Below are 54,731 nucleotides of genomic sequence, written 5' to 3' on the forward strand. Positions count from 1 at the left end.
TCGCCATGATGACATGGATGCCGGCGGCGCGCGCCATCTGCGCCAGGCGCTGGACGGCACCCTCGATGTCCTTGCCGGCAACCATCATCAGATCGGCCATTTCGTCGATGATGACGACGATGTAGGGCATCGGCTCGAGGTCGAGATTCTCGGTCTCGTAGATCGCCTCGCCGGTCTGGCGGTCGAAGCCGGTCTGCACCGTGCGCGAGATCTTTTCGCCCTTCTTTTCCGCCTGTTGGACGCGTGCGTTGAAACCGTCGATATTGCGCACGCCGACCTTCGACATCTTGCGGTAGCGGTCTTCCATCTCCCGCACGGTCCATTTCAGCGCAACCACCGCCTTCTTCGGGTCGGTGACGACAGGCGTCAAAAGGTGCGGGATGCCGTCATAGACCGAGAGCTCCAGCATCTTGGGATCGATCATGATCAGCCGGCATTCCTGCGGCGTCAGCCGGTAGAGCAGCGACAGGATCATGGTGTTGATGGCGACCGACTTGCCCGAGCCGGTGGTGCCGGCGACCAAGACGTGCGGCATCTTGGCGATATCGACGATGACCGCCTCGCCGTTGATGGTCTTGCCCAGCGCCAGCGCCAGCTTGGCCTTGGTGGTCTCGAAATCGCGGCTGGCCATGATTTCCCTGAGATACACCGTCTCGCGCTTGGCGTTCGGCAATTCGATGCCGATGGCGTTGCGGCCCGGCACCACGGCGACGCGGCAGGCGATGGCGCTCATCGAGCGGGCGATGTCGTCGGAGAGGCCGATGACGCGCGATGATTTGATGCCTGGCGCAGGCTCCAGCTCATAGAGCGTGACGACGGGGCCGGGGCGGACATGGATGATCTCGCCCTTGACGCCGAAATCCTCCAGCACGCCTTCGAGCAGGCGGGCGTTCTGTTCCAGCGCGTCTTTCGAGAGGCTCGGGTCGCGCGCGATGTTCTTCGGTTCGGACAGGAAATGCAGCGACGGCATCTCGAATTTTTCCGAGCCGATCAACGAGGTCTGCGCCTCGCGCTGGACGCGCGCACCCGGAGCCGGGCGCGGCGCCGGCGCTTCAACGCGCGTGGCGGCATCCGAGCGGAACGGCTGGACCTTGGCGGTGGAAGCCGCGCGACGCTGGACGAGGGGTTCATCGTCGAAATCGACATCGTCATCGCCGGTGTCGAAGCGACCGTCGAAGACGTCATCGTCCGGATCGACGGAAACGCTGCGGTCGTTGACCATGGCGGCGAAGAATTCCGGTTCGACGCGGGCACGGCCATCCGGGCTCATCCGCTGCTCGGCGAACTCGGCCGATTCGACCCGTTCGGCGGCACGCCGCCAGGCGCTGGCGCGCGGTTCCATTCCCGGCTCGAATTCGTCCCGCCGCTGCCTGCGGCGCACGGCGCGGCGGTGCATCCACGCGCGGAACGAAAGCCACCAATGGGTCATTGCGCCGAGCGCCAGTATGCCTTCGTCGCCTTCATCCTCGTCATTGTCGAACAGCAGCTCATCCTCACGCGGATCGGCGGCGGCCGGTTCCTCCATGACGGCGAAACCGTTCTTGCGTGCGATCAGCGCCGAACCGTAGGCGAATAGCCATAGCGCCGGACCGGCCATCAGAATGGCGAGCACGCTGGCCACCAGCCCGGTCGGATAGCCACCGATGACGACGCCCGGAATCTTCAGTACCATGTCGCCGAACACGCCGCCGAGCCCGGTCGGCAGCGGCCAGGTCTTGGGCGGCACCACGCAGCCGGCGATCGCAGCGGCCAGCAGGGCAAAGCCGAACCAGAACAGACCGCGCCTGGGCAGCCTGTCGACGCCGCGCGCCGAAAACAGCAGATATCCCCAGATCACGGCCGGAACCAGCGCCGCCACGGCGGCAAGGCCGAAGAACTGCATGGCGATGTCGGAGAAGACCGCACCCGCATATCCCATGGCATTGGTGACGGTGTTGGCTGTGGCGTGCGAGAAGCTCGGGTCGGCGACATTCCAGGTGGCAAGGCTGGCGACGCCGAAGGCGGTGAACGCGAACATGCCGGCGCCGACAAGCCGGCCGACCTGGCGTCGCGCGAATGCCTGGATGCCGTGCCCCGTATCGGTCAGCGCGAGCGGTGCTGAAGCCCCTGAACGCATGCTCTTCCCCGTCAGTGATTGCCTGGCCCGAGCGCGTGACGCACTTCGGCAGATTTGGCTGCCAGACTATGCGTGGGAAGGTTAAGGCCGCATTAACCATGGCAAGGGCCCCAGCCGCCTGCCGCAAATAACAATGGCGAGCCTCACGGCCCGCCATTTCTGCATCGGCAACGGCAGGGTGACCAGGCTCGGTGGGCCTGATCCGCCGCGGTCTCAGTTGGCTCCGCCGAGCGCCTGGACGTTGGCGCAGAACTCGGCGTGCGGCTTGCTCATCGCCGCGTCCTGGCATTCCTTCTTCATCGCATCCTGCTTTTCCATTGGCATGGCCATGAAAGCGGTCTTGAATTCCGCCATCGGCTTCATGGTTTTCATGCTGGAATCGGTGAAGAACGGGGCCATATTGTCGGGTTCGTCGAGAGCCCCGGCAAATGCCATGCCGCTGACCATGGAAAGAGCGAGCGCGCCGAGACAGATATTCTTGACGTTCATTGGATAGTTTCCTTCCCTATTGTTTGCAACGACCGCCGAACAGTGGTCGTGCCCGGGAGTTCGATGCCAAGACGGCCGATGTTTCCTCGAAAATCTCAATCACGCGAACGTGATTGCGCTCGTCCAACCAAACGGGCTCCAAAAAAAGAGGCCCGGAGCGATCCGGGCCTCAAGGCGTGAGCACCTTGCGGAGCGTCACGACGGGATTTCAAAACAGTTCCGGAAGACGTGCAGCGGTTTTCCGTACGTGATTACCGAAAGAGATGGGACCGGCGGGAGGAGGTCCGCCGGTCCCATGGCAAAGAGGCCTTACGGCACCACTTCGCCGTGCTGGCTGATGTCGAGACCCTCGACCTCCTCCTGGGTCGACGGACGCAGGCCGACGAGCGCCTTGACGATGTAGAGGATGACGAAGGTGGCGATTGCCGTCCACAGGATGGTGAAGACGATGCCGTAGAGCTGCTTGCCGATCGACGCGCCCGAGGAGAGGCTGTTGATTGCCGGGTCGGCGAGCACGCCGGTCAGCAATGCGCCGACCACGCCACCGACGCCATGGACACCGAAGGCATCGAGCGAGTCGTCATAGCCGAACATGTGCTTTACCTTGACCGCCGAGATGTAGCAGACGACGCCGGCGACGATGCCGACGATGAAGGCGCCCGTCGGGTTGACGAAGCCGGAAGCCGGCGTCACCGCGACAAGGCCGGCGACGGCGCCGGAGATGATGCCGAGCACCGAGGGCTTCTTGGCGACGATCCATTCGGCGAACATCCAGGCCAGCGCCGCTGCCGCGGTGGCAACCTGGGTGTTGAGCATCGCGGCACCGGCGAGGCCGTCGGCGGCGAGTTCCGAACCGGCGTTGAAGCCGAACCAACCGACCCACAGCAGCGAAGCGCCGATCACGGAATAGACCAGGTTATGCGGCGCCATGTTGGTGGTGCCGTAGCCTTCGCGCTTGCCCAGGACCAGGGCGCAGACGAGACCCGCGACACCGGCATTGATATGGACGACCGTGCCGCCGGCGAAGTCGAGCACGCCGGCAGCGCCGAGGAAGCCGCCGCCCCAGACCCAATGCGCGATCGGCGCATAGACGACCAGCAGCCACAGCGCCATGAAGATCAGCAGGGCCGAGAACTTCATGCGCTCGGCAAAGGCGCCGGCGATCAGGGCCGGGGTGATGATGGCGAAGGTCATCTGGAACATCGAAAAGACGAATTCAGGAATGTTGGCCACGCCCGGCGCCCACAGCGTCGAGGTGGTGATGCCGTGATGGAAGAACTTCGAGAAGCCGCCGAGATAGGCATTCATGCCGCCGCCGTCGGAAAAGGCCAGCGAATAGCCGAACATGAACCACAGCACCGTCACCAGGCAGGTGATGGCGAAGCTCTGCATGACGGTGGCAAGCACGTTCTTCTTGCGCACCATGCCGCCGTAGAACAGTGCCAGGCCGGGGATGGTCATCATCAGCACCAGCGCCGTCGAAGTCAGCATCCAGGCGGTGTTGCCGGTGTCGAGCGCCGGGGTGGGAGCGGCCGGCGCGGCGGCAGCCGCGGCCGGAGCCGCTTCCTGCGCGAAGGCGGCGACGCTGCCCAACGCTGCGAGAGCGAGCGAGCCAAAAAGGGCGGCGCGTCCCGTCTTCTTCAAGGTGGAAGGAATATTCATTGAACTCTCCATTGGAATACGTGTTCGCCGCTTCAGAGCGCGTCGGTGTCTGTTTCGCCGGTGCGGATGCGCACCGCCTGGTCGATGCCGAAAACGAAGATCTTGCCGTCGCCGATCTGGCCGGTCTTGGCGGCTGCGGTGATGGCCTCCACGGCCTTGTCGACCATGTCGGCGCTGACCGCGACCTCGATCTTGATCTTCGGCAGGAAACTGACCGCGTATTCCGCCCCGCGATAGATTTCCGTGTGCCCCTTCTGACGCCCGTAGCCTTTGACTTCGGTGACGGTCAGGCCCTGGATGCCGACGGCGGTAAGCGCTTCGCGTACCTCGTCGAGCTTGAACGGCTTGATGATTGCCATCACGATTTTCATAAGGTTTCACCCTTTTGCTGTTGCGGTCCCCCGCGTTTGCACACCTTCACCGATCCCGAGGAGCCGGAGAGTGCCGACGAGGATTCAAGCTCCGTGCCAATTGCCGAAGCAGCGTGTTAACTGGTTGTAAACAAAGGAATTGACGCACCGGCGATCGCACCGTACCGATGAGCGCGGCACAGCTTCTGCTCAATAATTAAGCAATTTTCTGAAAACGCCTATTTGGAAGGCTTTGGGCGAAAGGACTGCTCAACGCTTGAGCCGGATCAAGCCTTCCTGGGCCATCGAGGCGATCAGCGTGCCGTCGCGGGCATAGAGCGTGCCGCGGCTGAATCCGCGTGATCCCGAGCTCGAGGGGCTGTCCTGCGCGTAGAGCAGCCAGCCGTCAAGCGAATGCGGGCGGTGGAACCACATCGAATGGTCGAGGCTGGCCGCCTGGATGTCGGGATCGAACAGCCCGCGCCCATGCGCGAAGGTCGAGGTGTCGAGCAGCGTCATGTCGGAGAGATAGGCGAGCAGCACCGATTGCAGCGCGCGGTCGTCTGGGACGGGGCCGGCGAGGCGGATCCAGACATTCTGCCGGGGCGGCAGCTTGTCGCGGCTTTCATAGTGCTGGAGATTGACCGGCCTGAGCTCCAGCGGTCGCTCGCGCGCCCAGAAGCGTCGCACCGCTTCCGGCACCCGGTCGGCCTTTTCGAGCAATTGGCGTTGCGTCTTCAGCTCTTCCGGCGGCGGCACGTCGTCAGGCAAAGCGAACTGGTGCTCCAGCCCCTTCTCATCGACCTGGAACGAGGCTTCCAGCGAGAAGATCGCCTGCCCGTGCTGGATCGCCAGTACCCGGCGGGTGGTGAAGGAGCCGCCGTCGCGGATGCGGTCGACCTCGTAGATGATCGGCACCTTGATGTCGCCCGGCCGCATGAAATAGCCGTGCAGCGAATGCACGTAGCGGTCGGGCTCGACGGTCCGCTGCGCCGCCACCAGCGCCTGGGCGATGGTCTGGCCGCCGAAGACGCGCTGCCACTCCACCTGGGGGCTGCGACCACGATACAGATTGTGTTCTAGCCTCTCGAGGTCGAGAATGCGCAGAAGCTCGTCCATGGCCGCCGTCATGTGTCGTGACCTCGCCTCAAGATTTCCTCGGCGGGTTTCCGACAGGAAGGACGGGCCGTCAAGGGCGGATGGCAGGCTGGCTTGCAAGGAGCGAAGACCATGGAAGGCAAGGCAGAGGCGAAAACCAGGTCCGGGCTCGATGTTCTGGTCGCCGGCGCCGGCTATGTCGGCCTGGCTGCCGCCGTGTCGCTGAAACAGGCGCAACCGGAGCTTGCCGTGGCCCTGGTCGATGCCGCACCCGCCGGCTCCTGGCAAAGGGACGGGCGCGCCTCGGCCATTGCGGCGGCCGCCTGCCGCATGCTCGAGCGGCTCGGCGTCTGGGCCGAGATCGCGCCGGAAGCGCAGGCAATCACCGAGATGATCATCACCGATTCGCGTGCCGCCGATCCTGTGCGCCCGGTCTTCCTCACTTTCGACGGCGAGGTGGCGCCGGGCGAGCCCTTCGCACATATGGTGGCCAACCGGGTGCTGAACGGCGCCTTGCGCCGCAGCGCCGAAAAGCTCGGCGTCGACATCATCGAAGGCGTTGCCGTGCAAGGGTTCGAAACCAATGGTGCAGGCATCACCGTGCATTTGGCCGACGGCGCGACGCTGAAGGCGAGGCTGCTGGTCGCCGCCGACGGCGTCAATTCGAAGCTGCGTGACATGGCCGGCATCAAGACGGTGAAGTGGGAATACGGCCAGTCCGGCATCGTCTGCACCGTGGCACATGAACGGCCCCACAACGGCCGTGCCGAAGAGCATTTCCTGCCCGCCGGCCCCTTCGCCACGCTGCCGCTGAAGCCGGGCGAGGACGGCTCCAACCGCTCGTCGATCGTCTGGGTCGAGCGGTCGGAAGATGCTCAGACGCTGGTCGCCGGCGACGACCTCCTCTTCGAGCATGAGCTGGAACAGCGTTTCGGCCTCAAGCTTGGCGAGATCCGCGTCGCCGACAAGCCGCGCGCCTGGCCGCTGGGTCTTACCATCGCGCGCGCCTTCGTCGCGCCGCGCGTGGCGCTTGCCGGCGATGCCGCCCACGGCATCCACCCGATCGCCGGCCAGGGCCTCAATCTCGGCTTCAAGGATGTCGCCGCCCTGGCCGAGGTGATCGTCGAGGCCGACCGGCTGGGCCAGGATATCGGCGCGCTCGACGTGCTCGAGCGCTACCAGCAATGGCGTCGTTTCGACACGGTGCAGATGGGCGTCACGACAGATGTGCTGAACCGGCTGTTTTCCAACGATATCGGCCCGCTGCGCGCGGTGCGCGACATCGGCCTCGGCCTGGTCGAGCGCATGCCACGGCTGAAGGAATTCTTCATCCGCCAGGCGTCGGGGCTTTCAGCCGGCACGCCGCGCCTTTTGAAGGGCGAGGCGATCTGACCCGCCGCGCCGCTTATGACCCGGGCACGTCATAGATCGCCCGGACCTCGATCGTGCCGAGTTCGGCCAGCGGAATGCCGCCGGCGATGTCCAGTGCCTCCTGGAGGTCCTTCGCCTCGATCATGACGAAGCCGAGCAACTGCTCCTTGGTTTCGGCGAACGGGCCGTCGGTGACCAGCCGCTTGCCCTTGCGACGGCGCACGGTTTTCGAGGTCTTCACCGATTGCAGCGCCTGCGCGACGATGAGCTTGCCTTGTTGGTCCAAGGACCGGTCATAGGCCAGCGAATCGGCGTCGAGCTTGGCCGATCCTTCCGGGGTGAGCGCGTAGAGGTCTTTCTCCTCACCATAGACCAGGCAGACATATTTCATTTCGCGCTCCCTTGCTGCGATGAATCATAGGATGCGGTGACGAGCGTGTCAGCCTTGCCTTCGACCGCTGCCGCATGGTCGAGAAGGCATGCCGCGACCGCGATGATGGCGACAGCCGCCAGCAGCCTGCGGACACCGGACGGCGGTGGCTCCAGCCAGAAGTCTTGCCGTCGTTGAGCCTTGCGGCCCGGGGTCTTCCATATTGCGAAAAACAGATTGTCCATGTGAACCTCCATCCGGCCACAATCCCGTGGTCGCCCGCAGGACGGCCGGGCCGAATGGAAGCCGACATTTTTGCACGCGGTTTTTTTTCTAAAGGAATGAACCGTCATCACGCCGTGGTCCAAACAGCGCAGTGGTCTTCGCGCATGCCCGCGTTATAGTTGGCCGGACGCTGGGCTCACCTGGACAAGTTCACGACAACCAAGGAGGAATTCATGGACCGCACCGCAACCGCCGTCTGGAAGGGCAATCTGAAGGACGGCAAAGGCACGCTCGACAGCCAGAGCGGGACCCTGAACGGCACGCCCTATTCGTTCAAGGCACGCTTCGAGGACGAGAGCGGCAAATCCGGCACCAATCCGGAAGAGCTGATCGCGGCCGCGCACGCCGGCTGCTACGCCATGCAGCTGTCGCATTTCCTGGCCGAGAACGGCACCCCGGCGGCCGAGCTCGACGCCAAGGCCGTGGTGACGCTGGTTCCCGGCACCGGCATCACGGGCAGCGCGATCACCCTTGTCGGCAAGGTGCCCGGCATCGACGCCGCGAAGTTCAAGGAATTGGCCGAGAAGGCCAAGGCCGAATGCCCTGTTTCCAAAGCGCTGGGCGCCATCAACGTATCGCTCGACGCCAGGCTCGGCTGAGACCCCGGCATCCCGGCGCGCATGGTCGCGCCGGACACGCCCGACCGCTCAGGCGCCCAGCGCGTCGAGCCGGGCGCGAAGGGCTGCGACTTCCTGCTCCAGCGCCTCCACTCTCGCTTCAAGGTCGGAAGCGGGCACGGCCGATGCAGTGCGCTGCGCCGACAGGGCGGCAACGTCAACCGGCCCGGCGAGGAGATGCACATAGCGGTCCTCGCGTTGGCCTGGACCGCGCGGGATTTCCTGAACGAGCGGCGGTCGACGGCCGATCAGCATATCGAGTTCACCGCGCAAATCCTCGATCGATGAAAACCTTGCCATGCGCTCGCTGCGTGCCAACAATTCATGCGCCGTCTGCGGCCCGCGCAGCAAAAGCAGACCGACCAAGGCGGTCTGAGGCGTGGTCAGCGAGAAGCGCTGCGCCATCTGGTGCTCGTAGCGCTCGACGCGGGAGCCGAACATCTGCCGCACCAGCCCCTTCTGCTCGAGCAGCTTTAGCGCCCGGTGCACCTCTGTCTGCTCCAGCGCCATGCCGGGCTCGCGCGCCGTCTTCTGGTTGGCGGCGGCAAGCGCTGCGTTGAGGGTCAACGGATAGACGTCCGGCGTCAGCTCCTTCTTCTCGATGAGGCAGCCGAGCACACGCGCTTCGGGAGGAGACAGGATGGGGAGGTCCGTCATTGGATTGCAATCCTTTTTGAAGCTGGCAAGACAGCGCCCCTTTTGTCCTGCCGGAGAAAGGGGCGCGAAGGATCGCTGCGTTCAAGATTGCCGCGAGCGAGCGCCTAAACCCTTCTCTCCACCATCATCTTCTTGATTTCCGCGATCGCCTTGGCCGGATTCAAGCCCTTGGGGCAGGTCTGCGCGCAGTTCATGATGGTGTGGCAGCGATAGAGCCGGAAGGGGTCCTCGAGATTGTCGAGCCGCTCGCCCGTGGCCTCGTCGCGGCTGTCGATCAGCCAGCGATACGCCTGCAGCAAGGTTGCCGGGCCGAGATAACGGTCGCCGTTCCACCAATAGCTCGGGCAAGAGGTCGAGCAACAGGCGCATAATATGCATTCGTAGAGCCCGTCGAGCTTCTCGCGCTCCTCATGGCTCTGCAGCCATTCCTTGGCCGGCTGCGGCGAGACCGTCTTCAGCCACGGTTCGATCGAGGCGTGCTGGGCGTAGAAATTGGTGAGGTCGGGCACCAGGTCCTTGATGACGGGCATATGCGGCAGCGGGTAGATCTTGACGGCACCCGATATGTCGTCGCAGCCCTTGGTGCAGGCGAGCGTGTTGGAGCCGTCGATATTCATGGCGCAGGAGCCGCAGATGCCTTCCCGGCAGGAGCGGCGCAAGGTCAGCGTCGGGTCGATCTTGTTCTTGATCCAGAGCAGCGCATCCAGCACCATCGGCCCGCAATCGTCCATGTCGACGAAATAGGTGTCCATGCGCGGGTTCTCGTCATCATCCGGCGACCAGCGGTAGATGCGGTATTCCCTGAGATTGGTCGCGCCTTCCGGCTTCGGCCAGGTCTTGCCCTGCTGGATCTTCGAGTTCTTGGGGAGCGTGAGTTCGACCATTACCTCAGGTCCTTTCGGATGACGCGGCTGGACGTCATTTCAATACACCCTGGCCTTGGGCGCGATCTTGGCGAGACTGATGCCGCCGTCCTTTTCGGCCAGCAGCGGTTCGGTGTGCACCGGACGGTAGGAGAGCGTCACCTCACCGGTCTCGCTCAGATGGGCGAGCGTGTGCTTGCGCCAGTTGGCGTCGTCGCGGGCCGAGAAATCCTCCCGCGCGTGCGCGCCACGGCTCTCCTTGCGGGCCTCGGCGCCGTAGACCGTGGTGATGGCGTTGGCCATCAGGTTTTCCAGCTCCAGCGTCTCCACCAGGTCGGAGTTCCAGATCATCGAGCGATCGAAAACCTTTATGTCCTTGAGCTCGCCCCAGATCTGCGAAATGCGCTTGCAACCGTTCTCCAGCGATTCCTGCGTGCGGAACACCGCCGCGTCTTCCTGCATGGCACGCTGCATCTTTTCGCGCAGAACCGCCGTCGGCGTCGAGCCGTTGGCGTGGCGCAGCCGGTCGAAGCGATCCATGATCTTGTCGACCGAGGCCTGGTTGGGCGACGGGATCGCCGACTTGCGATCGATGACCTGGCCAGCGCGGATCGCCGCCGCGCGTCCGAACACGACCAGGTCGATCAGCGAGTTCGATCCCAGCCGGTTGGCGCCGTGCACCGAGGCGCAGCCGGCCTCGCCTACCGCCATCAGGCCGGGCGAGACCTGATCCGGATTAAGGATCGTCGGGTTGAGCACCTCGCCCCAGTAATTGGTCGGCACGCCGCCCATATTGTAGTGCACCGTCGGCAGCACCGGAATCGGCTCCTTGGTGAGGTCGACGCCGGCGAAGATCTTTGCCGATTCCGAGATGCCGGGCAGCCGCTCGTGCAGCACCGCCGGATCGAGATGGTCGAGGTGCAGGAAGATATGGTCCTTGTTCTTGCCGACGCCGCGGCCCTCGCGGATTTCCAGCGTCATGCAACGCGAGACGACGTCGCGCGAGGCGAGGTCCTTGGCCGACGGCGCGTAGCGCTCCATGAAGCGCTCGCCCTCGGAGTTGACGAGATAGCCGCCCTCGCCGCGCGCGCCCTCGGTGATCAGGCAGCCGGCGCCGTAGATGCCGGTCGGGTGGAACTGCACGAACTCCATGTCCTGTAAGGGGAACCCCGCCCGCGCGGCCATGCCGCCGCCGTCGCCGGTGCAGGTGTGCGCCGAGGTCGCCGAGAAATAGGCGCGGCCATAGCCGCCTGTCGCCAGCACAACCATCTTGGCCGAGAAGCGGTGGATGGTGCCGTCGTCGAGGTTCCAGGCGACGACGCCGGTGCATGTGCCGTCCGGCTCCATGATCAGGTCGAGCGCGAAATACTCGATGAAGAACTGCGCGTTGTTCTTCAGCGACTGGCCGTAGAGCGTGTGCAGGATGGCGTGGCCGGTGCGGTCGGCGGCCGCGCAGGTGCGCTGCACGGGCGGGCCATCGCCGTAATTCATCATGTGGCCGCCGAACGGCCGCTGGTAGATCTTGCCCTCTTCCGTGCGCGAGAACGGCACGCCGTAGTGCTCGAGTTCGTAGACGGCGGCCGGCGCTTCACGCACCAGATATTCCATGGCGTCGACATCGCCCAGCCAGTCCGAACCCTTGACGGTGTCGTACATGTGCCACTGCCAGGAGTCCGGGCCCATGTTGGAAAGCGAAGCGGCAATGCCGCCCTGCGCCGCCACCGTGTGCGAGCGGGTCGGGAAAACCTTGGTGATACAGGCGGTGCGCAGGCCCTGTTCGGCCATGCCCAGCGTAGCGCGCAGTCCCGCACCTCCGGCACCGACGACCACGACGTCGAATTTGTGGTCGACATAGGTATAGCCTGCCGTATTGGCTTCTTTCGCGTCCTTGGCCAAAACGTCAGCCTCCGAATGCCAGTTTGAGCAGGGCGAAGAGCGAAGCCACGCCGACCGCTACGGTGAAGAAAGTGTTGAGGGCGATCAGCGCCAGCTTCATGCCTTCGCCATGCACGTAATCCTCGATGATCACCTGCATGCCGATCCGCATGTGATAAAGCGGCGAGATGAGCACAAGGGCCATCATCAGCGCCACGAGCGGGTTGGCGAGCGCTGCCCGCACCTCCGCATAACCGGCGCCGTTGAGCGCGACCAGGAACCCGGTGAAGAACAGGATCAGCGGGATGTTGGCGATTGCCGTGAGGCGCTGGCGCCAGAAATGCCCGGTGCCTTCGCGGGCCGAGCCCAGGCCGCGGACTTTCGCCAGCGGCGTGCGCATGTCGGTCTTTCCAGTGCTCATGGTCAGGCTCCTCGCGCCATATAGCCGGCGATCCAGATCAGCACCGTGAGCAGGACCGAGCCGGCCAGGGTCGCCCAGGCGATCTTGGAGGCGGTATGCTTTTCGAGACCGGCGCCGGTATCCCAGATCAGGTGGCGCACGCCGCCCAGCATGTGGTGCATGAGCGCCCAGGTGTAGCCGAACAGGATCAGCCGTCCGAGCCAGGTTCCGAAGGCCCAGCTCACCCAATCGAAAGTGGCTTGCGAGCTCGCCGCCGCCATCAGCCATATCGCGGCCAGGAGCGTGCCGAAATAGAGCGCGCCACCGGTGATGCGATGGATGATCGACATCGTCATGGTGATCGGCGGCCGGTACACGCTGAGGTGCGGCGAAAGCGGCCGTTCACGTCTGGCGAATTCGCGGGTGGCTGGTGATTTGCTCATGGCTCCCCCAGTTCGGCGTTCCTGGAGCCTCAGGTGGAAATGCGGCATTGCCGCTTCCGGTTGCGACTTCGGACAGCCGGTTTCTAATGCTCTTTTTGCACCGCGTCAAAGCCAGAAAACCGTTTCGAAAACGTAATTTAGTCTGATTAAAAGGCAGGTCCGGGCTTCAATCGATTAGGCGTCGACGATGCCAAGCCGGCCCGTTCTCGCTGCGGTGCAGCATATATGTGGCGGGCGCGGGCTTCGGCTCAGCGGGTGCAGGTCAGTGGCGCCGAGCCCGCTTTCATCACCAGCGCCTCGCGACCGTCGATCACGATCGCGTCATGTGCCTCGTTAACCATGTTTATCAAGACATGGGTGAGAACCGCGCCAGCCTCTTAACAAAGGTTAAGAAAAGGTTAATTTCCGATTCGAGGAGGCTTTGTCTCCAACATGGAGGACGGCATGCGTTCGAATTCGGGCAGATCGCGCCTTGCGGCGCTCACAGTGGCGGTATTGGCCGTCGGCTTCGCCGCGCCGGCGCTGGCGGACGGACGCCACCAGGATCGGGTCTACGCCGATTCCTTCGGCAATCTCGTCATCGACAGTGCCGCCGGCTACAAGCGCATCCTCGTCGGTGAAGGCAAGCTCGCCAAGCAACTGTCCGACTATACCAGCGCCGGCCAGCCCAAGGTGATCTACGAGAACGGGGCTGACGTGATGTCGGGCTATGGCGACTGCTATCGGCCGCCGGTGTTCGTGAAGGGGCGCAGTTATATGTATGGCCTCTCCGACGGCGAGATGCCCGAGCTCAGCCCCTGCCGCTGAACAGCGCCACGGCCTCTGGCCTGGCTGGCCCGGCGGAAACGCGTACGCAGTCGCGCCCGGCATCCTTCGCCTGATAGAGCGCTTCATCGGCACGTCGCATCAGGTCGGAAAAATGCTCGCCGGCATGAAGTTCGGCGACGCCGAAGCTTGCCGTGCAGCGATTGTCGGCGGGGAGCCCGTCGATGGGCAGCGTCCCGAAGGCGCTGCGGGCGCCTTCGGCGAACAGCCGCGCGGCGGCAAGGTTGGTGCCTGGCAGGATGATGGCGAACTCCTCGCCGCCTATACGACCGGCGACATGGTGGTCGGCCGCGGCCTCGCGCAGGAAGCGGGCAAAGGCCTCGATGACCCGGTCGCCCGAGGCATGGCCGTAATTGTCGTTGATGGACTTGAAGTGGTCGAGATCGGCGATGACCAGCGCGACTGGGACGCCCCGGCGCGCCGCGTCCCCCAGCGCCCTCTCGGCGTGATGCTCGAAGCCGCCGCGGTTGAGGAGCCGCGACAGCGTGTCCGTTTCCGATTTCGACGTCGCCTCGGCGAGCACGTCGCGCACCAGTATGGCCAGCGCCAGCAAGGCCAGCGCCACGCCGAACACGGTGCCGAGCGATTGCGATACCAGGGCATAGCTGGTCTGCAGATAGGATTGTGGGGCGGCGCCGCGGCCGCCAAGCGCATCGGCGATGAATGGCTTGCTGGCGAACTGCATGGCGCTGGCCGCCAGCACCGCCATCAGCATCCGATCGAGCCGGTCACGCCTTTGCCTGGACGACCAGACAATGCCGAACCCGGTAAGCTGCATGACGGCGTAGGGCAGTTGGTAGGCCATCTTGCTGACTAGGGACTGGCGCGGCAGATCCTGGGCGAAATAGACCGCGACAGACGCAACGGCCAGGATCAGGAGCATCGCCGACCAGGGCGGCGTCACGCCATATCTATGCGCAAGCCCGCCGTTGAAGGCGATGGTGGCGCCAAGGAAAACGGCAAAGGCTGCGACGACCACCAGCCGCGCATTGTCGAAGGCGGGGATGCTGAATTCCACGACGAAATAGGCCATGCCCAGCACATAGCCGAACGCCAGCCAGCGTGCCGAGACGCGTCCGATGCCATAGACGGCAATCGCCATGAAGGCCGCCGCCAGCAGCCCGGCAACGAATAGATTGATGACAAGGATGAAGTCCGCGCCGCCCATGATTTCCCAAGCCCCTGACGGCAGCAAACCATCGACGGGCGAAAAAGAAGTTAACGTCAGGTCATATCGAGGCTCGCGCACGCCTCGGACATTGGCCGAAGGATGGTTGCCATCGCCCTTCAGGGCGAAGCAAGGAACGAAGCGGTGCGGCGCGGGTCCTGGATGATGAAGGCGTCGGGCCGATCGCCTTCAGCCGGCTTTGAGCGGCTCCGGCACAAACAGCGTTTCCGGCCGCTCATAGGACAGGCGCACGCTGTCGCGGCCGTTCTTCTTGGCCTTGTAGAGGGCCTCGTCGGCGCGGCGCATCAACGGCTCCAGCGCTTCGTCGCCGCTGCGCGCCGCCACGCCGAAACTGGCGGTGACCTTGGTGCCGGGCGGAAGTCCGTCGACGCCGCCGGCCGAGTAGGCCACGCGCACGGTCTCTGCGAGCAGCCGCGCGGCGGCAAGGTCGGTCAAGGGCAGGAGCACCGCGAATTCCTCGCCGCCGATACGTCCGGCCTCACCGCGCGCACCGGCGGCGGCACGAAGCTTGGCGGCGAAGTCGGCGATCACCCGGTCGCCCGCGGCATGCCCATGCAGGTCGTTGAGCGCCTTGAAGTGGTCGAGATCGGCCAGCACAAGGGCCACCGGCAATTTCGCCGCCGCGCAGCGTTGCAAGAGCAGTGCCGCCCGTTGCTCGAAGCCGCGCCGGTTGAGGAGGCGAGACAGCGGATCTGTGTAGGTTTCGACCTTCAACGCCTTCATCACGTCGAGCGCGGCGGCGGAGAACAGGCAAAGCGCGATCAGCAGCGACAGCAGCGCATGCGACAGCAACGCCGTCGTCCAATAGGATGATGTATAGAGCTCGTCATAGGTCGCGAAAGGCCCGTGCGCGACGATGACGGCAAGCGTGCGCACGAAGAAATTCAGCCCCGCGAGCAACGCCAGGACGAACAGGATATTTTCCGTCGGGCCATTGCCACGCACCTTGCGCAATTCGGCGGCCGCCACCAGGCTGATGCCGCCGAGCGCGAAATTGATGACGAGGACCCGCCATGTCAGGTCCGGCTGGACGAACAGGAACCAGCAAAAGGCGGCCATGCCGCCGCTCGCCAAGACGCAAAGCCCGGCATAGGGCACTCGCCGGCCATGCCGCGCCACAATCGCGCCGGCCAGGCAGGATCCGGCAACGCAGAAGCATAGGTTGGAGAGCAGCTTCGACGGTGCCAGGCCAACGGGCAGCGTGAAATGCTGGAACAGGAACCCGGCCGCCGCAAGCGAATAGCTTACCGCCAGCACGGCCAGATAGGGACGGTGGCGCTGATAGAACCAAAGCACGAGGAACGCCGCGCCGAGGGCCAGCGCGATCGTCGGGTTTAGCAACGCTATCAGCAGGCCGGTGTCCAAAGGACCGTGACTTCCCCTCGCTTGACGTCGGGGAAGACCTTAGGCTGCAAGCCCAAACAAGCGGTTAAGCGAAAGCGAATATGCGTCACGCTGGTGCGGAGCGTGACGTGGAACCGGCGCGCCGGACCTGCGTTTGTCCAGCGCAGAAGAGGAACCGATAATGGCCGATACAATCACCCTGACCGATCACGAGGCAATCCGTTCATGGGCCGCTTCACGCGCCGGCTTTCCGGCCATTGTCGACGTGTCGCCCGAGGCCGGCACGCAGGCGATGCTGCGGCTGGTATTCGGCCAGCACGCCTATGAGGACGAAGACCAGCCGGAGCGCCCGATCAATGCCGGAGGTTATGAGCTGGTCGAGTGGGACGAATGGTTCAAACTCTTCGATGAACGCGGGCTGGCCCTGGTGGTCGCCGCCGAAGAACCCGGGCGCCGCGAGCAGTTCCACGAGATCATCCGCCGCGACGACCGGTGAAGCTCCAAACATGCTCTGAACGCTTAAGCAGAAGGCCCGAATCGCATCGCGATCCGGGCCCTTGCGTTTCGATCGAACCAGCCGCGATTTACTTCCAGTCGCGAATATCGACGAAGTGACCGGCGATCGCCGCCGCCGCAGCCATGGCCGGCGACACCAAATGGGTGCGCCCCTTGAAGCCTTGCCGGCCCTCGAAATTGCGGTTCGAGGTCGAGGCGCAGCGCTCATGTGGCTTCAGCCGGTCGTCGTTCATGGCAAGGCACATCGAGCAGCCCGGCTCGCGCCAGTCGAAGCCGGCGGCGAGGAAGATCTTGTCCAGCCCTTCGGCCTCGGCCTGTTCCTTGACCAGGCCGGAGCCCGGCACGATCATGGCGTTGACGCGCGGATTGACTTTTCTGCCCTCGACCACCTTGGCGGCGGCGCGCAGATCCTCGATGCGGCCGTTGGTGCAGGAGCCGATGAAGACACGGTCGAGGGCGATGTCGGTGATCTTCGTTCCCGGCGTCAGGCCCATATAGTCGAGCGCGCGCTGCTTTGAGGTGCGCTTGTTTTCGTCGGTGATGTCTTCCGGGTTCGGCACAATCCCTTGCACCGAGACAACATCCTCCGGGGAAGAGCCCCAGGAGACGATCGGCGGCAGTTTGGCCGCATCGAGCACGATCACCTTGTCGAAATGCGCGCCTTCGTCGGATTGCAGCGTCTTCCAGTAGGCGAGCGCGGCGTCCCAGGCGGCGCCCTTGGGCGCGCGCGGCTTGTCCTTGACATAGGCGAAGGTCGTCTCGTCGGGTGCGATCAGGCCGGCGCGCGCGCCGCCCTCGATCGACATGTTGCAGATCGTCATGCGGCCTTCCATCGACAGCGAGCGGATCGCCTCGCCGGCATATTCGATGACATAGCCGGTGCCGCCGGCGGTGCCGATCTCGCCGATGATGGCGAGGATGATGTCCTTGGCGGTGACGCCTTCCGGCAACTGGCCGTCGACGCGCACCAGCATGTTCTTGGCCTTGCGCTGGATCAGCGTCTGCGTCGCCAGCACGTGCTCGACCTCCGACGTGCCGATGCCGTGCGCCAGCGCGCCGAAGGCGCCGTGGGTGGAGGTGTGGCTGTCGCCGCAGACGATGGTCATGCCGGGCAAGGTGAAACCCTGTTCCGGCCCGATGATGTGGACGATGCCCTGGCGGATGTCATTCTCGGAATAATATTCGACGCCGAAATCCTTGGCGTTCTTGGCCAGAGCCTCGACCTGGATGCGGCTTTCCTCGTTCTTGATGCCGAACTTGCGCTCGGGCGAGGTCGAGACGTTGTGGTCGACCACGGCCAGCGTCTTTTCGGGATGACGGACTTTGCGGCCACTCATGCGCAGGCCCTCGAAGGCCTGCGGGCTGGTCACCTCATGGACGAGGTGGCGGTCGATATAGAGCAGGCAGGTGCCGTCGTCCTGGCGGTCGACGACGTGGTCGTCGAAAATCTTGTCATAGAGGGTGCGCGGTGCGCTCATGTGCGTAAATCCGTCGATATGAGAAAGGGAAGGGCAGACGCCGAGATGTCAGGCGAAACGAGTTGATCAGTCGGCCCGCGTAAGTCGGCTGGTCGGCGCGCCACAGACGCGCGCGGAGAAGCGCGACGGCAGGCGTTTTCTGTCCTGCAGCACGAACCCCTTGTAGGCCGGATCGCCAAAAAGCTCTTCCATGGCGGGGTAGATAGCAATGTTTTGGCTTTTCGGCAATTGGCGGTGGCTGCGCGGGACCTGGGTTCCTCGTCCTCGCGTCCACGCCTCCGGGGGATGCGCACCAAGCTTGGCGGACCCGCGGTTCAAAGCACCTCGAAGACAAACGTCTTCACCAGCGCATCCGGCTCGGCAATCGCATAGCAGCGGAACCACGGGCTTTGCTCCATCAGCCGCCATTTTCCCGTCCGTTCCAGCTCATCGAAGACGGCCTGGAAACCACCGCTCTCGAACACCTGGTCGCGCACGGTGAAGATGGCGTGGCCGCCTTTCTTCGTGACGCGCACCAGTTCGTGCAGGCCGGAAGCCGGCGCATGGCTGATGGTGAACACGCCGGTCGAGAAGAAGGCGCGGAAATGGCCGTCGGGCCAGGGCAGCGGGCCGCCCAGCATTGCCTGCTTCAGCTCGCCATAGGCGTTGCGGCTGCCGGCGATCTTCAGCATGTCGTCCGACAGGTCGAGCCCGGCGATATCGCCGTAGCCCAGCGCCTTCAGCGACGGCCCGGACAGGCCGGTGCCGCAGCCGGCGTCGAGCAGCGGCCCTTCGCCCGCAGGCACGTGGCGCGCCACCCAGGCGGTGATGAGGAACGGCAGGAGATAGCCGAGCGAGGCGGTCTCGCTGTCATAAGTCGCGGCCCATGCGGCATAGGCCTGCGCCAGGGTTTCGGGCGTATCGGCCGTATAGACCGAATCCAGCGCAGCATTGGCCTTGTCGACGTTCATGGGCATGCTCCTCCTCCAGTGCGCAACTGGAGCGTAACGCCGTCCTTGCCGAAAGACTATTCCTGATGCTGGCGGCGCAACCGCCGTTCCAGCGCCCGGAGCGCCAAAGACAAGCCGACGGTCAGGATGAGATAGATGTAGGCTGTTATCGAATAGGTCTCGAAGAAGCGGAAGGAACCGGCGGCATAGACCTTGCCCATCTGCGTGATGTCGGCGACACCGAGCACCGAGACCAGCGAGGAATCCTTGACCAGGGCGACGAAGTCATTGCCGAGCGGCGGCAGGATGGTACGGATCGCCTGCGGAAAGACGATGAGCCGGAAACGTTGCGCCCGCGTGAGCCCGAGCGCCTTGGCCGCTTCGATCTGGCCCTTCTCGACCGCCTGGATGCCGGCCCGGAACACTTCGGAGATGAAGGCGGAATAGCCGATGGTCAGCGCCATGACGGCGCGCCACAAGAGCGAGACGTCGCGCACCTGCAACTCGCCGAGATAGCCGGTGCTCTGCAGCGGCGCGGTCAGCGCGTTCCAGGCTGCGACGAAAGCCGGTGCGCCGGCAAACGCGATCCAGAACAAAAGCACCAGGATCGGTACGCCACGGATGATCTCGACATAGAAACGCGCGATCTGCCGCAGCCACTGCGAACCCGACAATCCCATCAGCGCGATGCCGAGGCCGATGATCGAGGCCAGCGCGAAGGCGACAATGGTGACGAAGACGGTGACGCCGATGCCCTTGGCAACAGTGGCGAAGACCTGGGCATAAAGATCGCTGGCGGCGATGGCGAGCGCGGCGGCCAAGGCAAGGACAAGGGCGGCGGCCAGCCACCAGGGGAATTCAGGTTTGACGGAGGATGGTGGGGGGGCCATCAGGCGTGGCCGGCGAGGTGCATAGTGCGCAAGGCAGGCGCCAAGGCGCCCCCCTCTGTCCTGCCGGACATCTCCCCCTCAAGGGGGGAGATCAGATGTCTCATCGGCCTTCGCCAATCTTCATCGATGCTGCATGTGGGACGAAGGCCAAGCTGCCAATCTCCCCCCTTGAGGGGGAGATGCCCGGCAGGGCAGAGGGGGGCGTTCAAGCGCAAACTCAGCGCGAGTTCCCGCACGCGCACCGCCCGCATCAAGACGAACTACTGCCCCATCTTGTAATCAAGAAACCATTTCTTGTTCAGCGCATCGAACGTGCCGTCGGTCTTGAGCGCGGCGATCGCGGCGTTGACAGGCTTCACCAGGTCGGAGCCCTTGGGAAAGATGAAGCCGAAATCCTCGGTGCCCAGCGGGCCGCCGATCAGCTTCAGCTTGCCCTCGGAAGCGTCGACATAGCCCTTGCCCGCAGTGCCGTCCGTGAGCACCACATCGACGTCGCCAGTCTTCAGCGCCTGCACGGTGGCACCGAACGTCTCGAACAGCTTTATGCGCGGGTTCTGCTCATTGCCGTCCAGCACGCTGTAGACAGCGGTGTAGAAGGGCGTCGTGCCGGCCTGCGCGCCGATCAGCCCGTCCTTGAAGGCGCCGAAGGTCTTGGCGTCGGTGAAGCGGCTCTCGTCGCCGCGCACCAACATGAACTGTTCCGAGCGCATATAAGGGTCAGAGAAATCCACCTTCTGCTTGCGGTCGTCCTTGATGGTGATGCCGGTCATGCCGATGTTGTACTGGTTGTCGGAAACCGCCTGGATCATCGCGTCCCAGGAGGTGTTCTGATACTCGACGGTGAAATTCAGCCGCTTGGCGATCTCGTTCATCGCGTCATATTCCCAGCCGATCTGTTTTCCGGTCTTGGCATCGATGAACTGCAGCGGCGGATAGGCGTTTTCCGTCACCACCACCACTTTCTTGCCGCCGAGATCGGGCAGCGCCTGGGCGAAGGCGGCAACGGGCGCAAGCATGACGGCAAGCAGGCCGGCCAGCAGCAGTTTCGATTTTGTCATGACACACTCCCCGGAAGTGAAAGCGCCCGGACATGGGCCGGGCTTGCAAAGGAAATCCGGCGCCGACTTTAGCTCTCCGCAAGCGCCATGCAAGACGCTCCGCTGCGCCACGGCTGGCGAAAAACGCAAATAGATACTTTCGGCCGGGATTTTGGGAAACGATCCTTGCCGTGGCCGATCAGCCGCGCTGCGGCGCTCCGGCATCGGCCTCGCGCAGCCCGGCGACGAAGCGGGTCAGCGTGCCATGCAGCGACTTCAACTCGGCTGGGTCGAGCGGCATGCTGCAGAGCATGGCGGCGGGGATGTCCCTGGCGCGCTCGCGCAAGGCTTGGCCCTTGGCTGTCGGCTCGACCAGCACGCGGCGCTCGTCGGCAGGATCGCGCCGGCGCGTAACCAGGCCGCCGGCCTCGAGCCGCTTGAGCAGCGGCGTCAGCGTCGCCGAATCGAGGCCCAGCGCCTCGCCGAGCTCGCCCACCGTGCTCGGCGCGCGTTCCCACAGCGCCAGCATGGCCAGATATTGCGGATAGGTCAGGCCAAGCGGATCGAGCAACGGCCGGTAGAGCTTCGTCATCAATCCGCTCGCCGAATAGAGCGCGAAGCAGAGCTGGTCGCTGAGCCTTGGGACCGCGCTTGTCCCGGCGTCACCCGCCGGGACCTGGTTGGCCGTGTCTTTGGTTTTCGCCGTCATGTCGCCTTTGCCGAAATCGCCACCTCGATATTGCCCCTGGTTGCGTTGGAGTAGGGGCAGATCTGGTGCGCTGCCGATACAAGCGCTTCGGCGGCCGCCTGATCAAGACCTTTCGTCTCGGCCGCCAGGGAAACGCCGAGCAGGAAACCGCCCTGACCGTTGGGATGGAGGCTGACAGTGGCCGTCACCGAGGCATCGCGCAGCGGCAGTTTCTGCTTGCCGGCGAGAAACCGCATGGCGCTTTCGAAGCAAGCAGCATAGCCGGCGGCGAAAAGCTGTTCGGGATTGGTGGCGCCACCCTTGCCGCCAAGCTCCTTCGGCATTGCGAGATCGAGGCTGAGCAGGCCGTCATCGGTCTGGACGTGGCCGGCGCGGCCGCCGACGGCACGAGCCTGGGTCGAATAGAGTGCGGTCATATCAAGTCTCCAAAATTAGTTTGTACACGATTAATTAGCGTACCGTATTATAGAAATCAATCCCGCTTTGGAAGCCCGCATTTGGCAAAGGCTCCGAAACGAAAAAAGGCGGCCGAAGCCGCCTTTTTCAGAATGTCTGTCCAAAGCCTTTATTCGGCGGCGGCGGCTTCCGCAGCCTTGGCGGCCTCGTCGGCGGCTTTCTTCTCGGCGGCTTCCTTGGCGGCCGTCTCGGCGGCCAGCGCCTGCGCGGCGGCAACCTTCTCGGCCTCGATGCGCGCCTTCTCGGCGTTCAGCGCGTCGCGCTCCTCATCATTGAGCTTGCGGGCGCGCACGCCGGTGTTCTCCGAAATACGGGCCGACTTGCCGCGACGGTCGCGCAGATAATAGAGCTTGGCACGACGCACCTTGCCGCGACGCACGATCTCGACGCCTTCGACCATTGGCGAAAACACGGGGAACACGCGCTCGACGCCTTCGCCGTAGGAGATCTTGCGGACGGTGAAATTTTCCTGGAAGCCCGAACCGGCACGGGCGATGACGACGCCTTCATATGCCTGGACGCGGGTGCGGGTGCCTTCGGTCACGCGGACCTGGACGCGCACGGTGTCGCCGGGCTGGAATTCGGGAAGCTTGCGCTTTGCTTCGATCTTGGCGGCCTGTTCGGCCTCGATCTGACGGATGAGATCCATCTCAATAATCCACTTCTTGTTCTTCCGACAGTCAGAGCGCCCGGCGCTCGCCTTGCAGTTCCAATGACCGCTCGGCTATGCCCTTTGTTCGAAAACATCGGGCAGGGGCGACTACACCGCCATTGTTGACGGGTCCGGCAGATTTCTCCCGGTTCGGCGGGCACATACAGCTATTTCGACGCTTTGTCACGTCTTGGCCGCGTCTTTTTTGCTCGCGTGCACCATCGTATCTGTCCACTACCGGGTTGCAAGGGCCCTTCAAGCTGCCTAAGGCGGGGCAATCATAGTTCTCCGGCGGCATCCTCATGTCCTTTTTCGACGCGGTCCTGCTATTCATGGCGGGTTTTCTTTCCGGCGCCGCCAATGCGGTCGCGGGCGGCGGCACCTTCATCACCTTCGGTGCCATGACCTTGGTCGGCCTGCCGCCGATCGTCGCCAACGCGACCTCCTCGGTGACGCAATTTCCCGGCTACATCACCTCGACGCTGGCCTACCGGGACGACATCCGCCATTTCTGGCGTGGTGCCCTGCTGCTCTGCCTGATATCGGCGCTCGGCGCACTGGCCGGCGCGCTTATCCTGCTGGCGCTGGACAATCCGTCATTTCGCGTCCTGGTGCCATGGCTGCTGCTGGCCGCGACGGCGCTGTTCGCCGCCGGGCCGTGGCTGAAGCCCGCACCCAAGCCGGGGCATGAGGCTTCTGTGGGCTCGTTGGCCGGCTCGCTGGCGCAGTTCGTCACCGCCATCTATGGCGGCTTCTTCGGGGCCGGCATGGGCGTGATGATGCTGGCGACGCTCGGCCTGACCCAGGCCGGCGACTACCACCGCCTGAACGCGCTGAAAAACATGCTGGCCATGGTCATCGCAGCGGTCGCCATCATCGTCTTCGTCTCGGGTGGCGTCGTCGCCTGGCCGCAAGCGATCGTCATGATCCCCGGCGGCGCGTTGGGCGGCTATGCCGGCGTGTGGATCGCCAAGCGCGTGCCGCAGAACGTGGTGCGTGGCTTCGTCGTCGCGGTCGGGCTGTTCCTAGCTTTCTACTATTTCGCCAAGGGCTGAGGAGAGCCGAGCAAGTCCGGTCGCCGTTCTCGAGTCAGCTTCTCCGACTGTGCCCGCCGCCACGCCGCGATCTTGCCGTGGTTGCCCGAGGTCAGCACCTCGGGAATAGGCCGGCCCTCGAAATCCTGCGGCCGCGTGTAGTGCGGGTGTTCGAGCAGGCCGTTTTCAAAGCTCTCTTCTTCACCCGACACGGCATTGCCCATGACGCCGGGCAGCAGCCGCACGACCGCGTCGAGCAGCACAAGCGCCGCCGGCTCGCCACCGGACAGAATGAAGTCTCCGACCGAGACTTCCTCCAATCCTCGCGCGTCGATCACCCGCTGGTCGATGCCTTCGAAGCGGCCGCACAGGATGACGGCGCCCGGCCCGGCGGCCAGTTCGCGCACGCGCGCCTGCGTCAGCGGCTTTCCACGCGGGCTCATCAGCAGCCGTGGCCGCAAATCGCCTTCGGGCGAGGCATGGTCGATCGCCCTGGCCAAGACATCGGCGCGCATGACCATGCCGGCGCCGCCGCCGGCCGGCGTGTCGTCGACAGTGCGGTGGCGGTCGGTTGCGAAGTCGCGGATCTGGATCGCCTGCAGCGACCATGTACCGGCCTCCAGCGCCCGCCCGGCCAGCGACAGGCCAAGCAGACCCGGAAACATTTCCGGGTAGAGCGTAAGCACGGAGGCGGAGAAGCTCACCGGTTGCCCCCGGCGTCCCTCGGGCCGCGCGGCCTGCCCTTCGGGTCGAAGCCTTCCTCGCGCGGCGCTTCGCCGTCCTCGTCCTCGACCAGTCCGGCCGCCGCCTGGTTGACGCGCACAAAACCCTCGGCGATGGACACTTCGGGCACCGCGGCCTGCGTGAACGGGATCAACACGCCCTTGCGTCCGGCCAGCGTCACATCGAGGATGTCGCCGCCGCCGAAATTGTGCACGGCGACGACCTTACCAAGGACGGCTCCCGTATCGTCCCGAACCTCCAGACCGATCAGGTCGGCATGATAGAATTCATCTTCCTCGCCGTCATCGGGCAGCATGGAGCGATCGACGAACAGCTCCGTGCCGGCCAGCGCCTCGGCCGCGTTGCGGTCGCTGACGCCCTTGAAGCGCACCACGACCACGGTGTTGGCGGGCCTTATGTCGATGATCTGGAAGGCGCGGCCGTCCCTTGCGTAAAGCGGCCCGTAATCGGCGAGCGCCAGCGGATCGCCGGTAAAGGTTTTGACGCGCAATTCGCCCTTGATGCCGTGAGCGGCGCCGATCACGGCCATCTGGACGGGGTTCTGGGGCTTGCTCATGGCGCGCTTTTACCTTCGTCATCCACGGGCGGAGCAGGCGCGAAGCGACTGCGCAGACCCGAGGACCCATTCGTTACGGTGATCAAACAGTTCAGAAAGGCTCACGGGTCTCGTTCCTGCAACTCTCTATTTGCGGATACCCCGTTTGGCCAATCACCACGGTTTTGACTTGCCGCCGGTCGACTCCTAGCCCCACCGGATCGTCATTTCAATGACGCCTCTTCACCGCTTCCTAACCCGGCTGCCGGAAAATGACGGCGAACCGGAACGACGCCATGCAGGAATTCCTTATCCCGGCAAAGCCCGACCTCCAGGCGGCGCGCGAAAGCTGGCTCAAGATGCTCGCGCGAGAACGTCGGCTGTCGCCCGAGACGGTGGAAGCCTACGAGCGCGACACCAGGCAGTTCCTGCATTTCCTGACGGGTCATAATGGCGGCCCGCCCGGCATAGCCGACATCGCCCATCTGCGCCCGGCCGACCTGCGCGGCTTTCTGGCCGCCCGCCGCAATGAAGGCGCAGGCGCCCGCACGCTCGGCCGGGGGCTGGCCGGCATTCGCTCACTCTTGCGCTTTCTGGAACGGCGTGGTCTCGCCAACGCAGCGGGCGCGGCGGCCCTGCGCGCGCCTCGCCAACCCAAGTCGCTGCCGAAACCGCTGACGGCCAGTGACGCAAAACATGTCGTTTCCGTCGAGGGTCAATTGGCGGAGGAACCCTGGATCGCCGCCCGCAACGCCGCCGTGCTGACGCTGCTCTACGGCTCGGGCCTGCGCATTTCCGAGGCGCTCGGCCTTGCCGGCGCCGACCTGGCGTCGGAGGCCGACACGGTGCTGCGCGTCACCGGCAAGGGTGGCAAGACGCGGCTGGTGCCAGTGCTGCCCGTGGCGCTCAGGGCGGTTGCCGAATACCGCCGGCTGTGCCCCCACCATCTCGACCCCAAGGGCCTGTTGTTTCGCGGCGCGCGCGGCGGCCCGCTCAACCCGGCCATCGTCCAGCGGGAGATGGCCAAGCTGCGCTCGGCGCTCAACCTGCCGGACACCGCAACGCCGCACGCCCTGCGCCATTCCTTCGCCACGCATCTGCTCGGCCGCGGCGGCGACCTGCGCACCATCCAGGAACTGCTCGGCCATGCCAGCCTGTCGACCACGCAGATCTACACCGGCGTCGATACGGCGAGGCTGTTGGAGATCTATGAATCGGCTCACCCGAGGGCGTGAAGTATTGAGGTTGCGCGAGGCTTCCGGACTTCGCCACGGATGATGAGGGGTGGGCGGCTCAACCAACCGCAAGCCGTTCAGTAATTCGAGCGATAGTCAAAACTGATTGAACCGAAGACAATTTCGTTCTCCGGGTTAACCGTTTTGCCGTTTTTCCAGCTTAGGAAAGGACCATGAAACGGGTCATCGTCATCGCCGACCGCGCTGCGCTCTTCTCGCTGAAGCTGCTCCTGGCGTTCCATGTGCTGTTCTTCCTGTCTCTGCTCGCCGTCCTGTTGTTCGCGGCGGGCAAGGCGCATGCCGAAATCCCGTCCTGCACCGGCGCCGACATGCTGTCGGCGTTGCAGAAAAGCGACCCGTCCACCTACCGCAAGATCGAGGCGGAAGCCGCCGCAACGCCGAACGGCAAGGGCCTGCTGTGGAAGCTGGAGAAGACGGGCGAACAGCCCTCCTTCCTGTTCGGCACCATGCATATGACCGACCCGCGCGTCACAGCGCTGCCGCCGGCCGCGCAGAAGGCCTATGACGGCGCCGGCACCATCGTCATCGAGACCACCGAAGTGCTCGACCAGCAGAAGATGATGGCGGCCCTGCTCAAGCAGCCGGAGCTGATGATGTTCACCGACAGCACCACGCTGTCGTCGCTGCTGTCGCCCGACGACGCCGCGGCGGTCGACAAGGCGCTCGACGAACGCGGCATCCCGTCGGCAACCGTCGCCAAGATGAAGCCGTGGATGCTGTCGGCCATGGTGGCGCTTCCAGCCTGCGAGCTCGCCCGCAAGGCGGGCGGCGCGCCGGTGCTCGACGTCAAGCTTGCCGAGGATGCCAAGGCCTCCGGCAAATCCGTCGAAGGGCTGGAAACCGTCGTCGACCAGCTGCGCGCCATGGCTTCGCTGCCGATGGCGTTCCACATGAAGGGACTGGTCGACACGCTGAAGCTCGGCGACAAGATGAACGACGTCAACGAAACCATGATCGTGCTCTACCAGCGCGGCGAGACCGGCATGTTCTGGCCGCTGTTTCGCGCCGTGCTGCCCGGCGAGACGGGCGACGCGACAGGCTACGCGGCGTTCGAGCAGACCATGATCACCAGCCGCAACAAGGCGATGGTCGATCATGCCGGACCATTCCTCGCCAAAGGCAGTGCCTTCATCGCCGTCGGCGCGCTGCATCTGCCCGGTCCCGAGGGCCTGGTCGAGGATTTCCGCAAAGCCGGCTATACTGTCACCGCTGTCGATTGAGTCGCGTGGGCAGCGGAGGAACCGTGCGCCGCGTTTTCGGCGCTTTCCTTCCCTAGCGTGAAACCCCATCAACGGTTGCGCGTTGATGGCTGTTGATTGATCATTTTCATCCACGGAGGACACTTTTATGGCGAATCCATCAAACGACACGCCCAGATCAGGTGGCGGCGGCAGCCCTTGGCTGATTGCATTGGTCGTCGTTATTCTGGCGATTGTCGCGTATTATGTTTTCGGAAGAAGTGGTGAGCATCCGGCGACCGAACCGCCGGCCGCGAGCACACCGGCCCCGGCCCCAGCGCCCGCGGAACCGATGAAGCCCGCCGAACCGGCACCCGCGCCTGCCCCGGCACCCGCGCCTGCTCCTGCACCGGCGACACCGGCTCCTGCCCCGGCCCCAGCTCCCGCACCGGCCCAGTAATCCGGGCCACGGCTTTCAACGAAGAACGGCCCGCCTTCCGGTGGGCCGTTCTGTTTGGGCAGGCAAGGAGGCAATTCCCTCAGGGAAAGCGCTACGCGCTTTTCCCGGGAAAACCGTGTCACGGTTTTCCTGGATCGTTCTAAATATGGATCGGCTTGAAGAACGTCGCCAATGCCGCTTCCTTCACTGCTTCCGACATGGTCGGATGGGCATGACAGGTGCGGGCGAGATCTTCCGACGAGCCGCCGAATTCCATCAGCACCGCCGCCTCGTGGATCATCTCGCCGGCGCCGAAGCCGACGATGTGAACGCCGAGCACGCGGTCGGTGGCCTTGTCGGCCAGGATCTTGACGAAGCCGTCGGTGTGCAGCATGGCGCGCGCCCGGCCATTGGCGGTGAACGGGAATTTCCCGACCTTGTAGTCGATGCCGGCCTTCTTCAATTCTTCCTCGGTCTTGCCGACCGAAGCGATCTCCGGGCTGGTGTAGACGACGCTCGGAATGACGTCATAGTTCACATGGCCGGCCTGGCCGGCAATGGTCTCGGCCACTGCCACGCCCTCATCCTCGGCCTTGTGCGCCAGCATCGGCCCGGCGATGACATCGCCGATGGCATAGATGCCTGGTACGTTGGTCCTGAGGTGCGCGTCGGTTTTGACCCGGCCGCGCTCATCGACCTCGACGCCCGCTTCCTTCAGGCCCAGGCTGTCGGCGAAAGCGCGGCGGCCGGTGGCGATCAGCACCATGTCGGCCTCGATCGTCTCGGCCGCGCCGCCTTTCACAGGCTCGAAAGTGACGCTGGCGCCCTTCTTGGCCTTGGCGACGCCGGTGACCTTGGCGCCGAGCCTGAATTCGAAGCCCTGCTTGGAGAGCAGCCGCTGGAATTGCTTGCAGACCTCACCGTCCATACCGCCGAGGATGGTGTCGAGGAATTCGACCACGGTGACCTTGGCGCCGAGCCGCGCCCAGACCGAGCCGAGCTCGAGCCCGATGACGCCGCCGCCGACCACGACGAGATGGCCGGGCACCTTGTCCAGCGACAGCGCGCCGGTCGAGGACACGATGACTTTTTCGTCGAAGTCGACCGTGACGCCAGGAATGCCGGCGACATCCGAGCCGGTGGCGATGACGATGTTCTTCGTCTCGATTTCCTCGACCTTGCCGTCCTCGCTCGTCACCGACACCTTGCCCGCCGCGACCACCGTGCCGATGCCGCGAAAACTATCGATCTTGTTCTTCTTGAACAGGAAGGCGACGCCGTTGACGTTCGCCGTCACCGTGGCGTCCTTGTGCGCCATCATCTTCTTCAAATTGAGCTTCGGTGTCACTTCGACACCCAGTGTGTCGAAGGAGTGGCCGGCTTCGGCGAACATCTCGGAGGCATGCAGCAACGCCTTGGACGGAATGCAGCCGATGTTGAGGCAGGTGCCGCCGAAGGTCGGGTTCTTCTCGACCACCGCGACCTTCAGCCCGAGCTGCGCCGCCTTGATGGCGCAGACATAGCCGCCCGGTCCCGAGCCGATGATTACGACGTCATAAGCCATGTTTGTTTCCCTTTTTCTTGGGGCGCTCAGCGGCCGCCGCTGACGTTCAGGATCGCGCCGGTCGTATAGGACGCGGCATCGGACAACAGGTAGAGAACCGCGCCCGCGACTTCATCCGCGGTGCCGGCTCTTTTCATCGGCAGAAGATCGCGGAAGCGTTCTATCCGGTCCGGCTGTCCACCCGAGGCATGGATTTCGGTATCGATGATGCCCGGCCGCACCGCATTGACGCGGATGCCTTCCAGCGCCACCTCTCGGGCGAGCCCCATGGTGAAGGTGTCGATCGCGCCCTTGGACGCGGCGTAGTCGACATATTCGCCCGGCGAGCCCAGAACTGCCGCAGCCGACGAGATGTTGACGATGGATCCACCCGACCCACCGTGACGGCTCGACATCCGCTTCACCGCTTCGCGGGCGCAGAGGAACGACCCCACGACATTGATGCGCATCATGCGCTCCAGCCGTGAAACATCCATCTCATCGACCCGCGCCTTGACGTCGACGATGCCGGCATTGTTGACGAAAGCATCGAGCCGGCCATAGCCGCGGTCGACGGCTTCAAACATGGCAACGATATCGGATTCGACGCCGACATCGCCCCTGACCGCAAAGGCCTCGCCGCCTGCGGCCTTGATTTCGCCGACCAGTGCCTCGGCGGCGGTCTGGTGGGAGGTGTAGTTGACCGCTACGCGATAGCCAGCCTTCGACCCGAGCCGGCAGATCGCGGCGCCGATGCCGCGGCTGCCACCGGTGACCAGCAGCACCTTTTGCGTCCCGCTCATTCCTGGCATCCCTTCAAGGCAAACACGTCCGACGGCACTTTCGAAAACCCGGCGCCGCCATAGGCGGTGGATTGATGCAACACCGGACCGAGATCGGGCAGGATCAGCGTCTTCGGTGCTTCGACGCCTTCGGCCGGCAACAGGCCGATGCTGCCCTTTTCATCCGACGTATAGATGACGCCGTTCCACAAGGTGCAGGCGGCAAGCTCGGTGCCGGTAACGTCGCCTCCCGGGCATTTGTACATCAGCGCCCCGTTCGGTCGCGAAACACCTTCGTTCCATTGGACGATGCCGTTCAGCACCACATCGTTGTCGAGGATCAAGCGGAACGTGTTGGTGACGGTCGCCGACGTGCCGGTCGGCGTAAAATTGATCTCACTGCCGCTCTGGGCATCGCCGTAGACGGCGAGTTCGGCCGGGCATGCGGCATTAGCGTGGACAGCGGCGAATGCCATACCGGCCGCCAGCGCTATCGGTCTGGCAGGCCCAGGGAACAGGGCCATTATTGGCTACTCCGACCGCGAGCCGCCATCCGACCGCCTCACAGATCAAGCACCAGCCGTTCCGGATCCTCCAGGCTTTCCTTGACGCGCACCAGGAAGGTCACCGCTTCCTTGCCGTCGACGATGCGGTGATCGTAGCTCAGCGCCAGATACATCATCGGCCGGATCACGATCTGGCCGCCGACCACCACGGGCCGGTCCTGGATCTTGTGCATGCCCAGAATACCCGACTGCGGCGCGTTGAGGATCGGCGTGGACATCAGCGACCCGTAGACGCCGCCATTGGAAATCGTGAACGTGCCGCCCTGCATGTCGGCGACCGACAGCTTGCCGTCGCGCGCGGCGATGCCGAGCCGGCCGATCTCCTTCTCGATCTCGGCGATAGACATCTGGTCGGCATCGCGCACCACCGGAACGACCAGACCCTTCTCGGTGCCGACGGCGACGCCGATATGGGCGTAGTTCTTGAAGATGATATCGGTGGCGTCGACCTCGGCGTTGACCGAGGGGATTTCCTTCAAGGCATGGGTGACGGCCTTGGTGAAGAAGCCCATGAAGCCGAGCTTCACGCCGTGCTTCTTCTCGAACACGTCCTTGTACTTGGTCCTGAGCGCCATCACCGCTGACATGTCCACCTCGTTGAAGGTGGTGAGCATGGCGGCGGTCGACTGCGCTTCCTTGAGCCGGCGCGCGATGGTCTGGCGCAACTTGGTCATGCGCACGCGCTCCTCGCGCGCCGCATCGTCGCCTGAGGACGGCGCACGGGCAGCAACCGGCGCTGCCGAGACCGGAGCCGCCTTCGGCGTTTCGGCCGGCTGCGACGGCGCACCCTTGGAGATGGCGTCGAGCACGTCGCCCTTCAGCACCTGGCCGCGCTTGCCGGAGCCGGAAAGCTGGTCGACCGACAGATTGTTCTCGGCGATCAGTTTCGCCGCTGCCGGCGCCGGCGGCATGCTGCGCGGCTCGACCGGACCGGCGTCGCCGGCGACCTTGGCGGTCTCGGCGGCAGCCTGCTTGGTGGTCTGCGCCGCGTCGGGGCTCGATGCCTGCGCCACGGCTTGCGGCTTGGTGACCGGTGCGGCGGCGGCGCCGGCCGAAATCGAGCCCAGAAGCGCGCCGACCCCGACCGTCTCGCCTTCCTTGGCCGCGATCTCGCCCAAGGTTCCAGCGCCCGGCGAGGGAACCTCGACCGTCACCTTGTCGGTTTCGAGCTCGACCAGCGGCTCGTCGGCGGCAATGGCATCGCCCACCTTCTTGAACCATTTGCCGATGGTCGCCTCGGTGACGGATTCGCCGAGAGTGGGAACGCGGATTTCGGTAGCCATTGTGCCTGTCCGTTTGTTGTCTGTCTGTTCTATTCGCTCAACTCTGCCTACTCGCCGAGCGCATCTTCGAGCAAGGCGGCGAGCTGGGCGAGGTGCTTGGACATAAGCCCGGTCGCCGGCGAGGCGGCTGCCGGCCGGCCGGTGTAGCGCACCCGCTGGTGCTTGGCGTCGATATGCGCCAGCACCCATTCCAGATACGGGTCGATGAACGACCATGCGCCCATGTTCTTGGGCTCCTCCTGGCACCACACCATTTCGGCATTGCGGAAGCGCGACAATTCGGTGATCAGCGCCTTGGCCGGGAACGGGTAGAGTTGTTCGACACGCAGCAGATAGATGTCGTTGATGCCGCGTTTCTCGCGCTCCTCGTAGAGGTCGTAATAGACCTTGCCCGAGCACAGCACGACACGGCGGATCTTGGAATCCTTGGTCAGCTTGATGGCCTGGTTGGGCAAGAGCTGGGCATCGTCCCACAGCAGCCGGTGGAACGAGCTTTCGCCCGACATTTCCGGCAGCGTCGACACCGCCCGCTTGTGGCGCAACAGTGACTTCGGCGTCATCAGGATCAGCGGCTTGCGGAAGTCGCGCTTCAACTGCCGACGCAATATGTGGAAGTAGTTGGCCGGCGTCGTGCAGTTGGCCACTTGCATGTTGTCTTCGGCGCAGAGCTGGAGGAAACGCTCAAGCCGGGCAGACGAATGTTCCGGTCCCTGGCCCTCATAGCCATGCGGCAGCAGGCAGACGAGGCCCGACATTCTCAGCCACTTGCGCTCTCCGCTGGATATGAACTGGTCGAACACCACCTGGGCGCCATTGGCGAAGTCGCCGAACTGCGCTTCCCACAGCGTCAGCGCCTTCGGCTCGGCCAGGCTGTAGCCATATTCGAAGCCGAGCACGGCTTCTTCGGACAGCATCGAGTTGATGACCTCATAGCCGGCCTGCGCCGCCGACAGATTGTTGAGCGGGATGTAGCGGGTCTCGTCGCGCTGGTCGTAGAGCACGGAATGGCGCTGCGAGAAGGTACCGCGCTCCGAATCCTGCCCGGAGAGGCGGATCGGGTTGCCGTCGAGCAGGATGGCGCCAAAAGCCAGCGCCTCGGCCGTCGACCAGTCGATGCCTTCGCCGGATTCGATGGCCTGGCGGCGGTTTTCGAGAAAGCGGATGATCGTCTTGTGCGCCTCGAAATCTTTCGGCACTTCGGTCAGCTTCTTGCCGATCTCCTTCAGTGTCTTGGCCGGCACCGCGGTCTTGCCGCGCCGCTGTTCGTCCTGGTTGTCGGCCGTGCGCAGGCCCGACCAGGCGCCGTCCAGCCAGTCGGCCTTGTTGGGCTTGTAGTGCTGGCCGACTTCCCACTCGGATTCCAGATGCTCCCGCCAGTCGGCCTTGAGCTTGTCGAACTCGGCCTGCGTCATGTGCCCTTCGGCGATCAGCCGGTCTGCATAGATCTGCACCGTCGTCTTGTGGGTGCGGATGTTGCGATACATGATCGGCTGCGTGAAGGCCGGCTCGTCGCCCTCATTGTGGCCGAAGCGGCGGTAGCAGAACATGTCGACCACGACAGGCTTGTGGAACTTCATGCGGAATTCGATCGCCACCTTGGCGGCGTGCACCACGGCCTCCGGATCGTCGCCGTTGACGTGGAAGATCGGCGCCTCGATCATCTTGGCGACGTCGGACGGGTAGGGCGACGAGCGCGAGAAGCGCGGATTGGTGGTGAAGCCGATCTGGTTGTTGATGATGAAATGCAGCGTGCCGGCAACGCGGTGGCCGCGCAGGCCGGACAGGCCGAGGATTTCGGCAATGACGCCCTGGCCGGCAAAGGCAGCGTCGCCATGCAGCAAAAGCGGCAACACCTTGGCCCGCTCTTCCAGCGGCACGATCTCCTCGCGGCCACGGCCGAACAGATAATCCTGCTTGGCGCGCGCCTTGCCCATCACCACAGGGTCGACGATTTCCAGATGCGAGGGATTGGCGGTCAGCGACAGATGCACCTTGTTGCCGTCGAACTCGCGGTCCGACGAGGCGCCAAGATGGTATTTGACATCGCCGGAGCCCTCGACGTCGTCGGGTGCGGCCGAGCCGCCCTTGAATTCGTGAAAGATGGCGCGGTGCGGCTTGGCCATCACCTGGGAGAGTACGTTGAGGCGGCCGCGATGCGCCATGCCGAGCACGATCTCCTTCAGCCCGAGCTGACCGCCGCGCTTGACGATCTGCTCCAGCGCCGGGATCAGCGCTTCGCCGCCGTCGAGGCCGAAGCGCTTGGTGCCCTTGAACTTGACGTCGGCGAACTGCTCGAAGCCCTCGGCCTCGATCAGTTTCTGCAGGATCGCCTTCTTGCCGGTCGCGGTGAAGGAGATCTCCTTGTCGGCGCCCTCGATGCGCGCCTGGATCCACGCTTTCTCTTCCGGATCGGAGATGTGCATGAACTCGACGCCGAGCGTCGAGCAATAGGTGCGGGTCAGGATGTCGAGCATCTGGCGGATGGTGCCGAATTCGAGCCCGAGCACATTGTCGAGGAAGATCGGCCGGTCGTAGTCGGCTTCGGTGAAGCCGTAATTCTCTGGCGACAGCTCGTTGTAATCCTCGAGCGTGGCGATGCCGAGCGGGTCGAGATTGGCGTGCAGATGGCCGCGCATGCGATAGGCGCGGATCATCATGATGGCGCGCACGGAATCGCGCGTCGCCTGGTGCACGTCGGCGTCGGAGGGGACGGCGCCGTTGACGGCTGCCTTCTCCTTGACCTTCTTTTCGATGTGCTTCTCGACCAGGCCCCAATTGCCGTCGAGCGCCGACACCAGCTCGCCATTGGCCTGCAGCGGCCAGGAGGGCTTGGCCCACGAGGCGCCCTTGGCGTTCTTGCGGACATCCCCGGCATCGTCCTTCAGGCCGGCGAAGAACTCCTGCCATTCGGGATTGACCGAGGCTGGATCGTCCTCATACGCCGCATAGAGCGCGTCGATATAATCGGCATTGCCGCCATAGAGGAAAGAGGTGAGCGAAAATTGGTCGTTGGCCTGATCTTGTCGTGCCATTTTGTCTGCGGAGCCTGGCTCCGTCTCCTTTCGAGGGGAATAGTGAGTAGTCAGTAAGGAGTAGGAAAAATGAAGACTTTCCCGTTCAGCTGCTACTCACCCGTTCTTCCCTTTTCACTACTCACTATTGACTACTCACTAGCCCTTAATTGCCTCGACCAGCGTCGTGCCCAGCCGGGCCGGCGATGGCGAAACTTTTATCCCGGCCGATTCCATTGCCGCGATCTTGTCTTCGGCGCCGCCCTTGCCGCCCGAGATGACCGCGCCCGCATGGCCCATGGTGCGGCCGGCCGGCGCCGTGCGTCCGGCGATGAAGCCCGCCATCGGCTTGCGGCGGCCGCGTTTGGCCTCGTCCTTGAGAAACTGCGCGGCGTCTTCCTCGGCCGAGCCGCCGATCTCGCCGATCATGATGATCGACTTGGTCTCGTCGTCGGCGAGGAACATTTCGAGCACGTCGATGAATTCGGTGCCTTTGACGGGATCGCCACCGATGCCGACAGCGGTGGTCTGGCCGAGGCCGACATTGGTGGTCTGGAACACGGCTTCATAGGTAAGCGTTCCCGAGCGCGAAACAACACCGACCGAACCCTTGCGGAAGATGTTCCCGGGCATGATGCCGATCTTGCATTCGTCGGGGGTGAGCACGCCGGGACAGTTCGGGCCGATCAGCCGCGACGTCGAACGGTCGAGCCGCGCCTTGACCTTGATCATGTCCATGACGGGAATGCCTTCGGTGATGCAGACGATGAGCGGGATTTCGGCCTCGATGGCCTCGATGATGGCTTCGGCAGCACCCGCCGGCGGCACATAGACGACGGAAGCGTTGGCGCCGGTCTTGGCCTTGCCCTCGGCGACGGTGGCGAAGATCGGCAGGTTCTCGCCCTTGGCGCCGGTCCAGGTCTCGCCGCCCTTCTTGGGATGGATGCCGCCGACCATCTTGGTCCCGTGATAGGCCAGCGCCTGTTCGGTGTGGAAGGTGCCGGTCTTGCCGGTCAGGCCCTGCACGAGCACCTTTGTGTTCTTGTCGACGAGAATGGACATGGTGAGAACGCCTCTGAATTCAGCGATTACAAGAAAGGATTGACGGCTCGCACCGAGCCATAAACCTGGTTGTGGTTGAGATCTTCGGTGTAGAAAATCGGCGCGCCGAGATATCCGGCTGCGGCAAGAAGCGCGGCGTCGTAGTAGTGAATTCCGTAGCGGCGTGCGAGGTCCAGTCCTGCGCGAACATAGCTTTCGTCGACAGGCACCAGCGGACAAGTGCCGAGGAGGACCAGCCATTGGTCGAGCAGATCATCCCCCAGAAGGGATTTTCCTCGCGCCACCGCTGTGAATTCGGCCAAGGTTTGCCCCGACACGCCAAAGACAGTGCTCGATACCAGGTCTTCTGCGATTGGCGCGCGACGTGGGTCACGATTCTTCTCCGAAGCCGCGTAGATCAGGACGTTCGTGTCGAGAAAGCAGTCGATCTTCCCGGTCGGCATAGGCGTCCCTTCGATCCCACTTGTAGGGGGTGTCGGCGCTGTCGCTCCGTTTCGCAGCCTCGTCCATTAGCCGCTTCATTCCCGCCTTGGCCCAGGCAATCCGATCTTCCTGCTCGACTTCATGCGCAAGCAGTGAACGAATGAGGGCGTTGAGCGTCGTCTTGCGACGTCCGGCAAGGCCTCGCGCTTTCTCAAGCAGTGCCTCGTCCATGGCCAGGGTGACGTTCTTCATCGCTCGTCTCCACATAAACACACAGCCAATATATGTGTGATTATGTGTCTTTCTTCAACCGCTTTGCCCAGGATTTCCATCGCTCAGCCATCCCCCAAAACGGAAGGCGGGACGCGCCGGTAAAGGCCGCTCATCATGTCTTGCCAGCCGTCGCTGCCGACGGGCTGGAATTGCAGTCGCATGCGATAGCTGTCGCTGCCGTCGAAAGCGTAGGTCACGCGTGCGGCCCCGCGTGGCGACGAGCGCAACAGCGTCAGTGTGTTGCCCTCCCACGTGCCGGAGGCCGGCGAGGCCGGCACAAAGCCCATCGAATCGAACTGATGCATGGTGACAAGGCTGTTTTGCCGGTCGAAGCCGAACACGCTGTGCGCGCCGAACGAAATCGTCCCGTCGCGGCGCTGGCGATAGCGTTGCACTACGAACAGGCCGCCGAACTGTGCCTCTGCCAGTACTTCCGAAGTCGCTGAGCCCCCATCGGCCCATTGTGTGTCCGCGACCTTTTCCTCGCCGCGCCACGCGCCGACCAGAGCCTGTAGGCGCTGGTGATCGGCCGAGAGCGAGGAGAAAGGCGCAGCGTTCATGGGTTCACAGCCGCTTCAGGTCGGTGACGGTGAGAGCGCTCTTGGCATTGCCGGTGTTGAGCGTCGTTGCCGGTTCGAACATCAGCACCACAGGTTCCGGTGTCAGCGAACGCGGCCGGTGTTCGACGCCGCGCGGCACGACGATGAAGTCGCCTTCGCCGAGTTCGACCGGACCGTCGCGGAAATCGATGGCGATGCGACCGCGCAGCACGAGGAAGGCTTCGTCTTCGTTGTCATGGGCATGCCAGTCGAAAACCGCGCCGAACTTGGCGACCTTCGCCTGGCTGTCATTGACGTCGCCGGCGATATGCGGATCGAAGACATCCGCGATCTTCGCATCCGCAGCCTCGACGAGGTTTATCTTGCGCGGAGGCACTTGATCAGCCCTTCACCGCCGCCACGATCTTCTTGGCCGCGTCGTCAAGATCGTCGGCTGACACGACGTTGAGGCCGCTGTCGTTGATGATCTTCTTGCCGAGTTCGGCATTGGTGCCTTCCAGGCGCACGACCAGCGGCACTTTCAGGCCGACTTCCTTGACCGCGGCGATGACGCCCTCGGCGATGATGTCGCATTTCATGATGCCGCCGAAGATGTTGATCAGGATGCCCTTGACCGCCGGATCCCTGGTGATGATCTTGAAGGCCGCCGTCACCTTTTCCTTCGACGCGCCGCCGCCGACATCGAGAAAGTTGGCCGGCTCGGCGCCGTAGAGCTTGATGATGTCCATCGTCGCCATGGCGAGGCCGGCGCCATTGACCATGCAGCCGATATTGCCGTCGAGCGCGACATAAGCGAGGTCGTATTTCGACGCCTCGATCTCCTTCTCGTCCTCTTCGGTGGTGTCGCGCAGTTCGAGCACATCCGGATGGCGAAACAGCGCGTTGTTGTCGAACGACACCTTGGCGTCGAGGACGCGCAGCCGGCCGTTTTTCATGACGATCAGGGGATTGACCTCGAGCAGGCTCATGTCCTTCTCGACGAAGGCCTTGTAGAGGATCGGGAACAGCGTGCCGCCGTCCCTGGCAGCATCGCCGTCGAGCTTCAGCGCGCCATTGAGTTTCTTCACGTCATCCGCGGTAACGCCCTTTTCCGGATCGATGGCGACGGTGATGATCTTTTCCGGCGTGTCGTGGGCGACCGCCTCGATGTCCATGCCGCCTTCGGTCGAGACGACGAAGGCGATGCGGCCGACCGAACGGTCGACCAGAACAGACAGATAGAGCTCGCGCTCGATGTCGGCGCCATCCTCGATATAGAGCCGGTTGACCTGCTTGCCGGCCGGGCCGGTTTGCTTGGTCACCAGCGTGTGGCCGAGCATCTCGTTGGCGTTGGCGACGACGTCGGCGACCGACTTGGCCAGCCGCACGCCGCCCTTGGCGTCAGGCCCGAGCTCCTTGAACTTGCCCTTGCCGCGGCCGCCGGCATGGATCTGGCTCTTCACCACATAGAGCGGGCCGGGCAGCGCCTTGGCGGCGGCTTCCGCCTCATCCGCCTTGAACACCGGCACGCCTTGGGCCACCGGCGCGCCAAAGCCCTTCAGCAGCGCCTTGCCCTGATATTCATGGATGTTCATCTGGATCGTCTCCGGATCAGCTGCTGGGGTTCACTTCGAGGCGAGTTGCGGCGCGATCTTGACGCAGGCCTCGGTCAGGCCTTGCACCGCCGCTACCGAGCTATCGAACATCTTCTGCTCTGGCTTGGAAAGCTCGATCTCGATGACGCGCTCGACGCCACCGGCGCCGATCACCACGGGAACGCCGACATAGGTGTTCTTCACGCCATACTGGCCGGAAAGGTGGGCCGCGCAAGGCAGCACACGCTTCTTGTCCTTGAGATAGGCTTCGGCCATCGAGATCGCCGATGCGGCCGGCGCATAATAGGCCGAGCCGGTCTTCAACAGGCCGACGATCTCGGCGCCGCCGTCGCGGGTGCGCTGCACGATTTGGTCGAGCTTCTCCTTCGAGGTCCAGCCCATCTTGACGAGATCGGGCAGAGGAATGCCTGCAACCGTCGAATAGCGGATCATCGGCACCATGGAATCGCCATGGCCGCCGAGCACGAAGGCGGTGACGTCCTCGACCGAGACCTTGAACTCCTCGGCCAGGAAATAGCGGAAGCGAGCGCTGTCAAGCACGCCGGCCATGCCCACGACATGGGTGTTGGGCAGGCCGGAAAACTTCTGCAGCGCCCAGACCATCGCATCCAGCGGATTGGTGATGCAGATGACGAAGGCCTTCGGCGCGTACTTCTTCAGGCCGGCGCCGACCTGTTCCATGACCTTGAGGTTGATGCCGAGCAGATCGTCGCGGCTCATGCCCGGCTTGCGCGGCACGCCGGCGGTGACGATGCAGACGTCCGCCCCTTCGATCCCGGCATAGTCGTTGACGCCGGTCAGCCTGGAATCGAACCCGTCGACCGGCGACGATTGCGCGATATCGAGCCCCTTGCCCTGCGGGATGCCTTCGGCAATATCGAACAGAACCACGTCGCCGAGGTCCTTGAGGCCGATCATGTGAGCGAGCGTGCCGCCGATCATGCCAGAGCCGATAAGCGCTATCTTGTTGCGTGCCATGTCAGGATAGTTTCCCTTTGTTCGTGATGTCGCTCAAATCGCTGACGATCTGATGACGGCGTCGAGGAAGAGACCGGAATGCTGCGGGGATCCCGCGAGATTTCGCCGCACCCAATAGCCCCGGCGCCGCGTAAATTCAAACGATTATTTTGGAGCGAGCGTTTTCAATCGGTTAGAGTGACCGGGAATTACGTAAACGTAAAAGTTTGAAAACTCGACTGGGGAAAATCTACACGATGAAGATGGAGATCGTAAGACTTGATGCCGGCAATGACGCCCTTGTGATGCGGGTCGCCGAGGATGTGTTCGACGAACCGGTCAGGCCGGATCGATTGGCAGCCTATCTCAGGGAGCTCGGCCATTTCATGGTCGTGGCGCTCGCCGACGGCGTGACCGTCGGTCAATGCGCCGCGGTCATCCACCGTCATCCCGACAAAATGACGGAGCTCTACATCGATGAACTCGGCGTATCGCCGGCCTTCCAGCGCCAGGGCATCGCGCGAAAGATGCTCGACGCGATGTTTGCGATCGGCAGGGAGAATGGCTGCGAAGAAGCCTGGGTCGGCACCGAGCCGGACAACCGTGCCGCCCGCGCGCTTTACGAGTCGCGGAAGGAACCGCACGGTCCAGCGGAAGATTTTGTGATATATGTATACGACTTGTAGGGCTCTCATAGCAGGAGCCGTACGGATCAGCCTTTGAAGGCCCCCCGTCGGCTGGTTCTAGGCTTGCGCCTGCGCTTCGGTCGGCGTCGCCTTCGCCTTCCGCCGCTCCGCCCAATCCTCCAGCCAGTCGCGGCTCTGCATCTCGATCAGCCGCGAAGCCGTGCGTTCGAACTCGAACACCTCGACGCCGCGCTTGGCCACATAGAGTTGCTGCGGCGGCGCTTCCGCGCTTACCACCAGCCTGACGTGATGGTCGTAGAGCGTGTCGACCAGCAGGATGAAGCGCTTGGCCTCGTTGCGCCGGCCTTCACCCAGCACCGGAATGCGGTCGACAAAGATGGTCGAGAAGCGGTCGGCAAGGGCCAAATAGTCGCGCGCGCCGAGCGGCTTCTCGCACAGATCGGCGAAGGAAAAACGCGCCGCGTCGCCGGCGGCGCGCGGAACGGCCAGCTGCCGGCCCTTGACGGCAAGCGACGCCTCGGCCGTCGGCGCGCCGCGCGTCATCGTTTGCCAAGCCGCGTCCAGCGCCTCATCGGCCGCCGCATCGGCGGGCGTCACATAGACTGGCGTACGGGCAAGCTTCTCCAGCCGATAGTCCTTGTCGGCATCGAGCGAGAGCACCTGCGCATGCCGTTCCAATATGCCGATGAAGGGCAGGAAAAGCTGACGGTTCAGCCCGTCGCGATAGAGGTTCTCCGGCGCTACGTTCGACGTCGCCACCAGCACCACGCCGCTGGCGAACAGCGCCGAAAACAGCCGGGACAGGATCATCGCATCGGCGATGTCGGTGACCGAGAACTCGTCGAAACACAGTACCCAGGCCTGTTCGGCAAGCGCCCGCGCCACCGGCGGAATCGGATCGTCTTCCCTCACCGTGCCGTCCTTGCGCTCCTGCCGGTGCTTCTGGATGCGGTCCTGCACCTCGGCCATGAAGTCGTTGAAATGCACGCGGCGCTTGCGCCGCACCGGCAGCAGCTCGAAGAACAAGTCCATCAACATGGTCTTGCCGCGGCCGACGCCGCCATGGATGTAGAGGCCCTTGACCGCCTCGTGCGTCTCGCGCCTTCGGGCGAAGAGCCAGCCAAGCGCGCTCGATTTGTGCGCCAGCCGCTTCACCGAAATCTCTGATACCAGCCGGTCGAGAGCGGTGACGATCCGCTCCTGCGCCGGATCGCGCTCGATGGCACCGGTGTCGACCAGATGGTCGTAACGCTGCCTGACGGTCACATGGGTCTGGAGGCCGTCACGCAGATGCATAGGTCACGTCGTTGTCGAGGGGCTTGGCTACCTTGTAAGCGAGATCGGCAGGCCATTGGAAGTCTGGCCGTCGAATTTCGAGCCGCCCGAGGAATAGAGCCGTGCCAGCGTGCCGCCATTCTCATCGTAAAGCGTCAACTGCTTGCCGGCGACGTTCCATGACTTGATGCCGTCGATCGGCGCCGGGCAATGCAGCGGTCCGGCGCGGAAACCGGCGCCGAATTTGGTCTGCGGCGTCGCCACCTTGCAGCTCTGACCGGAAACGCTGGCGTTCCATACGCCGGCGACACTGGCCGCGGTCAGGTCCGGCGCACCCGCCGGCGCCGAACCGTCCGGCGGCAAGGAGGCGACCTGGCTGTTCTGCGGCGCGGTCGGGAATTGCGACGGATCCGTGGTGCCGGGAGAGGCCGGAGGCGGCAACTGGTTGGCCGTCACTTGCCCGGACGGTGCTGGCTGCAGCGGCGCCGGCTGCTGGTCGTCCATCGAGGAGAACCGTGAGGTTGAGCAGCCGCTCGCAACGAGCGCCGCCAGCGATACGGCCACCAGGGCTGTTTTCGAAAAAGTCATTTCAACCTCCGTCGGATCCGGCGGGGCTGCCGTCCGCACAATGTCGCCCTCCACCAAGATGGAGAAGGTGGCGAAATTTCAACCCGATATGGTTAAAATAGGGTTTGCGCCAAGAATTGTTGCAAATTTGTCGCTATCATCCGGCCAGCGGAGCGCTCGGCACGAATATATAGCCGTCCGGTCCGACGACATAGCTCTCGCGCAGGCCGTGCGGCTTGTCGATCGCTCCGGCCAGCACGATGTGGCCGTGATCGCGCGCGGCGGCCTCGACCGCATCCGGATTGGCGCCGTAAAGGCGCAGTTCGATGCCGGCGCCGCGTGTCTCGGCGCCGGCGATCGTCCCTGTCATGGCATTGTCGAGATAGGAATGGTCGGCGTGCAGCATGAACACCGAGCCCAGCAGCTCGATCGCCGCGAAATCCTCGTCGGCATAGATGATATCGGCGCCGAGCACGTCGCGGCAGAAGGCTTCCATGGCCGCCATGTCGCTCACCAGCAGGTTGACGCCGATGCCGCGCGCCAGCGAGCGGCCGAAATCCCCGGCCTTCATCCATGGTGTCCTGGTCCGCTTCATCGCCATGGCATCGTCCTCCCCAATCCGATCCTACTCAAGCCGGCCGCCCGGGCCGTTGGCATTCGGCCGGCAAACGCTTGCGCCAGCCGGCACAAGGGCTATGTCTATCAAGACGAAATTCGCTGGAGCCGCAAATTGGCTGCGAGACCGAAAGCCGCCAATCGCTACTATAACGGCCCGCCCAGCGATCATTTCGACGGAACCTTGTTCTTCAATCCCGGCGGCCAGCCGCCGGCGCGTTTCGCCGATCTGCTGAAATGGCAGTTCAATGGCCAACGCTCGAAATGGCCGGCCACCAATCCGAGCCCCTTTCCGCAGGCAAAGCCGCCTGCACGTGTCGAGGGCGCCGGCCTGACCGTGACCATGGTCGGTCATTCCACGCTGCTGGTCCAGACCGCGGGCCTGAACATCCTCACCGATCCGGTATGGTCGCTGCGGGCCTCGCCGTTCTCCTTCGTCGGGCCGAAACGCGTCAACGCGCCGGGCATCGCCCTGGCCGACCTGCCGCCGATCGATCTCGTGCTGGTCAGCCACAATCACTACGACCATCTCGACATCGCGACGCTGAAGCAGCTCAAGGCCAGGCACGACCCGCTGGTGGTGACCCCGTTCGGCAATGACATCCTGATTGGCGGGGCGGTTCCCGGCATGCGGCTCTCGGCGCATGACTGGGGCGACAGGGTCGACATCGGCGATGGCGTGGCCGTCCATGTCGAGCCGGCGCATCACTGGTCGGCGCGCGGCACACGCGACCGGCGCATGGCGCTATGGGCCGGCTTCGTCATCGAGACGCCGGCCGGCCGGATCTATTTCGCGGGCGATACCGGCTTCCATGACGGCATCAACTACCGGCTCATGGCTCACAAGCACGGCGGCTTCCGCTTCGCCATCCTGCCGATCGGCGCCTATGAGCCGCGCTGGTTCATGGCCTCGCAGCATCAAAACCCGGAGGAGGCGGTGCAAGGCATGACATTGTGCAACGCCGCCTATGCGGCCGGCTGCCATTGGGGCACGTTCCAGCTCACCGACGAACCGATCGACGAGCCGGCACGCAAGCTCGACGAGGCGCTGGAGGCCGAGGGCCTGCCGCGCGAACGTTTTCGCGCCTTGCGGCCAGGTGAGGTCTGGGACGTGCCGCAGGAAGCGGCGCTTTGACCGGGGCCGGCCGCGGCCGGCGGAACCCGAGCGCCACCGGCGCGTTTGTTGAAGGGGCTTCGATTTCTATCGCTTTGCGAGGCATTTCCATGCTTAAATGGATCATCATTCTCCTGATTATCGCCGCCGCTGCGAGCCTGCTCGGCATGCCGGCATTAGCAGGTGCGGCCGCCACCGGCGCGCGCATCCTGATCGGTATCGTGCTGATCATATTCCTGCTGATCGTGCTCGGCGTCTTCGCCGTCACCTGAAGGCGCGATGCACTGGTAATTCCCGCCCTTTTCCGCCATATAGCGGCAAACAGTACGGAATGACCGGAAGAAATGGCAGGCACCGCCCCTTTCGCCAAGATGAACGGCATCGGCAACGAGATCATCGTTGCCGACATGCGCGGCCGTGCCGACCGGGTGACGCCGACAGCTGCGATCGCGCTCAACGCCGATGCCTCGACGCGGTTCGACCAGATCATGGCGATCCATGAGGCGCGGACGCCGGGTACGGCCTATTTCATCGACATATTGAATTCGGACGGCTCGGGCGCGCAGGCCTGCGGCAACGGCATGCGCTGCGTCGTCCAGGCGCTGGCGGCCGAGACCGGACAAAAGACATTCACCTTCGAGACCGTCGCCGGAATCCTCAACGCGCAGGAACATGCCGACGGCTCGATCTCGGTCGACATGGGCACGCCGCGCTTCGGCTGGCGGGACATTCCGCTCGCTGAGGAGTTTCGCGATACCCGCATGATCGAATTGCAGGTCGGGCCGATCGACGCCCCGGTGCTGCATTCGCCCTCGGTCGTCTCCATGGGCAATCCGCATGCCATCTTCTGGGTCGACCGCGACGTCTGGTCCTACGAACTCGACCGCTTCGGACCGCTGCTCGAAAACCATCCGATCTTCCCCGAGCGCGCCAACATCACCATCGCGCAGGTGACCTCGCCCGACAGCATGATCATCCGCACCTGGGAACGCGGCGCCGGCCTGACCAAGGCTTGCGGCACGGCATCCTGCGCCGCCGTCGTGGCTGCGGCCCGCACCCGGCGCACCGGGCGCAGCGTCAATCTACTGACCCCCGGCGGCGGCTCGCTGCACGTCGAATGGCTTGAAAACGACCATGTCATCCTGACCGGTGCGGCCGAATGGGAGTTTTCCGGCAGCTTCGATCCCTCGAGCGGCGCCTGGGCGCGCGACACCGAAAGCGCGGCCTGATGCCCGCTCCTTTCAAGGATGGCGATGTGGGGAAGGGCCCCAATCGCATCGAACTGGTGACCTTCGGCTGCCGGCTGAACACTTATGAATCCGAGGTGATGCGGCGCGAGGCCGAAACTGCGGGCCTCGGTGGGCTGGCTGGGGGCGCCGTCATCTTCAACACCTGCGCCGTCACCGGCGAAGCGGTCCGCCAGGCCAAACAGGCGATCCGCAAGGCGCGCCGCGACAACCCCGAAGCTCGCATCATCGTCACCGGCTGCGCGGCGCAGACCGAGCCGCAGAATTTCGCGGCCATGGACGAGGTCGATCTCGTCCTTGGCAATGAGGAGAAGCTGAAGGCCAATTCCTATCGCGCGCTGCCGGATTTCGGCGTCAACGACAGCGAGAAGGCGCGCGTCAACGACATCTTCTCCGTACGCGAGACCGCCGGCCATATGGTCGATGCCATCGAGGGCAGGGCACGCGCCTTCGTGCAGGTGCAGAATGGCTGCGACCACCGCTGCACCTTCTGCATCATCCCCTATGGCCGCGGCAATTCACGCTCGGTGCCGATGGGCGCCGTGGTCGAACAGGTCAAGCGGCTCACCGGCAACGGCTATGCCGAGATCGTGCTGACCGGCGTCGACATGACCAGTTTCGGCGCCGACCTGCCGGGTGCGCCGAAACTCGGCAGGCTGGTGAAGACGATCCTGCGCCAGGTGCCGGACGTGAAGCGCCTGCGCCTCTCCTCCATCGATTCCATCGAGGCCGACGACGATTTGCTCGACGCCATCGCCACCGAGCCGCGGCTGATGCCGCATCTGCATCTGTCGCTGCAATCGGGCGACGACATGATTTTGAAGCGCATGAAGCGTCGGCATCTGCGCGATCAGTCGATCCGCTTCTGCGAAGACGTGCGCAAGCTGCGCCCCGACGTCGTCTTCGGCGCCGACATCATCGCCGGCTTCCCGACCGAGACGGAGGCGATGTTCGAAAATTCGGCAAAGATCGTCGAGGAATGCGGGCTGACCCACCTGCACGTCTTTCCGTTTTCGCCGCGCGAAGGCACGCCCGCCGCGCGCATGCCGCAGGTCCGCCGCGAAGTGATCAAGCAGCGGGCAGCCCGCCTGCGCGACGCCGGCGAGACGGCATATCGCCGCCATCTGTCGTCGCTCTCCGGAACGCGTCAGTCGATCCTGATCGAGCGCGACGGGCTCGGCCGCACCGAAGGGTTCACGCTCGCCGCGCTCGCCACCGGCGCGCCGGGCGAGATCGTCGAAGCAACAGTCACCGGCCATGACGGCGCCCGGCTGATCGCGGTTCCGCTTGCCGCCCGCGCCGCCTGAGAAACGCAAGAGATGGCCGGGTTCTTCAAGAAGATATTTTCGTTCGGCAAGAAGGAGGTCGTCGAGGAGCGCGTCGACGAGACCGCCCCGCTGCCGCCGATCAAATGGGATCAGCTCGACACGCTGAAGCCGGCGGCCGAGCAGGCCGTTCCGGAATTCCTGAAGCGGGAGGAGAGCCAGGCTCAGCCTCCCGTCGAGCCCGCGCCGCCCGAGGAGCCGACACCCGAGCCTGCCCCGGCCATTCCGCCGGTGCCGGAGCCGATCGTTCCGCCCGAGCCGGAACCCCTGCCGGAGCCGCGGCCGGAGGAGGAACCGGCACCGGCGCCAGAGCGCCCGGAGCCGCCGGCCCCTGAGAAAATTCCGACACCCCCGGCCATTCCGGAGCCTGCGCCCGAACCGCGGCCGCAGGAGGTACCGCAACCAGCGCCCGCCGAGCCGGAAATTGTCCCGTCGCGCCCGGAGCAGCTGCCGGAACCGGCACCCGCCGAAGTGCCGACGCCCGCCGAAGTTCCGGTCGAGACGCCGGCGCCAATCGAGATTCCTGCGACACCGTCTTCGGCGCAGCCTTCACAGGCCGGCGCCGCCCCTCATCCGCCTGCCGGCACCTTCTCCCCCTATAGTGACGGGGAGAAGGAAGAAGTTCCATCGCCAACGCCTCCCTCTCTCCGTCCTTCACGGGGAGAGGGCAAAGGTGAGGGGCAGCGCCGACCTGTCGAGAACCTGGCCCCCAGTGCCGAAACCGCCGCCGAAATCTCGCCGCCAATTCGCCAGCCTGCGCCGATCGAGCCGCGGCCTGTACGCGCCGAAATCGCACCGGAACCTGAGGCAGTTCCCGCGCCGCCGAAGCCCACGCCCGCTCCCGTCAAGGTGACGGTCGCCAAAAAAGTGGAGCAGAAGGCCGAGCCGCAGAAGGCGCCGGCGCCGGCGCCGCGGCGCTCCTGGTTCCAGCGCATGCGGGACGGGCTTGCCCGCTCCTCGCGCGAATTGTCGGGCAACATTGCCGGCGTCTTCACCAAGCGCAAGCTCGACGACGACACGCTGCAGGATCTGGAGGACGTGCTGATCCGCGCCGATCTCGGGCTGGAGACGGCCTTGCGCGTCACCGATTCGCTAGCCGCCAGCCGCTACGGCAAGGATGTCTCCGACGCCGAGGTCCGCACCGTGATGGCGCAGGAGGTCGAGAAGGTGCTGACCCCCGTCGCCCTGCCGCTGGAACTCGATCTCAGCCACAAGCCGCATGTCATCCTGGTGGTCGGCGTCAACGGTACCGGCAAGACCACGACCATCGGCAAGCTGGCGGCCAAACTGACCGATGGCGGCCTGTCGGTGATGCTCGCCGCCGGCGACACGTTCCGCGCCGCCGCCATCGAGCAGCTCAAGATCTGGGGCGAGCGGACGAAATCGCCGGTCATCGCCTCCAAGCTCGGCGCCGATGCCGCCGGCCTCGCCTACGATGCTTTCGAGAAAGCGAAGGAAGCAGGCTCCGACGTGCTGATCATCGATACCGCCGGCCGCCTGCAGAACAAGGCCGAGCTGATGGCGGAACTCGAGAAGATCGTGCGCGTGCTGGGCAAGCTCGATCCGGAAGCGCCGCACACCGTGCTGCAGACGGTCGACGCCACCACCGGCCAGAACGCGCTCAACCAGGTGGAGATCTTCCGCAACATCGCCGGCGTCAACGGCCTGGTGATGACCAAGCTGGACGGGACGGCGCGTGGCGGTATTCTGGTGGCGATCGCGGCAAAACACAGATTGCCGGTCTATTTCATCGGCGTCGGCGAACAGGTCGACGACCTCGAACCGTTCTCGGCAAGCGAATTCGCCAGGGCGATCGCTGGCGTTGCCTAACGGCATGATCCCGGAAGTTGCTTCAACCGGATCGTGCGTAAGAAGGAAGATATGAACCCACCCATTCTCGAACGCGATCCGTCCGACCCGCAGAAAGAGAAGAAGGAAGGCGTCAACCCGCTGCTCAAGCTCGTTCTCGAGCTAGGGCCGCTGCTGGTGTTCTTTTTCGCCAATGCGCGCGGCGAATGGCTGACGCAGAAATTCCCGGCGCTGGCTGAATTCGGCGGCCCGATCTTCGTCGCCACCGGCCTGTTCATGGCCGCCACCGCGATCGCGCTGGTCGCGTCGTGGCTACTCACCCGCACCCTGCCGATCATGCCGATGGTGTCGGGCGTCGTCGTCTTCATCTTCGGCGCGTTGACGCTCTACCTGCAGGACGACATCTTCATCAAGATGAAGCCGACCATCGTCAACACGCTGTTCGGCGGCGTGCTGCTCGGAGGGTTGTTCTTCGGCAGATCGCTGCTTGGCTACGTCTTCGATTCCGCCTTCAGGCTTGATGCCGAGGGCTGGAGAAAACTCACCTTCCGCTGGGGTCTGTTCTTCCTGTTCCTGGCCCTCGTCAACGAGGTGGTGTGGCGGAATTTTTCGACCGATGCCTGGGTTACCTTCAAGGTCTGGGGCATCATGCCGATCACGCTTCTGTTCACCTTCAGCCAGATGCCGCTGATCCTGCGCCATTCGCTGGACGACAAGACCGGCGGCGAAGAGAAGGCCGGCAAGTAAGGCCTGCAAATTGGGGGAGTGCCATGGAATTCGTCACCACGCGCGAAGAGCTGCGGACGATCTACAAGACGCCGCGTCCGACGGATGGTTCGATCCGCAAAGAATTGAAGGCGCTGGACGGCCATTGCCGCTCCTTCATCGGCAAGAGCCCCTTCGTGCTGATCGGCTCCTCCGACGGCGAAGGCAATGCCGATGTGACGCCCAAAGGCGACAAGCCAGGATTCGCCGCCGTGCTTGACGACAGGACCATCGCCATCCCCGACCGGCCCGGCAACAACCGGCTGGATACGCTGGAGAACATCCTGCTCAACCCGTCGGTCGGGCTGCTGTTCCTCATTCCCGGCATGAACGAGACGCTGCGCGTCAACGGCGACGCCCGCATCACCGTCGACGCGGGTTTGCGCGAACGGCTGGCCGTCGACGGCAAGGAGCCGCAGAGCGTCGTCGTGGTCGCCGTCAAGGCCGCCTACATGCATTGCGCCAAGGCCTTCATGCGCTCCGAGCTTTGGAAGCCGGAGAGCTGGCACGATCGCGCCACGCTGCCGACGCTCGGCCAGATCCTGCGCGACCAGCTGGCGCTCGCCGATTCGGCCGAGGCGACCGACCGCTGGCTGGACGACGAATACAAGCAGACGATGTGGTAGCCTGCGCGGAAGATTCGTCCGAGCGTCGCCTTGCTGAACCTCCTTGCCATTTCCGGCAGCCTGCGGGCGGCCTCCACCAATTCGGCCCTGGTCGCGGCACTGGCGTGGAACGCGCCAGAGGGCTGCCGCGTCGCCATCCATGAAGGACTCGGCCTGCTGCCGATCTTCAACCCCGACGACGAGGGTGAGCGGACGCCGTCCGAAGCGTCCAGGCTGATCGATGCCGTCACCGCCGCCGACGGCGTCATCATCTCATGCCCGGAATATGCGCATGGCGTGCCGGGCGGCCTGAAGAATGCGCTCGACTGGCTGGTCTCGCGCGATGCCGCCGTCGACAAGCCGGCCATGCTGGTGCACGCCTCGCCGCGCTCGCTCTATGCCCGCGCCGCATTGGCGGAGATCATGCGCACCATGTCCTTCGCGCTTTATGACGGCGGGCTGGAGATCGGGCTGCTCGGCAAGAAGCCAGCTGAGGTGGAGGCCGTCCTGGGGGAGCAGGCGAACGCGTTGGCAATGCGCGATGCGTTGTCCGCTTTCGCGGATTTCATTCGCGCGCGTTAGCGCCTACCCTTTTCTCAGCGTCTCGACATCGGTCTTGCCGACGTACCAGTCGCGGGCGTTGACCTCCTCGAAGACCACCCAGACATCGTCATTGCCGAGCCCGGTGGCGTCCATGATCGCCGCTGTGACTTTTTTGGCGATATCGGCTTTCTTGCCGGCCGGATCGGCGGCGATCACTTCCTTGACGATGCGGATGTTGACGAATGGCATGACGTCCTCCCCTTTAATTCAGCTCAGTAGGTCTTGGCGCCGTTCACCATCAGCCGGACCATGTAGAGCGAGGTGGTGCCGGCGATGTAGAGACAGTTCAGCTTGGCGCCGCCGAACACGCAATTGGCCGTCACCTCGGGCACCTTGACCTTGCCGATCAGCGTTCCGTCCGGATCGTAGCAATGGATGCCATCGGCGGCGCTGGTCCAGATGCGCCCGGCATCGTCGAGCCTGAAGCCGTCGAACAGGCCTGCGGTGCAATCGGCGAAGACTTTTTCACCCGAGACCTTCTTGCCGCCCTCGCCGACATTGAATACCCGCATATGCGCCGGGTTCTGCGCGCCATGCGTGCGGCCGGTGTCGACGACATAGAGCTTGCTCTCGTCGAGCGAGAAAGCGAGCCCGTTCGGCCTGACCATGTCGGTGATGACGGCCTCGACCTCGGCCGTGCCGGGATCGACGCGGTAGACATGGCAGGCGCCGATCTCGCTCTCGGCCTTGTCGCCCTCGTAATCGGTGTCGATGCCGTAGGTTGGATCGGTGAACCAGATCGAGCCGTCCGACTTGACCACCACGTCATTGGGCGAATTCAGCCGCTTGCCCTTCCATTTGGCGGCAATGGTGGTGACCGAACCGTCGAACTCGGTGCGGCTGACGCGGCGCCCCGAATGCTCGCAGGTCACCAGCCGACCCTGCCGGTCGACGGTGTTGCCGTTGGAATTGCCGCATGGCTGCCGAAACACGCTGACGCTGCCGTCGGTCTCGTCGTAACGCATCATGCGGTTGTTCGGGATGTCGGACCAGACGACATAGCGGCCGGCGGGGAACCAGGCCGGCCCTTCCGCCCATCGGCAGCCGGTAAAGAGCTTGTCCACTTGCGCATTGCCGTTGAACAGCCGCGCAAAACGCGGATCGAGAATTTCATAGTCTGCGGCGGCCATTCTTTCCTCCCGGTAACGTTGGCAATCCGGCGGCGATCAAGCCAGCAGGAGATCGATATGGCAAGGTCGGCGGCGATGACATTTCCGCAATTTGTAAGACAAAACGACAGGAACAGGCATTCCCATCATGGGAAGGGCAATGCGCCGGCGCCGGGGGTGGCGTTCAGGCGCCATTAACCGGCTATGCACACAGCGCAATGGTGCATTGCAACATCTTCTTTTTGCGATGCACCATTCCTATGTCATGCTCCGTATCGATCAAGGGAGGAAGAAACCGGCCGCCAAATGCGGCCCAGAAGGAAACTCGCTATGATCCTCGACAGCCTCTTGACCCGCGCCCGCAGCAGCATCGCCAAGCGCAAGAACTACAACCGCCTCGTCGCTGAAATCGACAGCTTCTCCAGCCGCGATCTGGCCGACATGCGCGCCGACCGCTCGGAAATGCTTTATCAGGTCCATAAGCAGATCTACGGCTGAGCCCACAACAAGCAGACCAGCGCGCTCCGAGACATTGCTGTCCTCAACGGTGATGACGAGGGCGCGTGAAAACAGAAGCATTTGACACGTCGGCGAGCGGCGAACGCTTGTCCTTCAATTGTCGACGCGCCCGAAAGCCGGCACCTCGCCGATGACGGTGCGCCGGTCCTTGCCGCAGGCGAAGGACCGTGCTTTCTCGTCGGCAAGCTTGCGCGCCTGATCGTTGGCGGCAGGATTTCCTGTAGCCAGCACCAGTGCGACCGTGCAGCCGTCGCGCGCATCCATTTGCGCGACCTTGGAGACGAGCAGCACGTCGGTGGGTTTCTTCTCGTCTTCCGGATTGCTGATCGAGCGGCGGTGAATGACCGCGAACGGCACCGCCTTGTCGCCGTCGGTCTCGATGCGCCACTCGATCCTGGCGCCTGAGGAATTGAAGCCGGAGAAACTTTCCCAGACCGATGTCATGTCGCCGCCGGGCGGGAAACCATAAAACAGCGATTCGCGCGCATCGTCATAGGCGATCAGCACCGGATAGCCACGATAGCCCGAACAGGCGAGGTCGGCCCAGTCGCCATCACCGTCCCCGGCCTGCGCATAGGTGACGCAGTCGTTCTTCCAGTCGAGATCGGTGTAGGCGCTCGATATCTCGCCGGCATGCGCTGCCTGGCAGACGCTGGCGAGAACGAGCGGAAGAACCAGGCTGCGCATCGCGGACATCTCCGTTGGGGGTCGCAACAGCCTACCGCCAAATGCTATTTCTTCAAGCTCGCCTCGATCAGCAGATCGGCGTTTACGGCTACCGACGCCGCCGGGCCGCCGGCGCCGAACAACTGGCCGCTGATATAGGCGCCTTCGATCAGAAGCAGCAGACCGTCGCCCAGCGTGTCGGCGTCGGCGGCATTCATTGCGGCGGCCATGGCGCGCAGGCGGCGGCGCAGTTCCTGCTTGTTGTCCTCGCTCACCACGCGCGCCGGATGGCCGCGCTCGGGATATTCTACGGCCGCATTGGTCATGCCGCAGCCGCGATAGTCAGGCTTCTGCGTGCGCTTGCCGACGCGGGTCAGGAAGGCTCGGATTTGCGCGCGCGGATCGCCAGGATGGGCGTTCACCGCCTCGTCGAAGCGTTCCCAGAATTCGAGGTCGTATCGGCGCAGATAAGAGGCGGCCAATTCGTCCTTGGAGGGAAAGCTGCGATAGAGGCTGGGCTTGGTGACTCCGGCGCGCCTGACGATCTCGTCGACGCCGATCGCCCTGATGCCTCGCCGGTAAAACAGATCGCGCGCCACGCCGAGTATCTTTTCCGCCGCCTTTGGCGGAGCCGACGCGTGAGCGCTGCTGATGGACGGTTCAATTTTATTGTCTGGTGGCATTCGCGGTCTCGGTTGACACTGTTACCGATCGGTACGTATACATGTTTCCATCCTGCAACGTACCGGTCAGTAACATGCTAGCTCAATCCCGTCCATTTGGCCAGCGCTACGCTTTCGTCGTGGTCGCCGTCATCTTTCTCTGCCTGCTGATCGCGGCCGGCCTGCGCTCCGCGCCAGCCGTCATGATGCTGCCGCTGGAGGAAAGTTTCGGCTGGCGGCGCGACGTGGTGTCGCTGGCTGCCGCGGTTGGCATCTTCCTCTACGGCCTGACCGGGCCGTTTGCCGCCGCGCTGATGGAGCGGATCGGGCTGCGGCGCACACTGCTTGCCGCGCTTGTGGTGATGTCGGCCTCCACCGCGCTCAGCCTGCTGATGACCAAGCCATGGCATCTGCTGATCACCTGGGGCGTGTTTTCCGGCGTCGGCTCCGGCGCGGTCGCCACCGTGCTCGGTGCCACGATCGTCAACCGCTGGTTCAAGACCAACCGCGGCCTCGTCATGGGCTTGATGTCGGCCTCCAGCGCCACCGGTCTGCTGGTCTTCCTGCCGCTGCTGGCCTCGCTGGCGCAGTCAGGCGGCTGGAAGCCGGTCGTCACCGCCATCTCCGTCGCAACGGCCTGTCTGGTGCCGCTGGTGCTGCTGCTGGTGCCGGAACGCCCGGCATCGATCGGCATGGTGCGCTACGGCGCGGAAGCCGACGACGTGCCGCCGGTACCGCCGGCGGCACAAGGCAATTTCCTGACCCACACGCTGACGACGCTGCGCCGCGCCGCCGGCACGCGCGTCTTCTGGTACCTGTTCGCCACCTTCTTCGTCTGCGGTTTCACCACCAACGGGCTGGTCGGCACGCATCTCATCGCATTTTGCGGCGATATGGGCATCAACGAGGTGCAGGCGGCTGGCCTGTTGTCGATGATGGGCATTTTCGACCTGATCGGCACCACGCTGTCGGGCTGGCTCACCGACCGTTTCGATCCGCGCAAGCTGCTCGGCGTCTATTATGCGATCCGCGGCCTTTCGCTGATCTATCTGCCCTATTCCGGCTTTTCGGCGACCAGTCTGATCATCTTCGCCGTGCTTTACGGTCTCGACTGGATCGCCACCGTGCCGCCGACGCTGCGGCTCGCCAATGAAGCCTTCGGCGACCGCAGCGGCCCGATCGTGTTCGGCTGGATCGTCGCGGGCCATCAGGTGGGCGCGGCAACCGCCGCCTTCTTCGGCGGCACCATGCGCGAACTGCAGGGCAATTACGAACTGGCCTTCCTGATCGCCGGCATGACCGCGATTGCCGCCGCCTGTATCTCGCTCCTGATCAACACCA

At 64.3% G+C, this 54,731-nt stretch carries 60 protein-coding genes (2 of these 60 running past the window's edge); 18 read left to right on the forward strand and 42 right to left on the reverse strand.

From position 1 onward, the window contains the following. The 5 genes from FJ973_RS03225 to tesB form a co-directional block, all read right to left on the reverse strand. On the reverse strand, positions 1 to 2,116 hold the 5' portion of the coding sequence (locus tag FJ973_RS03225; protein ID WP_140554836.1) for a DNA translocase FtsK. It extends 551 nt beyond the left edge of the window; the window shows 2,116 of its 2,667 coding nt (coding positions 1-2,116); its start codon is at positions 2,114 to 2,116; its stop codon lies off the left edge, out of view. A gap of 213 nt (positions 2,117 to 2,329) precedes the next feature. After that, positions 2,330 to 2,605, reverse strand: a complete 276-nt coding sequence (locus tag FJ973_RS03230) for a hypothetical protein (protein WP_140513949.1) — start codon at positions 2,603 to 2,605, stop codon at positions 2,330 to 2,332. 309 nt (positions 2,606 to 2,914) lie between these two features. Beyond that, on the reverse strand, positions 2,915 to 4,267 hold the full coding sequence (locus tag FJ973_RS03235) for an ammonium transporter (protein ID WP_140554837.1): 1,353 nt from the start codon (positions 4,265 to 4,267) through the stop codon (positions 2,915 to 2,917). Positions 4,268 to 4,299: 32 nt separating this feature from the next. Next, positions 4,300 to 4,638, reverse strand: coding sequence for a P-II family nitrogen regulator (locus FJ973_RS03240; RefSeq protein ID WP_013528889.1), 339 nt, complete (start codon positions 4,636 to 4,638; stop codon positions 4,300 to 4,302). Positions 4,639 to 4,887: 249 nt separating this feature from the next. After that, complete coding sequence (tesB, locus tag FJ973_RS03245) at positions 4,888 to 5,748, reverse strand: acyl-CoA thioesterase II (RefSeq protein ID WP_140492686.1); 861 nt, start codon at positions 5,746 to 5,748, stop codon at positions 4,888 to 4,890. A 99-nt stretch (positions 5,749 to 5,847) separates the two neighbouring features. Between tesB and FJ973_RS03250 the strand changes: the two genes are divergently transcribed. After that, positions 5,848 to 7,107 carry a ubiquinone biosynthesis hydroxylase gene (locus FJ973_RS03250; RefSeq protein WP_140554838.1) on the forward strand — a complete coding sequence of 420 codons (1,260 nt, stop codon included), beginning with the start codon at positions 5,848 to 5,850 and terminating at the stop codon, positions 7,105 to 7,107. 13 nt (positions 7,108 to 7,120) lie between these two features. Here the strand turns inward: FJ973_RS03250 and FJ973_RS03255 are convergent, their stop codons facing one another. Together FJ973_RS03255 and FJ973_RS03260 are read right to left on the reverse strand one after the other, a co-directional pair. Further along, positions 7,121 to 7,477 carry a YciI family protein gene (locus FJ973_RS03255; protein WP_140492691.1) on the reverse strand — a complete coding sequence of 119 codons (357 nt, stop codon included), beginning with the start codon at positions 7,475 to 7,477 and terminating at the stop codon, positions 7,121 to 7,123. Continuing rightward, a complete protein-coding gene (locus FJ973_RS03260) occupies positions 7,474 to 7,701 on the reverse strand; it encodes a hypothetical protein (protein ID WP_140554839.1) in 228 nt (75 codons plus the stop codon). Before FJ973_RS03260 ends, FJ973_RS03255 begins: the two co-directional genes overlap by 4 nt. Before the next feature lie 213 nt (positions 7,702 to 7,914). Here FJ973_RS03260 and FJ973_RS03265 point away from each other — a divergent pair, with 213 nt between their 5' ends. Continuing rightward, complete coding sequence (locus tag FJ973_RS03265) at positions 7,915 to 8,340, forward strand: OsmC family protein (protein ID WP_140492697.1); 426 nt, start codon at positions 7,915 to 7,917, stop codon at positions 8,338 to 8,340. A gap of 48 nt (positions 8,341 to 8,388) precedes the next feature. On the opposite strand, the gene FJ973_RS03270 is transcribed toward FJ973_RS03265, so the two are convergent. From FJ973_RS03270 to sdhC, 5 genes are all read right to left on the reverse strand, one after another. Further along, positions 8,389 to 9,015: a DUF480 domain-containing protein gene (locus FJ973_RS03270; RefSeq protein WP_140554840.1), complete on the reverse strand. Its 627-nt coding sequence runs from the start codon at positions 9,013 to 9,015 to the stop codon at positions 8,389 to 8,391. Positions 9,016 to 9,119: 104 nt separating this feature from the next. Next, a complete protein-coding gene (locus tag FJ973_RS03275) occupies positions 9,120 to 9,899 on the reverse strand; it encodes a succinate dehydrogenase iron-sulfur subunit (protein WP_140518103.1) in 780 nt (259 codons plus the stop codon). 39 nt (positions 9,900 to 9,938) lie between these two features. Continuing rightward, positions 9,939 to 11,774 (reverse strand): succinate dehydrogenase flavoprotein subunit, encoded by a 1,836-nt coding sequence (gene sdhA, locus FJ973_RS03280; RefSeq protein WP_140554841.1) that lies wholly within the window; start codon positions 11,772 to 11,774, stop codon positions 9,939 to 9,941. Between the two features lie 4 nt (positions 11,775 to 11,778). Beyond that, complete coding sequence (gene sdhD / locus FJ973_RS03285) at positions 11,779 to 12,174, reverse strand: succinate dehydrogenase, hydrophobic membrane anchor protein (protein WP_140518101.1); 396 nt, start codon at positions 12,172 to 12,174, stop codon at positions 11,779 to 11,781. Between the two features lie 2 nt (positions 12,175 to 12,176). Beyond that, positions 12,177 to 12,596: a succinate dehydrogenase, cytochrome b556 subunit gene (sdhC, locus tag FJ973_RS03290; protein ID WP_140554842.1), complete on the reverse strand. Its 420-nt coding sequence runs from the start codon at positions 12,594 to 12,596 to the stop codon at positions 12,177 to 12,179. Between the two features lie 444 nt (positions 12,597 to 13,040). On the opposite strand from sdhC, the gene FJ973_RS03295 reads away from it, so the two are divergent. Next, a complete protein-coding gene (locus FJ973_RS03295) occupies positions 13,041 to 13,403 on the forward strand; it encodes a hypothetical protein (protein ID WP_140492715.1) in 363 nt (120 codons plus the stop codon). Here the strand turns inward: FJ973_RS03295 and FJ973_RS03300 are convergent. Both FJ973_RS03300 and FJ973_RS03305 read right to left on the reverse strand, forming a co-directional pair. Beyond that, the gene (locus tag FJ973_RS03300) at positions 13,387 to 14,589 is read right to left on the reverse strand and encodes a GGDEF domain-containing protein (protein WP_140554843.1); all 1,203 of its coding nucleotides are present in this window, start codon (positions 14,587 to 14,589) and stop codon (positions 13,387 to 13,389) included. The genes FJ973_RS03295 and FJ973_RS03300 overlap by 17 nt on opposite strands. A 189-nt stretch (positions 14,590 to 14,778) precedes the next feature. Next, the gene (locus tag FJ973_RS03305) at positions 14,779 to 15,975 is read right to left on the reverse strand and encodes a GGDEF domain-containing protein (RefSeq protein ID WP_140554844.1); all 1,197 of its coding nucleotides are present in this window, start codon (positions 15,973 to 15,975) and stop codon (positions 14,779 to 14,781) included. Between the two features lie 160 nt (positions 15,976 to 16,135). On the opposite strand from FJ973_RS03305, the gene FJ973_RS03310 reads away from it, so the two are divergent. Further along, positions 16,136 to 16,450 (forward strand): hypothetical protein, encoded by a 315-nt coding sequence (locus FJ973_RS03310; protein ID WP_140492726.1) that lies wholly within the window; start codon positions 16,136 to 16,138, stop codon positions 16,448 to 16,450. Positions 16,451 to 16,538: 88 nt separating this feature from the next. Here the strand turns inward: FJ973_RS03310 and leuC are convergent, their stop codons facing one another. From leuC to rplS, 7 genes are all read right to left on the reverse strand, one after another. Then, complete coding sequence (leuC, locus tag FJ973_RS03315; protein WP_140518096.1) at positions 16,539 to 17,948, reverse strand: 3-isopropylmalate dehydratase large subunit; 1,410 nt, start codon at positions 17,946 to 17,948, stop codon at positions 16,539 to 16,541. A gap of 314 nt (positions 17,949 to 18,262) precedes the next feature. After that, positions 18,263 to 18,898: a class I SAM-dependent methyltransferase gene (locus tag FJ973_RS03325; protein WP_140554845.1), complete on the reverse strand. Its 636-nt coding sequence runs from the start codon at positions 18,896 to 18,898 to the stop codon at positions 18,263 to 18,265. 56 nt (positions 18,899 to 18,954) lie between these two features. Next, entirely contained in the window at positions 18,955 to 19,767 is an 813-nt protein-coding gene (locus FJ973_RS03330; RefSeq protein WP_140492737.1) for an amino acid ABC transporter permease, read from the reverse strand. A 260-nt stretch (positions 19,768 to 20,027) separates the two neighbouring features. Further along, entirely contained in the window at positions 20,028 to 20,825 is a 798-nt protein-coding gene (locus FJ973_RS03340; RefSeq protein ID WP_140524675.1) for a transporter substrate-binding domain-containing protein, read from the reverse strand. Positions 20,826 to 21,003: 178 nt separating this feature from the next. Beyond that, entirely contained in the window at positions 21,004 to 21,513 is a 510-nt protein-coding gene (locus FJ973_RS03345; RefSeq protein ID WP_140518092.1) for a MarR family transcriptional regulator, read from the reverse strand. Beyond that, positions 21,510 to 21,929: an organic hydroperoxide resistance protein gene (locus tag FJ973_RS03350; protein WP_140492746.1), complete on the reverse strand. Its 420-nt coding sequence runs from the start codon at positions 21,927 to 21,929 to the stop codon at positions 21,510 to 21,512. Before FJ973_RS03350 ends, FJ973_RS03345 begins: the two co-directional genes overlap by 4 nt. Positions 21,930 to 22,078: 149 nt before the next feature. Further along, positions 22,079 to 22,618, reverse strand: coding sequence for a 50S ribosomal protein L19 (rplS, locus tag FJ973_RS03355; protein ID WP_140518090.1), 540 nt, complete (start codon positions 22,616 to 22,618; stop codon positions 22,079 to 22,081). A gap of 305 nt (positions 22,619 to 22,923) precedes the next feature. Between rplS and FJ973_RS03360 the strand changes: the two genes are divergently transcribed. Beyond that, on the forward strand, positions 22,924 to 23,676 hold the full coding sequence (locus FJ973_RS03360; RefSeq protein WP_140492752.1) for a sulfite exporter TauE/SafE family protein: 753 nt from the start codon (positions 22,924 to 22,926) through the stop codon (positions 23,674 to 23,676). On the opposite strand, the gene trmD is transcribed toward FJ973_RS03360, so the two are convergent. Continuing rightward, on the reverse strand, positions 23,658 to 24,359 hold the full coding sequence (gene trmD / locus FJ973_RS03365; protein ID WP_140492755.1) for a tRNA (guanosine(37)-N1)-methyltransferase TrmD: 702 nt from the start codon (positions 24,357 to 24,359) through the stop codon (positions 23,658 to 23,660). The two genes, FJ973_RS03360 and trmD, sit on opposite strands and share 19 nt — an antisense overlap. Next, a complete protein-coding gene (gene rimM / locus FJ973_RS03370) occupies positions 24,356 to 24,955 on the reverse strand; it encodes a ribosome maturation factor RimM (RefSeq protein WP_140492758.1) in 600 nt (199 codons plus the stop codon). The genes trmD and rimM overlap by 4 nt, the downstream gene beginning before the upstream one ends. 275 nt (positions 24,956 to 25,230) lie before the next feature. On the opposite strand from rimM, the gene FJ973_RS03375 reads away from it, so the two are divergent. Further along, a complete protein-coding gene (locus FJ973_RS03375; protein WP_140554846.1) occupies positions 25,231 to 26,169 on the forward strand; it encodes a tyrosine recombinase XerC in 939 nt (312 codons plus the stop codon). Between the two features lie 173 nt (positions 26,170 to 26,342). Beyond that, complete coding sequence (locus tag FJ973_RS03380) at positions 26,343 to 27,410, forward strand: TraB/GumN family protein (protein ID WP_140554847.1); 1,068 nt, start codon at positions 26,343 to 26,345, stop codon at positions 27,408 to 27,410. A 557-nt stretch (positions 27,411 to 27,967) separates the two neighbouring features. On the opposite strand, the gene lpdA is transcribed toward FJ973_RS03380, so the two are convergent. The 12 genes from lpdA to mdh form a co-directional block, all read right to left on the reverse strand. After that, the gene (gene lpdA, locus FJ973_RS03390; RefSeq protein ID WP_140554848.1) at positions 27,968 to 29,371 is read right to left on the reverse strand and encodes a dihydrolipoyl dehydrogenase; all 1,404 of its coding nucleotides are present in this window, start codon (positions 29,369 to 29,371) and stop codon (positions 27,968 to 27,970) included. Positions 29,372 to 29,397: 26 nt separating this feature from the next. Beyond that, the gene (locus FJ973_RS03395; RefSeq protein WP_140554849.1) at positions 29,398 to 30,153 is read right to left on the reverse strand and encodes an SDR family oxidoreductase; all 756 of its coding nucleotides are present in this window, start codon (positions 30,151 to 30,153) and stop codon (positions 29,398 to 29,400) included. Further along, positions 30,150 to 30,608 carry a hypothetical protein gene (locus FJ973_RS03400; RefSeq protein ID WP_181165200.1) on the reverse strand — a complete coding sequence of 153 codons (459 nt, stop codon included), beginning with the start codon at positions 30,606 to 30,608 and terminating at the stop codon, positions 30,150 to 30,152. Before FJ973_RS03400 ends, FJ973_RS03395 begins: the two co-directional genes overlap by 4 nt. Before the next feature lie 86 nt (positions 30,609 to 30,694). After that, positions 30,695 to 31,981 (reverse strand): 2-oxoglutarate dehydrogenase complex dihydrolipoyllysine-residue succinyltransferase, encoded by a 1,287-nt coding sequence (gene odhB / locus FJ973_RS03405; protein ID WP_140554851.1) that lies wholly within the window; start codon positions 31,979 to 31,981, stop codon positions 30,695 to 30,697. 47 nt (positions 31,982 to 32,028) lie between these two features. Beyond that, positions 32,029 to 35,013: a 2-oxoglutarate dehydrogenase E1 component gene (locus tag FJ973_RS03410; RefSeq protein WP_140554852.1), complete on the reverse strand. Its 2,985-nt coding sequence runs from the start codon at positions 35,011 to 35,013 to the stop codon at positions 32,029 to 32,031. A 138-nt stretch (positions 35,014 to 35,151) separates the two neighbouring features. Then, positions 35,152 to 36,054 (reverse strand): succinate--CoA ligase subunit alpha, encoded by a 903-nt coding sequence (gene sucD / locus FJ973_RS03415; protein ID WP_140518080.1) that lies wholly within the window; start codon positions 36,052 to 36,054, stop codon positions 35,152 to 35,154. Positions 36,055 to 36,080: 26 nt separating this feature from the next. Then, on the reverse strand, positions 36,081 to 36,497 hold the full coding sequence (locus FJ973_RS03420; RefSeq protein ID WP_033838548.1) for a PIN domain-containing protein: 417 nt from the start codon (positions 36,495 to 36,497) through the stop codon (positions 36,081 to 36,083). Next, on the reverse strand, positions 36,424 to 36,729 hold the full coding sequence (locus FJ973_RS03425; RefSeq protein WP_140492797.1) for a hypothetical protein: 306 nt from the start codon (positions 36,727 to 36,729) through the stop codon (positions 36,424 to 36,426). Before FJ973_RS03425 ends, FJ973_RS03420 begins: the two co-directional genes overlap by 74 nt. Before the next feature lie 83 nt (positions 36,730 to 36,812). Beyond that, entirely contained in the window at positions 36,813 to 37,310 is a 498-nt protein-coding gene (locus tag FJ973_RS03430) for a DUF1579 family protein (RefSeq protein ID WP_140554853.1), read from the reverse strand. A 4-nt stretch (positions 37,311 to 37,314) separates the two neighbouring features. Beyond that, complete coding sequence (locus tag FJ973_RS03435; protein ID WP_140524969.1) at positions 37,315 to 37,686, reverse strand: cupin domain-containing protein; 372 nt, start codon at positions 37,684 to 37,686, stop codon at positions 37,315 to 37,317. A gap of 4 nt (positions 37,687 to 37,690) precedes the next feature. After that, positions 37,691 to 38,884 carry an ADP-forming succinate--CoA ligase subunit beta gene (gene sucC / locus FJ973_RS03440; protein ID WP_140492804.1) on the reverse strand — a complete coding sequence of 398 codons (1,194 nt, stop codon included), beginning with the start codon at positions 38,882 to 38,884 and terminating at the stop codon, positions 37,691 to 37,693. Between the two features lie 30 nt (positions 38,885 to 38,914). Further along, the gene (gene mdh / locus FJ973_RS03445) at positions 38,915 to 39,883 is read right to left on the reverse strand and encodes a malate dehydrogenase (RefSeq protein WP_140492808.1); all 969 of its coding nucleotides are present in this window, start codon (positions 39,881 to 39,883) and stop codon (positions 38,915 to 38,917) included. A gap of 236 nt (positions 39,884 to 40,119) precedes the next feature. Here mdh and FJ973_RS03450 point away from each other — a divergent pair, with 236 nt between their 5' ends. After that, a complete protein-coding gene (locus FJ973_RS03450) occupies positions 40,120 to 40,548 on the forward strand; it encodes a GNAT family N-acetyltransferase (protein WP_140554854.1) in 429 nt (142 codons plus the stop codon). Positions 40,549 to 40,605: 57 nt separating this feature from the next. Here FJ973_RS03450 and zapE read toward each other — a convergent pair whose 3' ends face one another. The 3 genes from zapE to FJ973_RS03465 form a co-directional block, all read right to left on the reverse strand. Then, complete coding sequence (gene zapE, locus FJ973_RS03455) at positions 40,606 to 41,805, reverse strand: cell division protein ZapE (RefSeq protein WP_140554855.1); 1,200 nt, start codon at positions 41,803 to 41,805, stop codon at positions 40,606 to 40,608. A 27-nt stretch (positions 41,806 to 41,832) separates the two neighbouring features. Further along, a complete protein-coding gene (locus FJ973_RS03460; RefSeq protein WP_140492818.1) occupies positions 41,833 to 42,372 on the reverse strand; it encodes a protease inhibitor Inh/omp19 family protein in 540 nt (179 codons plus the stop codon). Between the two features lie 136 nt (positions 42,373 to 42,508). Continuing rightward, positions 42,509 to 42,952 carry a hypothetical protein gene (locus FJ973_RS03465; RefSeq protein WP_140492821.1) on the reverse strand — a complete coding sequence of 148 codons (444 nt, stop codon included), beginning with the start codon at positions 42,950 to 42,952 and terminating at the stop codon, positions 42,509 to 42,511. 129 nt (positions 42,953 to 43,081) lie between these two features. Here FJ973_RS03465 and FJ973_RS03470 point away from each other — a divergent pair, with 129 nt between their 5' ends. The 8 genes from FJ973_RS03470 (at position 43,082) to FJ973_RS03505 (ending at position 50,413) form a co-directional block, all read left to right on the forward strand. Then, complete coding sequence (locus tag FJ973_RS03470; RefSeq protein ID WP_140554856.1) at positions 43,082 to 44,101, forward strand: MBL fold metallo-hydrolase; 1,020 nt, start codon at positions 43,082 to 43,084, stop codon at positions 44,099 to 44,101. A gap of 89 nt (positions 44,102 to 44,190) precedes the next feature. Next, positions 44,191 to 44,352 carry a DUF1328 family protein gene (locus tag FJ973_RS03475; protein WP_140518074.1) on the forward strand — a complete coding sequence of 54 codons (162 nt, stop codon included), beginning with the start codon at positions 44,191 to 44,193 and terminating at the stop codon, positions 44,350 to 44,352. A 72-nt stretch (positions 44,353 to 44,424) separates the two neighbouring features. Further along, positions 44,425 to 45,309 (forward strand): diaminopimelate epimerase, encoded by an 885-nt coding sequence (gene dapF, locus FJ973_RS03480; RefSeq protein ID WP_140518073.1) that lies wholly within the window; start codon positions 44,425 to 44,427, stop codon positions 45,307 to 45,309. Then, a complete protein-coding gene (gene mtaB, locus FJ973_RS03485; protein ID WP_140518072.1) occupies positions 45,309 to 46,634 on the forward strand; it encodes a tRNA (N(6)-L-threonylcarbamoyladenosine(37)-C(2))-methylthiotransferase MtaB in 1,326 nt (441 codons plus the stop codon). Before dapF ends, mtaB begins: the two co-directional genes overlap by 1 nt. A 12-nt stretch (positions 46,635 to 46,646) precedes the next feature. Continuing rightward, positions 46,647 to 48,482, forward strand: a complete 1,836-nt coding sequence (ftsY, locus tag FJ973_RS03490; protein WP_140554857.1) for a signal recognition particle-docking protein FtsY — start codon at positions 46,647 to 46,649, stop codon at positions 48,480 to 48,482. Between the two features lie 51 nt (positions 48,483 to 48,533). Next, positions 48,534 to 49,208 (forward strand): septation protein A, encoded by a 675-nt coding sequence (locus tag FJ973_RS03495; RefSeq protein ID WP_140492839.1) that lies wholly within the window; start codon positions 48,534 to 48,536, stop codon positions 49,206 to 49,208. A 23-nt stretch (positions 49,209 to 49,231) separates the two neighbouring features. After that, positions 49,232 to 49,852: a pyridoxamine 5'-phosphate oxidase family protein gene (locus FJ973_RS03500; protein ID WP_140518070.1), complete on the forward strand. Its 621-nt coding sequence runs from the start codon at positions 49,232 to 49,234 to the stop codon at positions 49,850 to 49,852. Between the two features lie 30 nt (positions 49,853 to 49,882). After that, positions 49,883 to 50,413, forward strand: a complete 531-nt coding sequence (locus FJ973_RS03505; protein WP_140554858.1) for an NADPH-dependent FMN reductase — start codon at positions 49,883 to 49,885, stop codon at positions 50,411 to 50,413. A gap of 3 nt (positions 50,414 to 50,416) precedes the next feature. Here the strand turns inward: FJ973_RS03505 and FJ973_RS03510 are convergent, their stop codons facing one another. Then, positions 50,417 to 50,623: a 4-oxalocrotonate tautomerase family protein gene (locus tag FJ973_RS03510; protein WP_013892236.1), complete on the reverse strand. Its 207-nt coding sequence runs from the start codon at positions 50,621 to 50,623 to the stop codon at positions 50,417 to 50,419. Between the two features lie 23 nt (positions 50,624 to 50,646). Next, positions 50,647 to 51,564 (reverse strand): SMP-30/gluconolactonase/LRE family protein, encoded by a 918-nt coding sequence (locus FJ973_RS03515; RefSeq protein WP_140554859.1) that lies wholly within the window; start codon positions 51,562 to 51,564, stop codon positions 50,647 to 50,649. A gap of 309 nt (positions 51,565 to 51,873) precedes the next feature. On the opposite strand from FJ973_RS03515, the gene FJ973_RS03520 reads away from it, so the two are divergent. Continuing rightward, positions 51,874 to 52,041 (forward strand): hypothetical protein, encoded by a 168-nt coding sequence (locus FJ973_RS03520; protein ID WP_140492852.1) that lies wholly within the window; start codon positions 51,874 to 51,876, stop codon positions 52,039 to 52,041. A gap of 114 nt (positions 52,042 to 52,155) precedes the next feature. Here FJ973_RS03520 and FJ973_RS03525 read toward each other — a convergent pair whose 3' ends face one another. Together FJ973_RS03525 and FJ973_RS03530 are read right to left on the reverse strand one after the other, a co-directional pair. Next, positions 52,156 to 52,749, reverse strand: a complete 594-nt coding sequence (locus FJ973_RS03525; RefSeq protein WP_140554860.1) for a hypothetical protein — start codon at positions 52,747 to 52,749, stop codon at positions 52,156 to 52,158. A gap of 44 nt (positions 52,750 to 52,793) precedes the next feature. After that, complete coding sequence (locus tag FJ973_RS03530) at positions 52,794 to 53,411, reverse strand: TetR/AcrR family transcriptional regulator (protein WP_140554861.1); 618 nt, start codon at positions 53,409 to 53,411, stop codon at positions 52,794 to 52,796. 74 nt (positions 53,412 to 53,485) lie between these two features. Between FJ973_RS03530 and FJ973_RS03535 the strand changes: the two genes are divergently transcribed. Next, positions 53,486 to 54,731, forward strand: the 5' portion of a protein-coding gene (locus FJ973_RS03535) for an MFS transporter (RefSeq protein ID WP_140880322.1). It continues 38 nt past the right edge of the window; only the first 1,246 of its 1,284 coding nucleotides appear in the window; it begins with the start codon at positions 53,486 to 53,488; its stop codon lies beyond the right edge, outside the window.

The organism is Mesorhizobium sp. B2-1-3 (genome assembly GCF_006442495.1).
GTDB lineage: Bacteria > Pseudomonadota > Alphaproteobacteria > Rhizobiales > Rhizobiaceae > Mesorhizobium.

Bases quoted from the DNA above. Each gene is read 5' to 3' on its own strand.
- FJ973_RS03230 (WP_140513949.1), bottom strand. From the start codon at position 2,605: ATGAACGTCAAGAATATCTGTCTCGGCGCGCTCGCTCTTTCCATGGTC.
- FJ973_RS03235 (WP_140554837.1), bottom strand. From the start codon at position 4,267: ATGAATATTCCTTCCACCTTGAAGAAGACGGGACGCGCCGCCCTTTTT.
- FJ973_RS03240 (WP_013528889.1), bottom strand. From the start codon at position 4,638: ATGAAAATCGTGATGGCAATCATCAAGCCGTTCAAGCTCGACGAGGTA.
- tesB (WP_140492686.1), bottom strand. From the start codon at position 5,748: ATGACGGCGGCCATGGACGAGCTTCTGCGCATTCTCGACCTCGAGAGG.
- FJ973_RS03250 (WP_140554838.1), top strand. From the start codon at position 5,848: ATGGAAGGCAAGGCAGAGGCGAAAACCAGGTCCGGGCTCGATGTTCTG.
- FJ973_RS03255 (WP_140492691.1), bottom strand. From the start codon at position 7,477: ATGAAATATGTCTGCCTGGTCTATGGTGAGGAGAAAGACCTCTACGCG.
- FJ973_RS03260 (WP_140554839.1), bottom strand. From the start codon at position 7,701: ATGGACAATCTGTTTTTCGCAATATGGAAGACCCCGGGCCGCAAGGCT.
- FJ973_RS03265 (WP_140492697.1), top strand. From the start codon at position 7,915: ATGGACCGCACCGCAACCGCCGTCTGGAAGGGCAATCTGAAGGACGGC.
- FJ973_RS03270 (WP_140554840.1), bottom strand. From the start codon at position 9,015: ATGACGGACCTCCCCATCCTGTCTCCTCCCGAAGCGCGTGTGCTCGGC.
- FJ973_RS03275 (WP_140518103.1), bottom strand. From the start codon at position 9,899: ATGGTCGAACTCACGCTCCCCAAGAACTCGAAGATCCAGCAGGGCAAG.
- sdhD (WP_140518101.1), bottom strand. From the start codon at position 12,174: ATGAGCACTGGAAAGACCGACATGCGCACGCCGCTGGCGAAAGTCCGC.
- sdhC (WP_140554842.1), bottom strand. From the start codon at position 12,596: ATGAGCAAATCACCAGCCACCCGCGAATTCGCCAGACGTGAACGGCCG.
- FJ973_RS03295 (WP_140492715.1), top strand. From the start codon at position 13,041: ATGCGTTCGAATTCGGGCAGATCGCGCCTTGCGGCGCTCACAGTGGCG.
- FJ973_RS03300 (WP_140554843.1), bottom strand. From the start codon at position 14,589: ATGGGCGGCGCGGACTTCATCCTTGTCATCAATCTATTCGTTGCCGGG.
- FJ973_RS03310 (WP_140492726.1), top strand. From the start codon at position 16,136: ATGGCCGATACAATCACCCTGACCGATCACGAGGCAATCCGTTCATGG.
- leuC (WP_140518096.1), bottom strand. From the start codon at position 17,948: ATGAGCGCACCGCGCACCCTCTATGACAAGATTTTCGACGACCACGTC.
- FJ973_RS03325 (WP_140554845.1), bottom strand. From the start codon at position 18,898: ATGAACGTCGACAAGGCCAATGCTGCGCTGGATTCGGTCTATACGGCC.
- FJ973_RS03330 (WP_140492737.1), bottom strand. From the start codon at position 19,767: ATGGCCCCCCCACCATCCTCCGTCAAACCTGAATTCCCCTGGTGGCTG.
- FJ973_RS03340 (WP_140524675.1), bottom strand. From the start codon at position 20,825: ATGACAAAATCGAAACTGCTGCTGGCCGGCCTGCTTGCCGTCATGCTT.
- FJ973_RS03345 (WP_140518092.1), bottom strand. From the start codon at position 21,513: ATGACGGCGAAAACCAAAGACACGGCCAACCAGGTCCCGGCGGGTGAC.
- FJ973_RS03350 (WP_140492746.1), bottom strand. From the start codon at position 21,929: ATGACCGCACTCTATTCGACCCAGGCTCGTGCCGTCGGCGGCCGCGCC.
- rplS (WP_140518090.1), bottom strand. From the start codon at position 22,618: ATGGATCTCATCCGTCAGATCGAGGCCGAACAGGCCGCCAAGATCGAA.
- FJ973_RS03360 (WP_140492752.1), top strand. From the start codon at position 22,924: ATGTCCTTTTTCGACGCGGTCCTGCTATTCATGGCGGGTTTTCTTTCC.
- rimM (WP_140492758.1), bottom strand. From the start codon at position 24,955: ATGAGCAAGCCCCAGAACCCCGTCCAGATGGCCGTGATCGGCGCCGCT.
- FJ973_RS03375 (WP_140554846.1), top strand. From the start codon at position 25,231: ATGCAGGAATTCCTTATCCCGGCAAAGCCCGACCTCCAGGCGGCGCGC.
- FJ973_RS03380 (WP_140554847.1), top strand. From the start codon at position 26,343: ATGAAACGGGTCATCGTCATCGCCGACCGCGCTGCGCTCTTCTCGCTG.
- lpdA (WP_140554848.1), bottom strand. From the start codon at position 29,371: ATGGCTTATGACGTCGTAATCATCGGCTCGGGACCGGGCGGCTATGTC.
- FJ973_RS03395 (WP_140554849.1), bottom strand. From the start codon at position 30,153: ATGAGCGGGACGCAAAAGGTGCTGCTGGTCACCGGTGGCAGCCGCGGC.
- FJ973_RS03400 (WP_181165200.1), bottom strand. From the start codon at position 30,608: ATGGCATTCGCCGCTGTCCACGCTAATGCCGCATGCCCGGCCGAACTC.
- odhB (WP_140554851.1), bottom strand. From the start codon at position 31,981: ATGGCTACCGAAATCCGCGTTCCCACTCTCGGCGAATCCGTCACCGAG.
- FJ973_RS03410 (WP_140554852.1), bottom strand. From the start codon at position 35,013: ATGGCACGACAAGATCAGGCCAACGACCAATTTTCGCTCACCTCTTTC.
- sucD (WP_140518080.1), bottom strand. From the start codon at position 36,054: ATGTCCATTCTCGTCGACAAGAACACAAAGGTGCTCGTGCAGGGCCTG.
- FJ973_RS03420 (WP_033838548.1), bottom strand. From the start codon at position 36,497: ATGCCGACCGGGAAGATCGACTGCTTTCTCGACACGAACGTCCTGATC.
- FJ973_RS03425 (WP_140492797.1), bottom strand. From the start codon at position 36,729: ATGAAGAACGTCACCCTGGCCATGGACGAGGCACTGCTTGAGAAAGCG.
- FJ973_RS03430 (WP_140554853.1), bottom strand. From the start codon at position 37,310: ATGAACGCTGCGCCTTTCTCCTCGCTCTCGGCCGATCACCAGCGCCTA.
- sucC (WP_140492804.1), bottom strand. From the start codon at position 38,884: ATGAACATCCATGAATATCAGGGCAAGGCGCTGCTGAAGGGCTTTGGC.
- mdh (WP_140492808.1), bottom strand. From the start codon at position 39,883: ATGGCACGCAACAAGATAGCGCTTATCGGCTCTGGCATGATCGGCGGC.
- FJ973_RS03450 (WP_140554854.1), top strand. From the start codon at position 40,120: ATGAAGATGGAGATCGTAAGACTTGATGCCGGCAATGACGCCCTTGTG.
- zapE (WP_140554855.1), bottom strand. From the start codon at position 41,805: ATGCATCTGCGTGACGGCCTCCAGACCCATGTGACCGTCAGGCAGCGT.
- FJ973_RS03460 (WP_140492818.1), bottom strand. From the start codon at position 42,372: ATGACTTTTTCGAAAACAGCCCTGGTGGCCGTATCGCTGGCGGCGCTC.
- FJ973_RS03465 (WP_140492821.1), bottom strand. From the start codon at position 42,952: ATGGCGATGAAGCGGACCAGGACACCATGGATGAAGGCCGGGGATTTC.
- FJ973_RS03475 (WP_140518074.1), top strand. From the start codon at position 44,191: ATGCTTAAATGGATCATCATTCTCCTGATTATCGCCGCCGCTGCGAGC.
- dapF (WP_140518073.1), top strand. From the start codon at position 44,425: ATGGCAGGCACCGCCCCTTTCGCCAAGATGAACGGCATCGGCAACGAG.
- mtaB (WP_140518072.1), top strand. From the start codon at position 45,309: ATGCCCGCTCCTTTCAAGGATGGCGATGTGGGGAAGGGCCCCAATCGC.
- ftsY (WP_140554857.1), top strand. From the start codon at position 46,647: ATGGCCGGGTTCTTCAAGAAGATATTTTCGTTCGGCAAGAAGGAGGTC.
- FJ973_RS03495 (WP_140492839.1), top strand. From the start codon at position 48,534: ATGAACCCACCCATTCTCGAACGCGATCCGTCCGACCCGCAGAAAGAG.
- FJ973_RS03500 (WP_140518070.1), top strand. From the start codon at position 49,232: ATGGAATTCGTCACCACGCGCGAAGAGCTGCGGACGATCTACAAGACG.
- FJ973_RS03510 (WP_013892236.1), bottom strand. From the start codon at position 50,623: ATGCCATTCGTCAACATCCGCATCGTCAAGGAAGTGATCGCCGCCGAT.
- FJ973_RS03515 (WP_140554859.1), bottom strand. From the start codon at position 51,564: ATGGCCGCCGCAGACTATGAAATTCTCGATCCGCGTTTTGCGCGGCTG.
- FJ973_RS03520 (WP_140492852.1), top strand. From the start codon at position 51,874: ATGATCCTCGACAGCCTCTTGACCCGCGCCCGCAGCAGCATCGCCAAG.
- FJ973_RS03525 (WP_140554860.1), bottom strand. From the start codon at position 52,749: ATGCGCAGCCTGGTTCTTCCGCTCGTTCTCGCCAGCGTCTGCCAGGCA.
- FJ973_RS03530 (WP_140554861.1), bottom strand. From the start codon at position 53,411: ATGCCACCAGACAATAAAATTGAACCGTCCATCAGCAGCGCTCACGCG.